Annotated in this window: 37 protein-coding genes, 5 tRNA genes and 1 other RNA gene; 26 read left to right on the forward strand and 17 right to left on the reverse strand. The window is 56.3% G+C overall.

The genetic code is table 11. From position 1 onward, the window contains the following. The first annotated feature begins 129 nt into the window (after positions 1 to 129). On the forward strand, positions 130 to 600 hold the full coding sequence (locus FFB58_RS20350) for a 4Fe-4S dicluster domain-containing protein (RefSeq protein WP_138370851.1): 471 nt from the start codon (positions 130 to 132) through the stop codon (positions 598 to 600). A gap of 4 nt (positions 601 to 604) precedes the next feature. Here the strand turns inward: FFB58_RS20350 and avtA are convergent, their stop codons facing one another. Beyond that, positions 605 to 1,861, reverse strand: coding sequence for a valine--pyruvate transaminase (gene avtA, locus FFB58_RS20355; RefSeq protein ID WP_138370852.1), 1,257 nt, complete (start codon positions 1,859 to 1,861; stop codon positions 605 to 607). Positions 1,862 to 2,035: 174 nt separating this feature from the next. Continuing rightward, on the reverse strand, positions 2,036 to 4,066 hold the full coding sequence (locus FFB58_RS20360; protein WP_138370853.1) for an alpha-amylase: 2,031 nt from the start codon (positions 4,064 to 4,066) through the stop codon (positions 2,036 to 2,038). Between the two features lie 313 nt (positions 4,067 to 4,379). Here FFB58_RS20360 and FFB58_RS20365 point away from each other — a divergent pair, with 313 nt between their 5' ends. Then, positions 4,380 to 5,204, forward strand: coding sequence for a protein bax (locus FFB58_RS20365; protein ID WP_072036702.1), 825 nt, complete (start codon positions 4,380 to 4,382; stop codon positions 5,202 to 5,204). A gap of 35 nt (positions 5,205 to 5,239) precedes the next feature. Here the strand turns inward: FFB58_RS20365 and xylR are convergent, their stop codons facing one another. The 4 genes from xylR to xylF form a co-directional block, all read right to left on the reverse strand. Then, entirely contained in the window at positions 5,240 to 6,418 is a 1,179-nt protein-coding gene (gene xylR / locus FFB58_RS20370) for a D-xylose utilization transcriptional activator XylR (RefSeq protein ID WP_039031153.1), read from the reverse strand. 42 nt (positions 6,419 to 6,460) lie between these two features. Beyond that, positions 6,461 to 7,642 (reverse strand): xylose ABC transporter permease XylH, encoded by a 1,182-nt coding sequence (gene xylH / locus FFB58_RS20375; RefSeq protein ID WP_138370854.1) that lies wholly within the window; start codon positions 7,640 to 7,642, stop codon positions 6,461 to 6,463. After that, on the reverse strand, positions 7,620 to 9,161 hold the full coding sequence (locus FFB58_RS20380) for a xylose ABC transporter ATP-binding protein (protein ID WP_138370855.1): 1,542 nt from the start codon (positions 9,159 to 9,161) through the stop codon (positions 7,620 to 7,622). The genes xylH and FFB58_RS20380 overlap by 23 nt, the downstream gene beginning before the upstream one ends. Before the next feature lie 70 nt (positions 9,162 to 9,231). Continuing rightward, positions 9,232 to 10,224, reverse strand: a complete 993-nt coding sequence (xylF, locus tag FFB58_RS20385; protein ID WP_039031150.1) for a D-xylose ABC transporter substrate-binding protein — start codon at positions 10,222 to 10,224, stop codon at positions 9,232 to 9,234. 371 nt (positions 10,225 to 10,595) lie between these two features. Here xylF and xylA point away from each other — a divergent pair, with 371 nt between their 5' ends. Both xylA and xylB read left to right on the forward strand, forming a co-directional pair. Continuing rightward, positions 10,596 to 11,918, forward strand: coding sequence for a xylose isomerase (xylA, locus tag FFB58_RS20390; protein ID WP_138370856.1), 1,323 nt, complete (start codon positions 10,596 to 10,598; stop codon positions 11,916 to 11,918). A gap of 59 nt (positions 11,919 to 11,977) precedes the next feature. Further along, a complete protein-coding gene (gene xylB / locus FFB58_RS20395; protein WP_138370857.1) occupies positions 11,978 to 13,432 on the forward strand; it encodes a xylulokinase in 1,455 nt (484 codons plus the stop codon). A gap of 61 nt (positions 13,433 to 13,493) precedes the next feature. Here the strand turns inward: xylB and FFB58_RS20400 are convergent, their stop codons facing one another. Continuing rightward, the gene (locus FFB58_RS20400) at positions 13,494 to 14,489 is read right to left on the reverse strand and encodes an acyltransferase (RefSeq protein ID WP_138370858.1); all 996 of its coding nucleotides are present in this window, start codon (positions 14,487 to 14,489) and stop codon (positions 13,494 to 13,496) included. Positions 14,490 to 14,672: 183 nt separating this feature from the next. Here FFB58_RS20400 and FFB58_RS20405 point away from each other — a divergent pair, with 183 nt between their 5' ends. The 4 genes from FFB58_RS20405 (at position 14,673) to FFB58_RS20420 (ending at position 19,978) form a co-directional block, all read left to right on the forward strand. Then, positions 14,673 to 14,975, forward strand: coding sequence for a YsaB family lipoprotein (locus tag FFB58_RS20405; protein WP_138370859.1), 303 nt, complete (start codon positions 14,673 to 14,675; stop codon positions 14,973 to 14,975). 159 nt (positions 14,976 to 15,134) lie between these two features. Further along, positions 15,135 to 16,046 (forward strand): glycine--tRNA ligase subunit alpha, encoded by a 912-nt coding sequence (glyQ, locus tag FFB58_RS20410; protein ID WP_003860141.1) that lies wholly within the window; start codon positions 15,135 to 15,137, stop codon positions 16,044 to 16,046. 9 nt (positions 16,047 to 16,055) lie between these two features. Continuing rightward, complete coding sequence (gene glyS / locus FFB58_RS20415) at positions 16,056 to 18,125, forward strand: glycine--tRNA ligase subunit beta (RefSeq protein WP_138370860.1); 2,070 nt, start codon at positions 16,056 to 16,058, stop codon at positions 18,123 to 18,125. A 233-nt stretch (positions 18,126 to 18,358) separates the two neighbouring features. Beyond that, entirely contained in the window at positions 18,359 to 19,978 is a 1,620-nt protein-coding gene (locus FFB58_RS20420; RefSeq protein ID WP_138370861.1) for an ATP-binding cassette domain-containing protein, read from the forward strand. A 36-nt stretch (positions 19,979 to 20,014) separates the two neighbouring features. Here the strand turns inward: FFB58_RS20420 and FFB58_RS20425 are convergent, their stop codons facing one another. Further along, a complete protein-coding gene (locus FFB58_RS20425; protein WP_039031143.1) occupies positions 20,015 to 20,305 on the reverse strand; it encodes an HTH-type transcriptional regulator in 291 nt (96 codons plus the stop codon). A gap of 332 nt (positions 20,306 to 20,637) precedes the next feature. Here FFB58_RS20425 and FFB58_RS20430 point away from each other — a divergent pair, with 332 nt between their 5' ends. Both FFB58_RS20430 and cspA read left to right on the forward strand, forming a co-directional pair. After that, positions 20,638 to 21,348 carry a DUF3053 domain-containing protein gene (locus FFB58_RS20430; RefSeq protein WP_039031142.1) on the forward strand — a complete coding sequence of 237 codons (711 nt, stop codon included), beginning with the start codon at positions 20,638 to 20,640 and terminating at the stop codon, positions 21,346 to 21,348. A 269-nt stretch (positions 21,349 to 21,617) separates the two neighbouring features. After that, positions 21,618 to 21,830, forward strand: coding sequence for an RNA chaperone/antiterminator CspA (gene cspA, locus FFB58_RS20435; RefSeq protein WP_032615822.1), 213 nt, complete (start codon positions 21,618 to 21,620; stop codon positions 21,828 to 21,830). Between the two features lie 55 nt (positions 21,831 to 21,885). Here cspA and ghrB read toward each other — a convergent pair whose 3' ends face one another. The 6 genes from ghrB to FFB58_RS20465 form a co-directional block, all read right to left on the reverse strand. Further along, positions 21,886 to 22,860, reverse strand: coding sequence for a glyoxylate/hydroxypyruvate reductase GhrB (gene ghrB / locus FFB58_RS20440; RefSeq protein WP_138370862.1), 975 nt, complete (start codon positions 22,858 to 22,860; stop codon positions 21,886 to 21,888). A 27-nt stretch (positions 22,861 to 22,887) separates the two neighbouring features. Further along, entirely contained in the window at positions 22,888 to 24,168 is a 1,281-nt protein-coding gene (locus FFB58_RS20445) for an MFS transporter (protein WP_039031140.1), read from the reverse strand. Between the two features lie 76 nt (positions 24,169 to 24,244). After that, entirely contained in the window at positions 24,245 to 25,183 is a 939-nt protein-coding gene (locus tag FFB58_RS20450; protein WP_039031139.1) for a sugar kinase, read from the reverse strand. 4 nt (positions 25,184 to 25,187) lie between these two features. Beyond that, on the reverse strand, positions 25,188 to 25,937 hold the full coding sequence (locus tag FFB58_RS20455; protein ID WP_138370863.1) for a sugar phosphate isomerase/epimerase: 750 nt from the start codon (positions 25,935 to 25,937) through the stop codon (positions 25,188 to 25,190). Between the two features lie 102 nt (positions 25,938 to 26,039). Further along, on the reverse strand, positions 26,040 to 27,056 hold the full coding sequence (locus FFB58_RS20460) for a LacI family DNA-binding transcriptional regulator (RefSeq protein WP_039031137.1): 1,017 nt from the start codon (positions 27,054 to 27,056) through the stop codon (positions 26,040 to 26,042). A gap of 168 nt (positions 27,057 to 27,224) precedes the next feature. Beyond that, complete coding sequence (locus tag FFB58_RS20465; protein ID WP_039031136.1) at positions 27,225 to 27,887, reverse strand: OmpA family lipoprotein; 663 nt, start codon at positions 27,885 to 27,887, stop codon at positions 27,225 to 27,227. 216 nt (positions 27,888 to 28,103) lie between these two features. Between FFB58_RS20465 and FFB58_RS20470 the strand changes: the two genes are divergently transcribed. Next, entirely contained in the window at positions 28,104 to 30,383 is a 2,280-nt protein-coding gene (locus FFB58_RS20470) for a molybdopterin guanine dinucleotide-containing S/N-oxide reductase (RefSeq protein WP_286172806.1), read from the forward strand. Here FFB58_RS20470 and FFB58_RS20475 read toward each other — a convergent pair. Both FFB58_RS20475 and tag read right to left on the reverse strand, forming a co-directional pair. Then, complete coding sequence (locus tag FFB58_RS20475; protein ID WP_039031134.1) at positions 30,346 to 30,792, reverse strand: N-acetyltransferase; 447 nt, start codon at positions 30,790 to 30,792, stop codon at positions 30,346 to 30,348. The genes FFB58_RS20470 and FFB58_RS20475 overlap by 38 nt on opposite strands. Further along, positions 30,789 to 31,352 carry a DNA-3-methyladenine glycosylase I gene (tag, locus tag FFB58_RS20480; protein ID WP_138370865.1) on the reverse strand — a complete coding sequence of 188 codons (564 nt, stop codon included), beginning with the start codon at positions 31,350 to 31,352 and terminating at the stop codon, positions 30,789 to 30,791. Before tag ends, FFB58_RS20475 begins: the two co-directional genes overlap by 4 nt. 178 nt (positions 31,353 to 31,530) lie before the next feature. Between tag and FFB58_RS20485 the strand changes: the two genes are divergently transcribed. The 10 genes from FFB58_RS20485 to dppF all read left to right on the forward strand — a co-directional run bounded on the left by FFB58_RS20485 (position 31,531) and on the right by dppF (position 42,295). Beyond that, positions 31,531 to 32,235 carry an autotransporter domain-containing protein gene (locus FFB58_RS20485; protein WP_039031132.1) on the forward strand — a complete coding sequence of 235 codons (705 nt, stop codon included), beginning with the start codon at positions 31,531 to 31,533 and terminating at the stop codon, positions 32,233 to 32,235. Positions 32,236 to 32,440: 205 nt separating this feature from the next. Continuing rightward, positions 32,441 to 33,643: an MFS transporter gene (locus tag FFB58_RS20490; RefSeq protein ID WP_039031131.1), complete on the forward strand. Its 1,203-nt coding sequence runs from the start codon at positions 32,441 to 32,443 to the stop codon at positions 33,641 to 33,643. Positions 33,644 to 33,908: 265 nt separating this feature from the next. Beyond that, positions 33,909 to 35,600 carry a kdo(2)-lipid A phosphoethanolamine 7''-transferase gene (gene eptB / locus FFB58_RS20495; protein ID WP_039031130.1) on the forward strand — a complete coding sequence of 564 codons (1,692 nt, stop codon included), beginning with the start codon at positions 33,909 to 33,911 and terminating at the stop codon, positions 35,598 to 35,600. 91 nt (positions 35,601 to 35,691) lie between these two features. Beyond that, positions 35,692 to 35,768: transfer RNA gene (locus tag FFB58_RS20500), tRNA-Pro, on the forward strand. Positions 35,769 to 35,803: 35 nt separating this feature from the next. Continuing rightward, a non-coding RNA gene (locus tag FFB58_RS20505) (RtT sRNA) lies at positions 35,804 to 35,935 on the forward strand. Positions 35,936 to 36,580: 645 nt separating this feature from the next. After that, entirely contained in the window at positions 36,581 to 38,188 is a 1,608-nt protein-coding gene (gene dppA / locus FFB58_RS20510; RefSeq protein WP_039031129.1) for a dipeptide ABC transporter periplasmic-binding protein DppA, read from the forward strand. 177 nt (positions 38,189 to 38,365) lie between these two features. Then, positions 38,366 to 39,385: a dipeptide ABC transporter permease DppB gene (gene dppB / locus FFB58_RS20520; protein ID WP_039031128.1), complete on the forward strand. Its 1,020-nt coding sequence runs from the start codon at positions 38,366 to 38,368 to the stop codon at positions 39,383 to 39,385. Between the two features lie 9 nt (positions 39,386 to 39,394). Further along, a complete protein-coding gene (gene dppC / locus FFB58_RS20525) occupies positions 39,395 to 40,291 on the forward strand; it encodes a dipeptide ABC transporter permease DppC (RefSeq protein ID WP_039031127.1) in 897 nt (298 codons plus the stop codon). Positions 40,292 to 40,301: 10 nt separating this feature from the next. Further along, complete coding sequence (dppD, locus tag FFB58_RS20530; protein WP_039031126.1) at positions 40,302 to 41,285, forward strand: dipeptide ABC transporter ATP-binding protein; 984 nt, start codon at positions 40,302 to 40,304, stop codon at positions 41,283 to 41,285. Next, complete coding sequence (dppF, locus tag FFB58_RS20535; protein WP_039031125.1) at positions 41,282 to 42,295, forward strand: dipeptide ABC transporter ATP-binding subunit DppF; 1,014 nt, start codon at positions 41,282 to 41,284, stop codon at positions 42,293 to 42,295. The genes dppD and dppF overlap by 4 nt, the downstream gene beginning before the upstream one ends. Positions 42,296 to 42,345: 50 nt before the next feature. On the opposite strand, the gene coaA is transcribed toward dppF, so the two are convergent. After that, a complete protein-coding gene (gene coaA, locus FFB58_RS20540; RefSeq protein ID WP_138370866.1) occupies positions 42,346 to 43,296 on the reverse strand; it encodes a type I pantothenate kinase in 951 nt (316 codons plus the stop codon). Positions 43,297 to 43,633: 337 nt separating this feature from the next. Between coaA and FFB58_RS20545 the strand changes: the two genes are divergently transcribed. The 5 genes from FFB58_RS20545 to FFB58_RS20565 form a co-directional block, all read left to right on the forward strand. Then, positions 43,634 to 43,709, forward strand: a tRNA-Thr gene (locus tag FFB58_RS20545). 8 nt (positions 43,710 to 43,717) lie between these two features. Then, positions 43,718 to 43,802, forward strand: a tRNA-Tyr gene (locus tag FFB58_RS20550). Between the two features lie 117 nt (positions 43,803 to 43,919). Beyond that, positions 43,920 to 43,994: transfer RNA gene (locus tag FFB58_RS20555), tRNA-Gly, on the forward strand. A 6-nt stretch (positions 43,995 to 44,000) separates the two neighbouring features. Continuing rightward, positions 44,001 to 44,076, forward strand: a tRNA-Thr gene (locus FFB58_RS20560). Between the two features lie 118 nt (positions 44,077 to 44,194). Further along, on the forward strand, positions 44,195 to 44,322 hold a 128-nt coding region (locus FFB58_RS20565), incomplete at its 3' end, for a GTP-binding protein (RefSeq protein ID WP_016197641.1).

Genomic DNA, 44,322 nt, shown 5'->3' on the forward strand with positions numbered 1-44,322 from the left:
ACCTCAGGCAATACGCCAGATCGGGTGGCAGATGCCACAAATCTGGCCGCTTTCCCCTGTTTGATCAAAGCGCCAGCGCGCCTCAGTCTGGCACTCTGCATTTTTAAAACGTAGAGGCGGAACAGGAGAATGAACCCGTTTATTGTTGCGGACCCGGCAAAATGTATTGGCTGTCGCACCTGCGAAGTGGCCTGCGTGGTGTCCCATCAGGAGAGTCAGAATTGTGCGGCAGTGACGGCAAGGACGTTCAGCTCCCGCATTCGGGTGGTGAAAGGCGGAACTTTTACTACGGCGGTTACCTGTCACCAGTGTGAAGATGCCCCCTGTGCTAACGTCTGCCCGACCCAGGCGATTCAGCGTGAGAAGGGCGTCTGGCAGGTGGATCAGCAACGCTGTATCGGCTGTAAAAGCTGTATGGTTGCCTGCCCGTTCGGGGCGATGCAGATCACGGCGGATGCGGGGTGGGTTCAGGCCCTGAAGTGCGACCGCTGCTCGCACCGCGAAGGCGGACCCGCCTGTATAGAGGCGTGCCCGACCCGCGCGTTAAGCTGCGTCGATCCTGCCAGATTACGTGCCGAACGGCTGCGTTATCTGGCGTAAATCGCTACTGACCATTTTCCCGCCAGGCGATGTCGATCTCTTCTGCGAGGATCTTCACGCCGGCTTCGATTTTCTCCGGGTCTGGCACGTAATTCATGCGCATGCACTGGTGAGTGTGCGGCCACGGCTTATCCAGGCCCGGGAAGAAGTAATCTCCCGGCACCATCAATACCCCACGCTTTTTCAGGCGCTGGTACAGCAGCTCGGTGGTGATGGGTAGATCCTTAAACCACAGCCAGAGGAAAATCGCCCCTTCGGGTTTGTGGATCAGGCAGCGCTCTTCCGGCAGATAGCGGCGAATGGTCGCGATGGTCTCGTGGACGCGCTGATAATAGAACGGCTTAATCACCTCGTTGGACAGGCGCAGCAGGTCGTTGCGCTTAATCATCTCGCACATCATTGCCGGACCAATTCCGCCAGGGGAGAGGCTGATGATGCCGTTCATATTGGTGATGGCGGTGATGATTTTCTCGTTGGCGATGATGATCCCGCAGCGACTGCCCGGCAGCCCCAGCTTGGACAGGCTCATGCACAACACAATGTTCGGGTTCCACAGCGGGCGCGCTTCGCTGAAGATGATGCCCGGGAAAGGCACGCCATAGGCGTTATCAATCACCAGCGGAATACCGTGCTGGTTCGCCAGCGCATCCAGCTTGATCAGCTCTTCATCGGTGATGACGTTGCCGGTCGGGTTGGTTGGGCGCGAGACGCAGATCATCCCGGTCTCTTCGCCAATATGCAGATGCTCAAAATCGACGTGATACTTGAACTGGCCTTCCGGCAGCAGCTCAATGTTCGGACGCGCGGAGACGAAAAGATCGTCCTCCAGGCCGGAATCGGCATAGCCGATGTACTCCGGCGTCAGCGGGAACAGCACCTTTTTGGTGGTGCCGTCGGCGCGTCGGCCCGCGAAGAGGTTAAATAAGTAGAAAAACGCGCTCTGGCTGCCGTTTGTCAGTGCAATGTTCTGTGGTTCGATCTCCCAGCCGAGGGTGTCGCGCAGCATCTCCGCCAGCGTGGCGAGCAGCTCGGTTTTACCCTGCGGGCCGTCGTAATTGCACAGCGCATCAGTGGCTTTGCCATTTTCCAGCATATCCGCGAGGAGCGTCTGAAAATAGGCGTTCATCTCGGGGATTTGTGCCGGGTTACCGCCGCCGAGCATGATGGCGCCCGGTGTGCGCAGCCCGTCGTTGAGATCCTCCATCAGGCGGGTGATGCCTGAATGGCGGGTGAATTTGTCGCCGAAAAGTGAAAAAGTCATAGCAGGTGTTCTGTCGAGCCTATTCTAAGTGTGGCTCACCATAACGCTACAACTGCGCGGGTGCAAATCAGCGTCGAAACGAAGAAGGGTGGCTTTGTGTTGCCAGTTTGCCATCAGGTAGCGAATTATCCTGCAACCCCCTCTCCTGATGGTAGAGGGGGTTATCGATGACGATCAGCGATTGCCCGCCCACACCACCATCACCTTATCGCCCTGATGCTCACGCACAAAGCCGTAGCCCTGCGGCATCGTCAGCGTGGTTTGCGTGCCTGCGCCCACCGCCGGATGGCGGGCCCGGAACTGGCCGAGCCTTTGCCAGTGGGCGACGGTTTCTGCCTGCGAACCGCTGATATCCTGCCAGTTCATGTCCGAGCGCGTACCCTGTAAGGGGTCGGAGCCCGTTGGGCCAAAGGGTCTTGCTGATTCATCCCCGTAATAGATCTGCACACTACCCGGCGCCAGCAACAGCAGTTCGGCCGCACGCTGGTCGCCCTCGCGGAACAGGCGGGTATCGTGGGAGGAGAGGTAGCTCAGGACGTTAAAGCTCTGCAGCTTCTCTGCCATCTGCTGCCAGGTGAGGTCCATACTGGACAGGCAATCCACCGCTTTGGCCGCCTGCTCCTGATAATCAAAATTGATCATCGCATCGAAGCCATGACGGTAGTAATCGCTCTGCATTACCCCGTGCCCCCAGGATTCACCGGTCATCCAGAACGGCGCATCGTCGAGTTTTTTATCCGGGTTGGCCGCTTTCCATGCCTTTAGCGCCTCACTGGCCTGATCCTTCAGCTGCTGCCAGCCGGCCAGCTCAACGTGCTTCGCGGTATCGACCCGGAAACCGTCAATACCGTATTCACGCACCCATTGGCTCAGCCAGTGGGTGAGGTAATCCCGGGGCGTGTAGCCGTCGATGGCTTTTGCACCGGTATCAGGTTTATGACGATAGAAATTCGGCAGGCCCGATGGGGTGGTGGATTCCGTTTTCAGATCCGGCAGGAAGGCCAGCGACATGGTCAGATCGTCAAAGCCGGGGTTGTCGTAATCGCCAATGTCGGTGCGCACCCACTTCTTGCCCCACCACTTTTCCCAGCCCGCTTTATCGCTGAAGTTGATGTAGTCGTTAAAGCTGTGCCAGCTCTGTCCGGCGGTTGGTTTCCAGTCGGTCCAGCGTTCACCGAGGGTTTTCTTCAGCTCGTCGCCCTGCAGATAGAGGGCACCGAACTGATACTCCTGCATGTCTGCCAGCGTTGCATAACCGGTGTGGTTCATCACCACGTCAAACAGGATACGGATCCCCCGGCGATGGGCTTCATCCACCAGCTGGCGCAAGTCCTCTTCCGTACCCATGTTGGCATCGAGCCGGGTCCAGTCCTGGGTGTAGTAACCGTGATAGGCGTAATGGGGGAAATCCCCCTTTGTGCCGCCGCCGACCCAGCCGTGGATCTGCTCCAGCGGGGAGCTGATCCACAGGGCGTTAACCCCGAGCTGTTGCAGGTAATCCAGCTTGCTGGTGAGCCCTTTCAGATCGCCGCCATGGAAGGTGCCGATCTCCTGCATGCCGTCCTTATGGCGTCCATAGCTGTTGTCGTTAGACGGGTCGCCATTCTCAAACCGGTCGGTAAGGACAAAATAGACGGTGGCGTTTTGCCAGCTGAACGGGGCAGGCTTGTCTGTCTCTGCACGCTCGAGTAACAGCAGGCCGTTGCTGCCCGGTGCAGGTTGCAGGGTGATTTTTCCCTGCTGCACGGTGGCGGTCTGTTTGCTGTAGAAATCCCGCACCACGCTCCCTTCCGGGAAGGTATTGCCGACGTCGAGCGTTAAGGGTTTGCCATCCCATTTGGGGCACTGGCGAACCACCGAGGTCACCGCTTTTTCGCTTGTGCTGGCGACGGTCAACATCAGCGTTGGCGTGCCGGAACGGGTATCAATCCGTGCCTGATAATCACCATCGCGGAAAATGCGCCACTGCACCGGATCGCCTTCGCACGGCTTCAGGGACATCATCTCGTTGAGTTTAATGGCGTTTGTGGGCTGCCAGCACGCCTTGTCAAGATTCAGCGTGAGCGGCCGGGTACCCTTCGTCAGCTTTGCCTGTGACGTGAAAATCCCCGAACCTTCAGCGGTAAAGGCCGGAAAACCCGGGGCGGACCAGTCGGCGCTGGCTATTGCAGGCAAGAACAGAAGAGCGAGAGCAGAACGTTTCATACCATTTTCCTGTCACAGCATTTTGCTCAGTTTGCCATCTATTTTAGTGGGCAAACTCATCCCCTGGCGCTAACGCGCAGGGAGGAGCAAAGAGGGTGAGTGATCTCACGCTAAATACGCAGATTAACTGCGATATTGAGCACATTTTGATGAAAATGATGCTTAAGCGAGCGAATTTCAGGTGACAGGGTTTCGGATTTGGACTATTTCTTTGGATGCTCTTCTCGACTATTTTTGCTAGGATCTGAGATTCGCCTCTCATTTTACGAAAAAAATAAGGTGTTGGAATGTTTCTATCCGACCAGGAGACCTAATGATATCGACTCCCATTCGACGATATGGGGCCGCGATACTCATGTTACTCACCATGGCAATTTCTGGTGAGGTGCTTGCGAAGACGCACACGGATACAACGAGTAAGAAAGCCCACGTCATAAAGACGACAAGTAGTAAGGTTAGCAGTAAACAAGAGTATTCTCGCAATAGTGCAAAGAGTAGTTCACTTCCTGATTTGCGAAAATACCCTTCCGGGACACCAAGGAAAAAAGCGTTTCTCCGGACGGTAATGCCTTACATAACAAGTCAAAATGCCGCGATTACTGCGGATCGTAACTGGTTGATCTCCAAACAGTACGATAGCCGCTGGTCGCCATCAGAACGCACGCGTCTGAAAGAAATATCAAAACGCTATAAGGTGAGCTGGAACGGAAACACGCGTCGTGTGCCGTGGAACTCACTGTTAGAGCGCGTAGATATTATTCCAGGCAGCATGGTCGCAACGATGGCTGCAGCCGAAAGTGGCTGGGGTACCTCGAAGCTCGCCCGCAGTAATAACAACCTCTTCGGCATGAAATGTGCGAAAGGCCGTTGTAACAATGCGCCGGGCAAAGTGAAAGGCTACTCACAGTTTGAATCGGTAAAAGATTCCGTGAATGCGTATGTTGTGAACCTGAACACGCACCCCGCTTACAAATCCTTCCGTAAGTCTCGTGCGCAGCTGCGTAAAGCAGACCAGGAAGTGACGGCGAGCAACATGATCCATAAGCTGAAAGGTTACTCAACCCAGGGCCAGCGCTATAACAACTATCTGTTTGCGATGTACCAGGATAACCAGCGCTTAATTGCCGCACATATGTAATCGTAAAAAAGGCCTTCCATCCGGAAGGCCTTTTTTTATATCAGCACTTCACTGTAGCGGTCGCGATACTCTTTCGGCGTGGTGTCATACTCTTTTTTAAACACCGAATAGAAATATTGCAGCGATGGATAACCGCACATCTGCGAAATCTCGTTAATAGACAGCGACGTCGAAATCAGCAGGCTGCGGGCTTTCTCCAGTTTCTCCGCATGAATAACCGCATGAATCGTCTCCCCCACCTCTTCTTTAAAGCGCTTCTCCAGGTTTGAACGAGAAATGCCTACCGCATCCAGCACCTGATCCACTTTGATGCCTTTGCAGGCGTGGTTACGAATGTAATGCATCGCCTGAATGACGGCCGGATCGTTCAGCGAACGGTAATCGGTTGAGCGCCGCTCCACAACGCGGACCGGCGGCACCAGCAGACGCTGCAGGGGCAGATTTTCGTTATCCAGCAGTCGGTGCAGCAGCTTGGCTGCCTGATAGCCCATCTGACGTGTTCCCTGGGCTACGGACGACAGCGCCACGCGTGACAGGTAGCGGGTGAGCTCTTCATTATCGATCCCAATGACGCACAACTTTTCCGGCACCGGGATATGCAGATGTTCGCATACCTGCAGCACGTGACGGGCACGGGCATCGGTCACGGCGATAATACCGGTCTGCGGCGGCAGGGTTTGCAGCCAGTCGGCGAGACGGTTCTGCGCGTGTTGCCAGTTTTCCGGTGCCGTTTCCAGCCCCTGATAAACCACGCCGCGATACTTCTCCTTTGCCACCAGCTGGCAGAAGGCATACTCCCGTTCCGCAGCCCAGCGTTTACCGCTGGAAGCGGGGAGACCATAAAAGGCGAAGCGGTGAACCCCTTTTTCTTTGAGATGAAGAAACGCGCTCTCTACCAAGGCATGGTTGTCGGTCGCGATATAGTGAACGGCAGGGTAGTTATCCGGCTTATGGTAAGAGCCGCCGACGCCGACGATGGGGACGTCGACATCGACCAGCATTTGCTGGATAACGGCGTCGTCAAAATCCGCAATGACGCCGTCACCCAGCCAGTCTTTGATATTTTCGATTCGCGTGCGGAAATCTTCTTCGACGAAAATATCCCACTCGGATTGCGACGCCTGCAAATATTCTCCAACGCCTTCGACTACCTGACGGTCGTAAGCTTTGTTGGCATTGAATAACAACGTAATGCGGTGACGCTTCTCAAACATGGCGCTATTTTTCCAGAATCAGTGACAGATGATAGGGCATCCTCAGGCGCGCCGTTTGGTTGCGGAATCCATCCATACCGCCAGCAGCAAAATGGCACCCTTGACGATATATTGCCAGAATGTCGGGACGTCCATCATACTCATTCCGTTATCCAGCGACGCCATTATAAATGCTCCCATGACCGCCCCGGCGACGCTGCCGATCCCCCCGGCAAGACTGGTTCCGCCGATGACGCAGGCGGCGATGGCGTCGAGTTCGGCAATATTCCCGGCAGACGGTGAACCCGCACCCAGACGCGAGCTTAAGATCAGACCCGCCACGGCAACCATCAGGCCATTGATAGCAAAGACAGCCAGCTTGGTGCGTTCAACATTGATACCGGACAGACGTGCGGCTTCGAGGTTGCCCCCAATGGCATAGATCCGACGACCAAAGGCGGTGCGGGTAGCCATAAACATTCCCGCCAGCAGCAGCAGAACCAGCAGCAGTACCGGGGTCGGCACGCCACGGTAGTCATTCAGCAGCCAGATCGCGCCGAGGACAATTATCGCCGTTAACGCCTGACGCCCGACGACAGAGGTGGACGGTGTAGTCGCTAAGCCTAACGTCTGACGGCGCAGTCTGCCGCGCCACTGCCAGGCGACAAATGCCATCAGGCCAATCGCGCCCAGGGTAAAACCGACGCCGCCGGAGAGATAACTCTGACCAATCTGCGACATGGATGCGCTGGTAGGAGAGACGGTGGTACCGTTGGTGATGCCGATCAGGATGCCGCGGAAGGCCAGCATCCCCGCCAGCGTGACGATAAACGACGGCACCTTGCGGTAGGCCACCCACCAGCCGTTCCAGGTGCCGAGCAGTAAACCAAGCAGCAAGGTGACTACGATAGTCAGCGGTAGCGGCCAGGCCAGCCAGACGTCGAAAATCGCCGCCACGCCGCCAAGCAAGCCCATCATCGAGCCCACGGAGAGGTCGATTTCCGCAGAGATAATCACAAACACCATCCCGACCGCCAGAATGCCGGTAATGGCGGTCTGGCGCAGCAGGTTGGAGACGTTACGCGCGCTGAGGTAAGAGCCATCGGTCATCCAGGTGAAGAACAGCATGATCGCCACAATGGCGGCAATCATGACGAATACCTGCAGATTGAGCGATTTCAGCCCGGAAAACAGGCCCGGCGCGGGTGCCGTAACCTTTAACTCAGAGGGGTTGCTTTTCGACATGGCGTTCGCTCCTTAGTGCGGCTTCCATCACCTGTTCCTGCGTCAGGTTCTGGTTTATCAGGTTGGCTTTCAGTTTTCCTTCGTGCATCACCAGTACCCGGTCGCTCAGACCCAGCACTTCGGGCAGCTCCGAGGAGATGACAATCACGGCGATACCCTGCTGGACCAGCTGGTTGATCAGCTTATAGATTTCATATTTGGCACCGATATCGATCCCGCGGGTGGGTTCATCGAGGATCAGGATGCGCGGGTTGAGCAGCAGGCAGCGGGCGAGGATCGCCTTCTGCTGATTACCGCCGCTCAGACGCCCAATCGCCAGCTCCGGCGAGGACGTTTTGACTTTCAGCCGCTGTAAAGACTGCAGAATGCAGTGCTGTTCCGCAGCGTCATCGAGGCTGCTCAGCTTGCCGCTGAACTGATCTAAGGCGGCAAGGGTGATATTTTTGCCCACCGCCATGACCGGCACGATGCCATCTTTTTTCCTGTCTTCCGGCACCATCGCGATCCCCTGGGCAATGGCCTGCTGACAGTTTTTAATCTCAACCGGCTTGCCATCAATAAAGATGCTGCCTTCCCAGCGACCGGGCCAGACGCCGAACAGGCACTGTACGGCCTCGGTGCGCCCGGCACCGACCAGCCCGGCCACGCCAAGGATCTCCCCGCGATGCAGCGAGAAGGAGACGTCATTCACCCGTTTGATATGGCGGTTCACCGGATGCCAGGCGGTAAGATGCTCCACGCGCAGCACCTCTTCCCCCAGGGTATGGGGTTCGTTCGGGTAGAGCGCGGTCAGCTCACGTCCCACCATCATGGTGATAATGTCGTCCTCGCTCATCCCCTGCGCTTCGCGAGTGCCGATATGCTGCCCGTCGCGAATGACGCACACCGTGTCCGAAATCGCTTTTACTTCGTTGAGCTTGTGCGAGATATAAATGCAGGCAATCCCGTGGTGTTGCAGGTCACGAATGATGTCCAGCAATACCGCGGTTTCCTGTTCCGTCAGCGAGGCTGTCGGTTCATCAAGGATCAGCAGGCGCACCTGCTTATTCAGCGCTTTGGCGATCTCCACCAGCTGCTGCTGCCCCAGACCTAAATCGCCCACCCTGGTATCGGGGGAGATCGCCAGGCTCACCTGCGCCAGCAGCTTTTCACAGCGCAGGGTCATGGTGTCGTAATCCAGCACGCCATGACGGGCGATCTCCGCGCCGAGGAAGATATTCTCCAGCACGGTCAGATGCTTCACCAGCGCCAGCTCCTGATGAATGATGGCGATCCCTTTGCGCTCGGTGTCGCGAATGTGCGTGGCCTGCAGCGTTTCGCCAGAAAAAACAATCTCACCCTCGTAGCTGCCGTGAGGATAGATGCCGCACAGCACCTTCATGAGGGTGGATTTGCCCGAGCCATTTTCGCCGCACAGCGACACGATCTCGCCGGGGTTTAAGCGCAGGCTGACGTTGTCGACGGCTTTCACCGCGCCAAACGCTTTGGTGATACTTTTCATTTCAAGTAAATAAGACATAACTGCCCCGCATGACCCGGTGAAAACGGTACAAGTCGATGCGCCCCCGCAAAGCGGGGGCGATAATGGATTACAGTTCGCTCTTTTTGTGGAAACCGTCTTTCACAACGGTGGCGTCAATGTTCTCTTTATTGACTTCGATAGGGGTGAGCAGACGGGATGGGACATCCTTCAGGCCATTGTTTAAGCTGGCGTCTGCTTTAGGCTGTTGGCCATTGCCCAGCTCAACGGCAATTTCCGCCGCGGTGGTGGCAAGTTCGGTGATCGGCTTATACACGGTCATGGTCTGGGTGCCCGCCACGATGCGTTTCACCCCGGCCAGGTCTGCGTCCTGCCCGGAGATCGCCACTTTTCCGGCCAGCCCCTGGGCGCTGAGTGCCTGAATGGCGCCGCCAGCGGTTGCATCGTTAGAAGCCACCACGGCATCGATTTTGTTATTGTTAGCGGTTAAGGCGTTTTCCATAATTTTCAACGCGTTTTCAGGTAACCAGCCGTCCGCCCACTGGTCGCCAACGATCTTGATTTTGCCCTCATCAACATAGGGCTTCAGCACCTTCATCTGTCCGGCGCGGAAGAGTTTGGCGTTGTTATCTACCGGCGAGCCGCCCATCAGGAAGTAATTACCCTGCGGCACTTTTGCGACCAGGCTTTGCGCCTGTAATTCACCGACTTTTTCATTGTCGAAGGAAATATAATAATCGATATCCGCATTATTAATCATGCGGTCATAGGCCAGCACTTTAATGCCTTCTTGTTTGGCCTCTTTTACCACGTTACTTAAAACCTGGCCGTTATAGGGAATAATAACCAGCACATCGACGCCGCGGTTTATCATATTTTCGATTTGCGACATCTGCGTTTCTTCATTGCCGTTGGCAGATTGTACAAAAACTTTTGCACCTAATGCCTCTGCCTTATTGACAAAAATATCGCGATCTTTTTGCCAGCGCTCCAGACGGAGGTCATCAATCGCCATGCCGATTTTGACTTCTTTTGCATGACTCGCCGTACTCGCCAGCAGCAGCGATGCACAAAGAGTGAGGCACAGGTTCTTTATCTTCATAATTGTATTGCCTTTTTGTAGGGTTAGGTTGCTGAGATAAAAGAAACAATCATTGCAAGAGACGTAGCAAATTCTTAACGGGGAACGGCAGGCTGGCAATTACAGATTTTTATCTTCTCGTTATGATATTTGGTTTATTTTCGAATTTATGACCGCGATCGAATTTTAAATTACATAACTTCTTAATTACACATGATTATGGAATTTGCGCTGTGAAATTCGTTTGTCTGCAAATTGATTTTGCGAGCCAGCGCACGTTTGTGCATTCTCTCAATAGCAGTGTGAAATAACGTAATTGAGCAACCTGCGATCACTATTCACTATTACTCCAGTATCTACTTTTCGCCGCACCCCTGATTATGGAGCTCAATATGCAAGCTTATTTCGATCAACTCGAGCGCGTTCGTTATGAAGGCCCGAAATCCTCTAATCCTTTAGCGTTTCGTCATTACAACCCGGACGAGCTGGTGCTGGGCAAGCGCATGGAAGATCACCTGCGTTTCGCTGCCTGCTACTGGCACACCTTCTGCTGGAACGGTGCCGACATGTTTGGCGTGGGCTCGTTCGACCGTCCATGGCAGCAGCCAGGCGAAGCGCTGGAGCTGGCGAAACGTAAAGCGGATGTCGCCTTTGAGTTCTTCCATAAGCTGAACGTGCCTTACTACTGCTTCCACGACGTGGACGTCTCACCGGAAGGCGCATCGCTGAAAGAGTATCTGAATAACTTTGCGCAGATGGTCGATGTGCTGGGCGAAAAACAGCAGCAGAGCGGCGTGAAGCTGCTGTGGGGTACCGCCAACTGCTTTACCCATCCACGCTATGGCGCAGGCGCTGCCACTAACCCGGACCCGGAAGTGTTCAGTTGGGCGGCTACCCAGGTGGTGACGGCGATGAACGCCACCCACAAGCTGGGCGGTGAAAACTACGTGCTGTGGGGCGGACGTGAAGGTTACGAAACGCTGCTGAACACCGACTTGCGCCAGGAGCGTGAGCAGATTGGCCGCTTCATGCAGATGGTGGTGGAGCATAAACACAAGATCGGTTTCCAGGGCACGCTGCTGATCGAGCCGAAACCGCAGGAGCCGACCAAGCATCAGTACGACTACGACGTGGCGACGGTGTACGGCTTCCTGAAGCAGTTCGGGCTGGAAAAAGAGATCAAAGTGAATATCGAAGCCAACCACGCGACCCTGGCTGGCCACTCGTTCCATCACGAGATCGCCTCCGCTATCGCGCTGGGCATTTTCGGCTCCGTGGATGCCAACCGCGGCGATCCGCAGCTGGGCTGGGATACCGACCAGTTCCCGGTCAGCGTGGAAGAGAATGCGCTGGTGATGTACGAAATTATCAAAGCGGGCGGCTTTACCACCGGTGGCCTGAACTTTGACGCCAAAGTGCGCCGTCAGAGTACCGATAAGTACGATCTCTTCTATGGTCATATTGGGGCCATGGACACCATGGCGCTGTCGCTGAAAGTGGCGGCCCGCATGATTGAAGATGGCGAGCTGGATAAGCGCGTGGCGAAACGCTACGGCGGCTGGAACAGTGAGCTGGGCCAGCAAATTTTGAAAGGCCAGTTATCGCTTACCGAGCTGGCGAAGTACGCTGAACAGCATAACCTGGCGCCACAGCACCAGAGCGGTCATCAGGAGCTGCTGGAAAACCTGGTGAATCATTATCTGTTTGATAAGTGACAGGTATTGCCGGGCGGCGCTTCGCTCGCCCGGCCTACATTTTTTAAGGAGCCCAGGGCATGTATATCGGGATCGATCTTGGCACGTCGGGTGTGAAAGCCATTCTGTTAAATGAACAGGGCGAGGTGCTGGCAACGCAAACAGAAAAACTGCACGTTTCACGGCCACATCCGCTCTGGTCCGAACAGGATCCTGAAGCCTGGTGGCTGGCCACGGATCGCGCCCTGAAAGCGCTGGGCGAGCAGCACTCCCTGCGCGAAGTGAAAGCGCTGGGGATTGCCGGACAAATGCATGGCGCCACGCTGCTTGACAAGGACAACCGCGTCCTGCGCCCGGCGATTCTATGGAACGATGGCCGCTGCGCTGAAGAGTGCGCCCTGCTGGAAGAGCGGGTGCCGGCCTCGCGTGAGATCACCGGCAACCTGATGATGCCGGGCTTTACCGCCCCGAAACTGCTGTGGGTCCAGCGTCATGAACCCGAGATTTTTAGCCAGGTAGCGAAGGTGCTGCTGCCAAAAGATTATTTGCGTCTGCGTATCACCGGCGAGTACGCCAGCGATATGTCCGATGCCGCAGGCACGATGTGGCTCGACGTGGCAAAACGCGACTGGAGCGAGACGATGCTCGAAGCCTGCCATCTCACCCGCGACCATATGCCCGCGCTGTTCGAAGGCTGTGAGCAGACCGGTACGCTGCTGCCGTCGGTGGCTGAACAGTGGAATATGCCCGCCGTTCCGGTCGTGGCCGGTGGCGGAGATAACGCTGCGGGCGCGGTTGGCGTGGGTATGGCCGATGCCGGACAGGCGATGCTCTCGCTGGGCACCTCCGGCGTCTATTTCGCCGTGAGCGACGGCTATCGCAGTAATCCTGACAGCGCGGTACACAGCTTCTGCCATGCGTTGCCGGGGAAATGGCATCTGATGTCGGTGATGCTCAGCGCGGCGTCCTGTCTGGACTGGGCGGCTAAGCTGACCGGGCTAGAGAGCGTGCCGGCTCTGCTCGATGCCGCACAGCAGGCCGATGAAAACGCGGGTACCCTCTGGTTCCTGCCTTATCTTTCCGGCGAGCGCACGCCGCATAACAACCCCCAGGCAAAAGGGGTATTTTTTGGCTTAACCCATCAGCACGGCCCGGCCGAACTGGCGCGCGCCGTCCTCGAAGGGGTGGGCTATGCGTTGGCCGATGGCATGGATGTGGTGCATGAGTGCGGGCTACAGCCGACCAGCATTACGCTGATTGGCGGGGGGGCACGCAGCCCTTACTGGCGGCAGATGCTCGCGGATATCAGCGGGCAGAAGCTGGATTACCGTACCGGCGGGGATGTCGGGCCTGCGCTGGGAGCTGCACGTCTGGCGCAGATTGCGATGAATCCGGGTAAGCCGCTGTCAGAGCTGTTGCCACAGCTGGCGCTGGAACAGCAGCACACCCCGGACCCCGTCAGGCATGCTCGCTATGCCGAACGTCGCGAAGTGTTCCGCAAGATCTATCAGCAGCTTCTGCCACTGATGTCGTGAAACAATCCATAAGGTTCTGTAGGCCCGGCAAGCGAAGCGCCGCCGGGCAAGCAGGCCGCATCTAACTGACAAACCTGCGCGTATCAATCCGCTGCAGCAGCATCGACAGCAGCAGGCTAACCGCCACCGTAATCGAGAAGATCCAGACGATATCTAACAGCGGCCAGCTTTTTAACTCCACGCCACGGGTGCGCAGGGCGTGGATCACCAGCGCATGAAATCCGTAGATCCCAAGCGAGTTACGTGAAATTAACCCCAGCAGCGGCAGCGGGCGTGTATTAAGCGTGTTTTTCACCAGCGTGAACAGCGCAACGGCACAGATAAAGACCATCGGACCGCAGTAGAGGTACCAGGTATCGGCGAAGGTGCCGCGCCACTGCAGTTCGTGCAGCGTACCGCGGGAGATAACGGCGACCGCGGCAATAAACAGGGCGGCGCAAAGAACATTCATCCAGCGTCTGCGGGTATCCATCATGCCCAGCGCGCGGCCCAGCATGCCGTACAGCACGTAATAAAAGGTGTCGCCGTTGATATAGAGATTGATCGGTAGCCACTCAAATCCGCCAATTTTTTGCGAGACCGTGTTGGGATTCGCCACGATGCCGATAACGATCATTAGCGCCAACAGCATTTTGCCGCTCGCGCTTTTTACCTGCAGCAGCGGGGAGAGCAGGTAAATCACGATAATGGCGAAGAAAAACCACAGGTGATAGAACACCGGTTTTTGCAGCAGGTATTTCAGCGACAGCTCGCTGTTAATGGACGTGAACAGCACGATATAGAGAAACGCCACGGTGCTGTAAAACAGCAGACAGAGGCCGATGCGTAAAAAGTGGCGCGGTTGTGCGCTCCGCTCGCCAAAAAAGAGATAGCCGGAGATCATGAAAAACAGCGGTACGCTCACACGCGAGGCAGAGTTGAGAACGTTGGCAACATCCCAGTTAACGAGGCTGATGCTCGGGGCATTAGTAATGTACCAGGTGGTGGTATGGATCATTACCACCATCAAACAGGCGATCCCCCGCAAATTATCAATCCAGTTAATTTTGTCCTGCATCCATCCCTCTGTTTACGCATTAAAAAGAGTCTGACCGTGTTATTGATTCAGACGCTCGTTGGAAAATTCTGAGTTTGCATCGTCCTGCTTGTGCCGGAACGGTGAGATTCGCAGAATGCCGGGCCATACTCTATAAAGTTTAGATGTTAAAAATAACAGCCACAGCACAGGGCGGTAATATAAATGATGATACGCGCGATGTTGCTTCTGCTTCCGGCGTTACTGGCCGGTTGCGCGGCTCAGGAGACGTCCCCGGCGCAAAAAGCGCAAACCAAAAAAGTCAATCCGGTGCGTTCGCTGGATATGGAACAGCTGTGTAAGGATCGGGCGGCGCAGCGCTACAATACCGGCGCGCAAAAGATAGACGTCACCGCCTTCGAGCAGTTTCAGGGCAGCTATGAAATGCAGGGCTTTACTGCCCGCAATGAGAGTTTCATCTGTTCTTTCGACGCAGATGGCCATTTTTTACACCTTTCGATGCGTTAATAGCGCCGCGTAACGAGCTGGCTGCGTCTGCAGGGCGCTGTCAGCTATGCTTATTTCCCAATTTTCCCTAAACAACCCCGTTTCGTACTGTATATCTTGCACTCAGCGGGTATACTGAACCCTTCCATTTAAAACCACACGTATCCAGCACGAAATCCTATGCAAAAGTTTGATACTAAGACCTTCCAGGGCCTGATCCTGACCTTACAGGATTACTGGGCTCGCCAGGGCTGCACCATCGTTCAACCATTGGACATGGAAGTGGGCGCCGGCACCTCACACCCGATGACCAGCCTGCGTGCACTGGGGCCAGAGCCGATGGCAACCGCCTATGTACAGCCATCCCGCCGCCCGACCGATGGTCGCTACGGTGAAAACCCGAACCGCTTACAGCACTACTATCAGTTCCAGGTGGTCATTAAGCCGTCTCCGGACAATATTCAGGAGCTGTACCTCGGGTCGCTGAAAGAGCTGGGTATGGATCCGACCATTCACGACATTCGTTTCGTGGAAGATAACTGGGAAAACCCGACGCTGGGTGCCTGGGGTCTGGGTTGGGAAGTGTGGCTGAACGGTATGGAAGTGACGCAGTTCACCTACTTCCAGCAGGTTGGCGGTCTTGAATGTAAACCGATCACCGGTGAAATCACCTACGGTCTGGAACGTCTGGCCATGTACATTCAGGGCGTAGACAGCGTTTACGACCTGGTCTGGAGCGACGGCCCGCTGGGTAAAACTACCTACGGCGACGTGTTCCATCAGAACGAAGTGGAACAATCCACCTATAACTTCGAATACGCGGACGTGGACTTCCTGTTCACCTGCTTCGAGCAGTACGAGAAAGAAGCCCAGCAGCTGCTGGCGCTGGAAACTCCGCTGCCGCTGCCAGCCTACGAGCGTATTCTGAAGGCCGCCCACAGCTTCAACCTGCTGGACGCCCGTAAAGCGATCTCTGTCACTGAACGTCAGCGCTACATTCTGCGTATTCGTACCCTGACCAAAGCCGTTGCAGAAGCTTACTACGCGTCCCGTGAAGCCCTTGGCTTCCCGATGTGCAACCGAAACAAATAAGAGGCGGCCATGTCTGAGAAAACTTTCCTGGTGGAAATCGGCACCGAAGAGCTGCCACCAAAAGCCCTGCGCAGCCTGGCGGAATCCTTTGCTGCGAACGTCACCGCGGAGCTGGACAATGCTGGCCTCGCACACGGCAAAATTGAATGGTTTGCTGCTCCGCGTCGTCTGGCGCTGAAAGTGGCAAATCTGGCCGCTTCCCAGCCCGATCGCGAAGTAGAAAAGCGCGGCCCGGCGATTGCCCAGGCGTTTGACGCTGAAGGTAAACCGAGCAAAGCGGCAGAAGGCTGGGCGCGTGGCTGCGGGATCACCGTTGACCAGGCCGAGCGTCTGACCACCGACAAAGGCGAATGGCTGCTCTATCGCGCCCACGTGAAAGGCGAAAGCGCAGAAGCGCTGCTGCCGAACATGATCGCCACGTCGCTGGCGAAGCTGCCAATTCCAAAACTGATGCGCTGGGGCGCAAGCGACGTGCACTTCGTGCGTCCGGTTCACACCGTGACCCTGCTGCTGGGCGATACCGTTATTCCTGCCACCATTCTGGGCGTTGCGTCCGATCGCGTGATCCGCGGCCACCGCTTTATGGGCGAGCCGGAGTTCACCATCGATAACGCCGATCAGTACCCTGAAATCCTGCTGGAACGCGGTAAAGTCATTGCTGACTACGAACAGCGTAAAGCCCGTATTAAAGCGGACGCGGAAGAAGCGGCACGTAAGATTGGCGGTAACGCTGACCTGAGCGACAGCCTGCTGGAAGAAGTCACCTCGCTGGTAGAGTGGCCAGTGGTCCTGACCGCGAAGTTCGAAGAGAAATTCCTCGCCGTTCCGGCCGAAGCGCTGGTTCACACCATGAAGGGCGACCAGAAGTACTTCCCGGTCTATGCTAACGACGGCAAGCTGCTGCCGAACTTCATCTTCGTTGCGAACATCGAATCCAAAGATCCGATCCAGATCATCTCCGGTAACGAGAAAGTGGTTCGCCCGCGTCTGGCGGATGCGGAGTTCTTCTTTAATACCGACCGTAAAAAGCGCCTGGAAGATCACCTCCCGCGCCTGCAGACCGTGCTGTTCCAGCAACAGCTGGGTACGCTGCGTGACAAGACCGATCGTATCGCGGAGCTGTCCGGCTGGATCGCCCGTGAAATCGGCGCTGACGTTAACCACGCTACCCGCGCAGGCCTGCTCTCCAAGTGCGACCTGATGACCAACATGGTGTTCGAATTTACCGACACCCAGGGTGTGATGGGCATGCACTACGCGCGTCACGATGGCGAAGCAGAAGACGTTGCCGTGGCCCTGAATGAGCAGTATCAGCCGCGCTTTGCCGGTGACGATCTGCCGTCCAACCCGGTTGCCTGTGCGGTGGCGATTGCCGATAAGATGGACACCCTGGCGGGTATCTTCGGTATCGGACAGCATCCGAAAGGCGATAAAGACCCGTTCGCGCTGCGTCGTGCTGCGCTGGGCGTGCTGCGTATCATCGTTGAGAAGAACCTGAACCTGGATCTGCAGACCCTGACTGAAGAAGCGGTGCGTCTGTACGGTGAGAAGCTGACCAACGCCAAGGTGGTGGATGACGTCATCGACTTTATGCTGGGCCGTTTCCGTGCCTGGTATCAGGACGAAGGCTATACCGTCGACACCATTCAGGCCGTTCTGGCGCGTCGTCCGACCCGTCCGGCAGACTTCGATGCACGTATGAAGGCGGTGTCCCACTTCCGTACCCTGGAAGCGGCATCGGCGCTGGCTGCGGCCAACAAGCGTGTCTCCAACATCCTGGCCAAGTCCGATGAGAAGCTGAACGAGCGCGTTAACGCCGCGACGCTGAAAGAGCCGGAAGAGATCGCCCTGGCGATGCAGGTTGTGGTGCTGCGCGACAAGCTGGAGCCGGTCTTCGCGGAAGGTCGCTACCAGGAAGCGCTGGTGGAACTGGCCGAGCTGCGTGATGTTATCGACGCCTTCTTCGAGAAAGTGATGGTAAACGTAGAGGATAAAGATCTGCGTATTAACCGTCTCTCCATGCTCGAAAAACTGCGCGAGCTGTTCCTGCGCGTGGCGGATATTTCGCTGCTGCAGTAAGGTGCGAATGCCCGGCGGCGCTATGCCTGCACGGGCCTACAGATGCTAAAACCCGCTTCGGCGGGTTTTTTTATGGTTGAAACGGTCAATAAAAAACCGTTATTCTGGTCCCCGTTAACTTTCTCCCCCTGGAGCGCCCCCCAAAAATGAACAACCACGACTGATGAATTTCGATCCTTGCTAAACGCCACCGCGTCGGCAGGGGATGTTTTTGATTTCATTCAGGAGTGCTTATGGCTCATTTTGCGCAGTCCCCTTCTTTTATTTTGCATCAGGTCACCTGCCAGTTTCCGACAGGCGATACCCTTTTTGGTCCGCTGAATTTATCACTTGAGCCGGCGCTGTGCGCCCTGGTGGGCCGTAACGGCAGCGGCAAGACCCGTCTCCTGCGTCTGCTGGCCAGTCTGGACACACCCGCCAGCGGCCATATCGAACGCTTCGGCACGCACAGCTATGTGGCGCAACAGCACGATATCTCCCCGCACACCACGCTGGCGCAACTGCTTGGCTACGAGGCTATCTTCGCGGCCCGCAAACGCATCGACAGCGGGGAGTATCTGCCCGAGGATCTGGAGTGTCTGGACGGTTACTGGGACTTAGCCGAACGGCTGAGCGAGGCATTTATCAGGGCCGGGCTTCCGGCGTTTGAGCCCGACAGGCTGGCCTCTGAACTGAGCGGCGGCGAGCGGGTTCGCGCCCTGCTGTGCGGCGCGTTTACGGCGAACGCGGATTATCTTTTGCTGGATGAGCCCACCAACCACCTCGACCGGCAGGGGCGGGCGTGGTTTTACGCCCAGCTTGCCCGGCAGACCGGCGGCGTGCTGATCGCGTCACACGATCGTGAGTTGCTGACTCAGGTGCCGCGCATTCTGGAACTCAGCGCGTCCGGTTTGCACAGCTACGGCGGAAACTACGCGGACTATCAGCGCCAGCGGAATGCGGAGCAGCAGGCCGCCCGCGCGGCGCTGGAGCATGCAACGACCGAGCGTAAACGCACCCGCGCACGTCAGCAAAAGGAGCATGACGACAGCCTGCGCCGTTCGGCGAAAACCCTGCGTACGGTCGATACGCTCAATATCGCCTCCTTTGAGCGCGTCAAATATAAAGGGGCGGCAAAGGAGCGCCCGGGCGCATGGCGCAAACAGCATCATGATCAGCAGGATGCGCTGAACGCGGCGGTTAACCAGGCGCGGGATCGGGTGGAGGAGGATAACCCGGTGATGTTTACTCTGCCGGGCAGCCAGATAGCGGAAGGCAAGCAGGTGCTGGTGCTTGAAGAGATGGTGCTGCCGCACGTCACGATGGCGCCGCTCAACTGGCGCATGGATGGGCCGATGCGGGTGGCGTTGCGCGGGCCGAACGGCTGCGGGAAATCTACCCTGCTGAAAGCGATCCTCGGCGAGTGCCAGCCCATCGCCGGTTCCTGCCGGGTGTCGGTCAACGTGGCGTACCTCGACCAGCATTTATCCCAGCTGGATCTGACGCAATCCATTATCTCCCATCTCAGTCTGCATAACACGCCGCTGGAGGAGGGGGTACTGCGCAGTCGCCTGGCTCAGCTGCAGCTGGGTGCCGATCGGGTTACGCTTCCGCTCTCAGCGCTCAGCGGCGGCGAGCGCTTGAAAGCGGCGCTGGCCTGCGTGCTGTGGCGGGAAGAGGCGACGCAGCTCCTGCTGCTTGATGAACCCACCAATCACCTGGATCTGGCCTCCACAACGGCTATCGAGGCGGCGCTGGCAGGCTTTGCAGGCGCACTGCTGGTGGTGTCCCATGACGAGGCTTTTCTGGATGGATTGAAGCTGACGCATGAACTGGTGTGGCTGGACGGGGAGTGGCGCGGTGAAAGACGGTAAACACAAACCCCCGCAAATGCGGGGGCTAAATCAAAACTATTCAGTCAACTGCTTGCGGAGTGCCGGGTTAGCCTGAATCAGACTCATCAGCTTCAGCTCGGTCATGGAGGGCTTCACTCTTTTCGATTCCCACTCCTGAACCATCGCTACGCTGACACCCATTGCTCGGGCGAAATCATCAGTTTTCATCCCTGTCCCTTTGCGTAAGCGCTCAAATTCCGTAAAGGGGTTAGACTTTTGCTTAAGGGCAACCGTCTGCGGTACATCTTTAAAAACAATCTGCTCCAGACTGCTTAACAGATCGAACATAGGATCTTTTAATTCCATTGAGAACTCCTCTTAAATCACACTGCGGGATCGTGAACATAGAGAGCAATTTAAGAATAGTCGCTAAAACTCACAGGAGATCGTAACGTGCGTGATTAATTGTCAGAGATACGTTTCGCTGGCGGGTTTTTCGAAGCGATTAACTATGCTAATGACTTGATTATTCAGTAGCGCCATAGCACCAGGTATTTTTTTGTAAATCGTAAGAATTTATATGGCAATAGTCGTTTTACATGAAAAGAGTATCTTGCCGGCCTGACCTGGACTATTCTTGTCACCGTTGGGCACGCGTGTGCCGGTGTGCGCTTTTTTGGGTGAAAGGAGTAATAACAATGGCGACAGGAAAGCCCTGCTCTCGCTGGTTTGCGCCGCTTGCGGCGTTGTTAATGGTAGTGAGCCTGAGTGGGTGTTTCGATAAGGAAGGCGATCAACGCAAAGCGTTTATCGATTTCCTGCAAAATACTGCGATGCGCAGCGGCGAGCGTTTGCCAACGTTGACTGCGGATCAGAAAAAACAGTTTGGTCCCTTCGTTTCCGACTATGCGATTCTGTATGGCTATTCACAGCAGGTGAATCAGGCGATGGACGCCGGTCTGCGTCCGGTGGTGGACAGCGTGAATGCGATTCGCGTGCCGCAGGATTATGTGACCCAGCGTGAGCCGCTGAGCCAGTCAAACGGCGCACTGGGTGTGCTGGGCCAGCAGCTGCAAAACGCCAAAATGCAGGCTGATGGTGCGCACTCTGCGCTGAAGCAGGGTGACGATCTGAAACCTGTGTTCGACAAAGTGTATGACAAGGTCGTGACCAAACCTGCCGATGCGTTGCAGCCGCTCATTCCGGCCGCGCAGATCTTCACGCAGCAGCTGGTGCAGGTGGCGGACTTTATTTCGCAGCAAGGCACCCAGGTGAGCTTTGTCTCTAACGGCATTCAGTTCCCGACCTCGCAGCAGGCCAGCCAGTACAATGCGCTGATTGGGCCGCTGGCAGCGCAGCACCAGGCGTTCAGCCAGGCGTGGGGCGCGGCGATGGCCGCCACGGAATAACGTCAGACGTCCAGATTGCATAAATAAAAACCCCGCTGAAAAGCGGGTTTTTTATCTTCTCAGAAAATAAAGCTTGTCTTTGATCCGCTAACTATGTCTTAATACACCCCGTCGGTTTGTTACACAGACCTAAAGCAGTTTAGTAAAGCAGTCCAGATGCGTTATCCTTAGATACCCTTCGTAGTGACCCTTCCTTCATCGCTTAAAAATCTGTAACACATTCCATCATCGCGCCGGAAGGCAAAACAAATTTTTAAAAGGTAATCTCTATGTCTGGTAAAATGACTGGTCTGGTAAAATGGTTCAACGCTGATAAAGGTTTCGGCTTCATCACTCCTGACGATGGCTCAAAAGACGTGTTCGTACACTTCTCTGCTATCCAGAACGATGGCTACAAATCTCTGGACGAAGGTCAGAAAGTTTCCTTCACCATCGAAAGCGGCGCTAAAGGCCCAGCAGCTGGTAACGTTGTAAGCCTGTAAGCTTCCAACTCAGCTAAAAGAATTTAAAAACCCGCCTCTGGCGGGTTTTTTTCGTTTAGGGTTTTGCCTGCGGATTGACGCAGTTTTTATCGACCTTGCCCTGCAGGGCGTCGATCAGGTTATCCACCGCACAGGCCGCCATGTTGTAGCGTGTTTCGTGCGTGGCAGAGCCAATGTGCGGCAGCGCCACTACGTTAGGCATCTTCAGCAGCTCTGAGCTGGCCGGCAGCGGCTCCTGCTCGAACACGTCCAGCCCCGCGGCGTGGATCTCGCCGTTTTTCAGCGCCGCAATCAGCGCCTGCTCATCCACTACCGGCCCGCGTCCCGCATTAATAAAGATGGCGGACTTCTTCATCTTCTCAAACTGCGCTTTGCCGATCATATGGTGCGTTTCATCTGTCAGCGGCAGGATCAGGCAGACAAAGTCAGATTCCTGCAACAGGGTATCCAGGTCACAGTGGCGTGCGTTGAAGCGTTCCTCGGCTTCTTTATGCTGGCGGCGCGCGTTATACAGAATCGGCATGTTGAAACCGAAGTGGGCGCGCTGGGCCAGCGCCAGGCCGATGCGGCCCATGCCAACGATACCCAGCGTTTTGCCATGCACGTCGGTGCCGAACCAGTCCGGACCGATGCTTTTGGTCCACTCCCCGGCTTTAACGCGCTCGGCCACTTCCACCATGCGACGCGCGGTGCTGAGCACCAGCGCCATCAGCGTATCCGCCACGGTTTCGGTGAGTACGGTTGGCGTATGCATCAGCACGACATTGCGGGCATTCAGCGCATCGACGTCGAAGTTGTCATAGCCCACCGAAATGGTTGAGGTTGCACGCAGCGCAGGCATCTTCTCCAGCAGCGCGGCATCCACTTTTTCGCTGGAGCCGAGCAGCCCGACAGCACCGGCGAACGCCTCAGCATGCTGCTGCACCGTCTCCGGGCTCAGGTTGTTGACCCGGGTTACGGTGAAATGATCTTCAAGGCGCTGCTGTAACGCGTCAGGCAGGGCTTTATACAAAATGACGGACGGCTTCATGCTAATCTCCGTTGATTTTAAAAGGGTTCAGGCGTGGCGTGCGCCGACGGGAATGTTTTGATTATTAGCAGGCTTAACAATCAAAGTAAGCCACACTGAGGCAAAAAGCGCCACCCCCATAAAGATGTACGAGGCCGACGGGCCGCCGGTCACACCGTTCAGATACCCCACGAACCATGAACCAAAGAATGAACCCAGCGCACCCATGCTGTTGATCAGCGCCATTGCGCCACCCGCCACGTTACGCGGCAGCATTTCCGGAATGATGGCAAAGAACGGACCGTACGGGGCATACATGGCGGCACCGGCGATCACCAGCAGGGTGTAAGAGATCCAGAAGTGGTTTGCGCCCACCGCCCAGGAACCAATAAAGGCACAGGCAGCAATCAGCAGCAGCGGCCAGACGAAGAGCTTGCGGTTTTGCAGTTTATCCGACGCCCAGGAGACCACAATCATGGCGATGGTTGCCGCCAGATACGGCACGGAAGAGAGCCAGCCCACCTCGACCATGCCGAGGTTATCGCCCGCGCTACGGATGATGGACGGCAGCCACAGCACAAAACCGTAAACCCCGATGCTCCAGGTGAAGTACTGCATGCACAGCAGCACCACGTTGCGGGAGCGGAAGGCTTCGCCGTAGTTACGTACCGCTTTCAGACCCTGCTGCTCTTTATCCAGCTGCGCCTGCAGGGCCGCTTTTTCATCTTCCGAAAGCCATTTGGCCTGGGCCGGTTTGTCTTTGACCAGCACCCACCAGCAGAAAGCCCAGATCACCGCCGGAACGCCTTCAATAATGAACATCTCGCGCCAGCCGAAGGACTGGATCAGATACCCGGAGACCACCGACATCCACAGTACCGTGACCGGGTTGCCGAGAATAAGGAAAGTATTGGCACGCGAGCGTTCGGATTTGGTAAACCAGTTGCTGATGTAGATCAGCATCGCCGGCATTACCGCCGCTTCCACCACGCCGAGAATAAAGCGAATGGCCGCCAGCGCCGGGATGTTATTCACCACCCCGGTGAGTGACGCACAGGCACCCCAGAGGATCAGGCAGATGAAGATCAGTTTGCGCACGCTGCGGCGTTCGGCATAGATTGCGCCGGGGATCTGGAAAAAGAAGTAACCGAGGAAGAAGAGGGCGCCCAGCAGCGAGGAGACGCCTTTGGTGATCCCCAGGTCTTCCGTAATGCCTGCGGCAGACGCGAAGCTGAAGTTCGCACGATCAAGGTACGCCAGGCTGTACGTGATAAACACGACGGGCATGATGTACCACCAGCGTTTTACTGCGTTTGTTGCACTGTTCATAGGCTTGCCTCTGTGGTTGAGGAAATGACCGCCGCTGTCTGTAGGGTACAGGGTGGCTTAATTATGTTGCGGGGATTTATTCCCCTAACTGTTCCCGGGTGGGTAATCCTTCGCTGTCGCCCTGAACCTGAATCGCCAGCGAACCAATAACATTGCCGCGCGTCACGGCCTGATGCAGCGTTTTGCCTTCCAGCAGAGCGCTGACCACGCCCACCGCAAAGCCGTCACCCGCGCCGACGGTATCGACAACGTTCTCGACCTTCACCGCCGCCACCGCACCCTGCTCGCCGTCGGCGGTTTTATACCAGGCTCCGTCGGCCCCGGTTTTCAGGATCACGGCTTTCACGCCCTTGTTCAGATAAAAATCAGCGATCCCTTCCGGGGTTTTTTCCCCGGTCAGGATGAAGCCCTCTTTCAGTCCGGGTAACACCCAGTCGGCCTGGAAGGCGAGGTGGTTGAGCTTCTCCACCATTTCCGCTTCGCTCTTCCACAGCACCGGACGCAGGTTCGGATCGAATGAGATGGTTTTGCCCGCAGCTTTCATCGCTCCCGCCGCGCGATCGAGCAGGGCGTAAGAGCTGGTGGACAACGCCGCCGCCACGCCGCTCAGGTGCAGATGCCTTGCCGCGGTAAACCAGATCGGATTGAAATCTTCCACTGACAGATGGCTGGCAGCAGAGCCTTTGCGGAAATACTCCACAGTGGGATCGGTTCCATCCGTGACTTTCGATTTCAACTGAAAACCGGTGGGGTAACGTCCATCCAGGGTCACGCCTGCGGTGTCGATACCCTCTTTTTTCAGGGTGTCGAGCACGAACTGGCCGAAGCTGTCATTGCCGACGCGGCTCACCCAGCCTACCTTCAGGCCAAGGCGCGCCAGCCCGGTGGCAACGTTCAGTTCCGCACCCGCAACGCGCTTCATAAAGTGGTCGACTTCGCTTAAGTCGCCGGTGTTGGTCGCCACAAACATGGCCATAGCTTCACCAATGGTGATCACATCCAGAGCATTCGGCATCGCGTTACTCCTCACGCAGCAAATTGACGTAGTGACGGGTGACAGCCGTCAGGTCTGGCCCTTCAAGAGGAAACTCGATCCCACGCGGCACATCGGCGGGGAGCTGCTCCAGCAGGGCCTGCCAGCGGGCGCTGTTGTTGTCCGGCGGCACGGCGCGATACTGCTGCTTATGCGGGACGGCGGCCTTAACGTGGATATAGCTCACCGCAGGAGCCAGATGCTTCGCGGCCTCTTCCGGGGATTCGCCCACCCACAGCCAGTTGCCCATATCAAATGTCAGCGTGACCGGGAGATTCATCACCCGGCAGGCCGCTTTGAAGCGCTGCATCGGCGCCAGCTGGCCGCAACGGGTCTGGTCGTTTTCTACCACCAGCGTCATGCCGGTCTCATCCAGCAGGGCACGAAGCGCGTCAAGCTGCTGCTTGTCGCTGAAGTTACCAAGGGAGACTTTCAGCCACAGGGCGTTGAGCGTCGCGGCTTCGGCAAGGTAGCGGGGCAGCATCGGGTTGAGAACGCCATCCTGGGTAAACAGGGCATCCGGGGCGGAATAGCAGGCCAGCAGGCCGAGCAGTTCAATGGATCCCGCAAGCGTGGGTAAGGATGCCAGCTCGGCATCGCTGAATAACTCCCGGCGGATCTCGACGCCGTCGGCGCCTGCCCCGGCGATCACGTGCAGCATGGCGCGCTGGCCCCCTGCTTCACGTACCTTGTCAGCGCCATAGGCGGCGGTGACGACAATAATTTTTCTGCCCATCGGCGGACTCCATCACGTAGCTGATACTCTTTACGCTAGATGGAACCGGTTCCAAAGAAAAGTTCAGTATGCTGGATTTATGATCGCCATCACGAAGGGGATTTAACGGGCCGTGGAGCCGCGGACGATCAGCTCCCCGGAAAAGACCTGCTCGCGGACGGCATCATCGGCACCGTTGATCCGGCGCACGACCTGCTCGACGGCGGCGAAGCCGATCTGCCAGGTAGGCTGTTTGAGGGTGGTAATGCCGACCCCGGCCAGCTCGGCCCACTCCAGCTCGTCAAAGCCCAGCAGACCGATATCGCTGCCCCAGTGCAGGCCAATGCGCTTGAGCGAGCGGGCAACCTGCAGCGTCAATGCGCCGTTGGCGGAGATGACCGCCTTGCGCATCCCGCGATGGCGGGTATGGAACTCACGCAGGGCGTTATCCAGCCGTTCGGCTTCATGGAGCGGGATTTCAACGTTCTCGGCGACCACGCCAGCATAGCGGGCGAGGGTGGCGCGAAATGCGCTCAGGCGTTCGCGGCGGGTATTGACCATTCCCAGCGGCTCGCTCAGGAACAGAATCGCTTCAAAGCCTTGTTCTATCAGGTGTTCGGTAGCGGTGGTCGCGGCCTGAGTATTATCCAGCCCGACCACATCGCAGGCGAAGTCCGGGATTTTGCGGTCAATCAGCACCATCGGCAGGGCGGACTGTTGCAGGCGGTTCAGCCCCTCTTCGCGCATTCCCACGGCGTTAACCACGATGCCCTCAACCTGATAGCTGCGCAGCAGATCGAGGTAGTGTAGCTCCTGGTCGAGCTCGTTGTTGGTGTTACATACCAGCGGGGTGAAGCCTTTTTCCCGGCAGGCGGCTTCGATGCCGCTGAGGACGTTAACAGAGTAGGGATTGGTAATGTCGGCGATGATAAGCCCGATCAGGCGGGTACGGCCACGCTTCAGGCCCCGGGCCATCAGGCTAGGGCGATAGTCGAGGTCGGCGATAGCCTGTTCAATGCGGGCCAGCAGCGCGTCGGAAAGCAGGTTTTTTTCGCCGTTGAGGTAACGGGAGATGCTGGTTTTACCGGTTTTCGCGGCTTTCGCTACGTCGCTGATGGTGGGCCGTGTTGATTTGCTCATCGCTGTTTCCTTGCCTTGGTTGAGCATACCTTAGCGCGAAAATGCCCGGTGGCGCTACGCTTACCGGGCCTGGGGTTTGTGCGGCCTGATGCCCTCACCCCGACCCTCTCCCACGGGGAGAGGGCGCAAACACTAAAAACGGCAAACAGGTTGCCGTTTTGCTTTTACCTACTGCACCGGACTTAAAGTGATCTCAACGCGGCGGTTCTGCGCTTTGCCTTCCGCCGTGCTGTTGCTGGCGATCGGATTCGCCGGGCCCATGCCGCTGGTGCGAATGCGGTTCACCGCCACGCCCTGGGTGATGAGCGAGCTGGCCACCGCGTCAGCACGCTGCTGGGAGAGACGCATGTTCAGATCCTGGCTGCCGGTGCTGTCGGTATAGCCCAGCACGTTCACCGCGGTTTTTTCGTACTCTTTCAGCACCATCGCCACGCCGGTCAGGGTGTTGGCACCCGCCGGTTTCAGCGTTGCGCTGCTGCTGTCGAAGGTGACGTTGTTTGGCATGTTCAGAATGATGTTATCGCCACTACGGGTCACGCTTACGCCGGTACCCTGCATTTTGTCGCGCAGCTTCGCTTCCTGCACGTCCATGTAATAACCCGCGCCGCCGCCCAGCGCTGCGCCTGCTGCGGCACCAATCAGGGCACCTTTGCCGCGATCTTTCTTCGAGGAGGAGAGCGCGCCAACACCTGCGCCCACCAGGGAACCGATGCCTGCGCCAATGCCTGATTTACCCGCTTCGCGTTCGCCGGTGTAAGGGTTGGTGGTGCAGCCTGAAACAACCAGGGCGCCGCTCACTACGGCGGCAATCATAAGTGCGCTTTTTTTCATCTTCTTTCCTTAAGCTTTTTTATTCTTTGCCACGACGGGCGTGGCGGTTGATTATGACGTCCAGTTACGGAGAAAATTCCGGGGATAACTCTTAAATTTGTGTCAAATCATAAACAGTCTCAATGAAGGCTGAGAAAACCTGCAACCGGCAATCCAGGAGCACACGCTGTGACCACTTCAACAAAAACCATTCTGACTGCAGCCCACTGGGGGCCCATGCTGGTCGAAACCGACGGCGACAGGGTGCTCTCTTCCCGTGGCGCGTTGCCGACAAAGCATCCCAATTCCCTGCAGACCGCGGTGCGCGACCAGGTGCACAGCAAAACACGCGTGCGCTGGCCAATGGTGCGTAAAGGCTTTCTCGCCTCGCCGGATAATCCACAGGGGGTGCGCGGACAGGATGAATTCGTGCGCGTCAGCTGGGACGAGGCGCTGACGCTTATCGATGCGCAGCATAAACGCATTCGCCAGAGCTATGGTCCATCGTCCATTTTCGCTGGTTCCTACGGCTGGCGCTCCAACGGCGTGCTGCACAAAGCGGCCACCCTGCTTCAGCGCTATATGAGCCTGGCGGGCGGCTATACCGGCCATCTGGGGGATTACTCAACCGGCGCGGCGCAGGCCATCATGCCGTATGTGGTGGGCGGCAACGAAGTCTATCAGCAGCAGACCAGCTGGCCGCTGGTGCTGGAGCACTCTGAGGTGGTGGTGCTGTGGAGCGCTAACCCGCTTAATACCCTCAAGATCGCGTGGAACGCCAGCGACGAGCAGGGAATACCTTACTTTGACGCGCTGCGTAAAAGCGGCAAGCGCCTGATCTGCATCGATCCGATGCGCTCCGAAACCATGGATTTCTTTGGCGACAGCGCCGAGTGGATCGCCCCGCACATGGGTACCGATGTGGCACTGATGCTCGGCATCGCCCATACGCTGGTGGAAAACGGCTGGCAGGATGAAGCCTTCCTGGCGCGCTGCACTTCCGGCTATGAAAAGTTTGCCGACTACCTGACCGGTGCGACAGACGGTATCGCCAAAACCGCCGAATGGGCTGCCGACATTTGCGGCGTTCCAGCCGATAAAATTCGTGAACTGGCGGCGTTGTTCCACCATAACACCACGATGCTGATGTCCGGCTGGGGCATGCAGCGCCAGCAGTTTGGCGAGCAGAAACACTGGATGCTGGTTACGCTTGCGGCAATGCTCGGCCAGATTGGTACGCCCGGCGGCGGCTTTGGGCTTTCGTATCACTTTGCCAACGGCGGTAACCCGACGCGTCGCGCGGCGGTGCTGGCCTCGATGCAGGGTTCGGTCAAGGGCGGTACCGACGCGGTGGATAAATTCCCGGTCGCCCGTATTGTTGAAGCCCTGGAAAATCCCGGCGGTTTTTATCAGCACAACGGTCTGGATCGCCATTTCCCGGATATTCGCTTTGTCTGGTGGGCGGGCGGCGCCAACTTTACTCACCATCAGGACACCAACCGCCTGATCCGCGCCTGGCAAAAACCGGAGCTGGTGGTCATCTCCGAGTGCTTCTGGACGGCGGCGGCGAAGCATGCCGATATCGTGCTGCCGGCCACCACCTCGTTTGAACGCAACGACATGACCATGACCGGCGACTACAGCAACCAGCATATGGTGCCGATGAAGCGGGTTGTGGCCCCGCGCGATGAGGCGCGTGACGATCTTGATGTGTTTGCCGAGCTGAGCGAGCGCTGGGAGCAGGGCGGCGGCGAGCGTTTCACCGAAGGCAAAACCGATCTGGAGTGGCTGGAGACGTTTTATGAGATTGCCGGGCAGCGCGGCGCGGCCCAGGGCGTGACTTTAGCGCCCTTTGCCGAATTCTGGGAAGCCAATGCCATCGTCGAAATGCCGGAATCCGAGGACAACGCGAAATTCGTGCGCTTCGCTGATTTCCGTCGCGATCCTGAAAGCCATCCGCTTAAAACCGAGAGCGGCAAACTCGTGATTTATTCAGATCGCATTGCCGGCTTCGGCTACGCCGACTGTCCGCCTCACCCGATGTGGCTGGAGCCGGACGAGTGGCATGGCAACGCCGAGCCGGGGCAACTGCAAATTCTTTCTGCCCACCCGGCGCACCGTCTGCACAGCCAGCTTAACTACTCTTCCCTGCGCGAGCAGTACGCGGTGGCCGGGCGCGAGCCGGTGACGCTGCACCCGGATGACGCGAAGGCGCGCGGCATTGCCGACGGCGACGTGGTACGCGTCTGGAACCATCGCGGCCAGGTGCTGGCAGGGGCGGTGGTCAGCGAAGGCATCAAACCGGGGGTGATCTGCATTCACCAGGGGGCATGGCCGGATCTGGATCCTGATAACGACGGGATTTGTAAGAACGGAGCGGTCAACGTGCTGACCAAAGATCTCCCCAGCTCGAAGCTGGGGAACGGCTGCGCGGGGAATACCGCGCTGGCGTGGCTGGAAAAATACCAGGGGCCGACGCTTACGCTGACGGCGTTTGATCCGCCTGCCAGCTCATAAGCCAGGTCGGGTGCTGGGTATCTTCCTGCCAGGCGCTGTCTTCGATGCGAAAGCCCTGAGCATGATAGAAATTCACCGCCCGATTGTTCTTCTGGTAGACCTCGAGGCTTAAATACGGGTAGCGCTGCTGAACATGGTTTATCAGCGCATGCCCGATGCCCTTGCCGGCCCAGGCGGGATCGACAAACAGCGCCCCGATGAACTTCGACTCCATCACGCTGATAAACCCGCGAAGCGCGCCTTCCTCTTCCCATACCCATGTCTCGGCCGAAGGCAGGTAAACTTCCCGCACCACCTCCTCGCTCTCTACCCAGTACTGCGCATCGATAAACGGATGGGCGACGGTGGTGCTCTCCAGCCAGAGCGTCAGCAGGGGCTCGACGTCGTCGCTGAGCCATTTGCGGATCATGTATGACCTCCCGGGTAGCAGTGGCAGGTGGTGACGTGATCGTTGACCAGCCCGCAGGCCTGCATAAAGGAGTAACAGATGGTGGTGCCAACGAACTTGAAGCCGCGTTTTTTCAGCGCCTTAGAGAGGGCGTCCGAGGCGGGCGTTGAGGTGGGGATCTCCGCCAGGGTTGCCGCCCGGGTCACCTGCGGGGTGTTATCAACAAAGGACCAGACAAAATCGGAGAACCGCTCGCCGTTCTCTTCCATCGCCAGATAAGCCCGGGCGTTGCCGATAATGGCTTCGATTTTACCCCGGTGGCGAATAATGCCCGCATCCAGCACTAACCTGTCGACATCGGCAGTTGTCATTCCGGCGACCAGAACCGGATCGAACTGGTGAAAGGCCTGACGATAATTTTCCCGCTTTTTAAGCACGGTGATCCAGGATAAACCGGCCTGCTGGCCCTCAAGACAGATCATCTCGAATAAATGTTTTCCGTCAGTTTCCGGCACTCCCCACTCTTTATCGTGATAGGCGATATAAAGCGGATCCTGGCTAACCCAGCCACAACGTTGCATCGGTTCTCTCCCTTTTGCTACTGAAATGACAAAAATTTCAATCGACCCGGCTTGACGTGTCATCTAAAGAGACAATAGTTAATACAGGCTGATACGCAACATCCCTCATGTCGCAACCAGGCCTCAATTACACAATCACAAATATCGCCGAATTCGGCTCTTCTCTGGAGTCGCTTTGATGATTATAAAAAAAATAAGTGGCCGCCATGCCGTTACCGGTCTGGTGAGTTTCCTCGCCTGTCTGCTGACAGGCAACACAGCAAACGCCTGGCAACAGGAATATATCGTTTCGGATACGAAAAGTAATACCACTGAGCGTTATACATGGGACGACGATCACCAACCGCGTTATGAGGACATTCTCAAAGAGCGAATTCTCTCTTCGCAGAATACGTCCGGTTTAGCGCTGAATTTGCCTGATGAATCGCCCGTGGAAGCGACCAGCTCCATGAGCGTGGGCTGGAGTATTCCCGTGGCCCGCCGTTTTACCACCGGACCGGTTGCCGCCTGGCACTATGACGGCTCCACGCCCAATATGTACAACGAGTTTGGCGATAGCGTGAACACGCAGTCGCTAATCGATCCGCTATGGCATGCCAGCGTCAGTACGCTCGGCTGGCGCGTTGATACGCGCGTGGGCGATCTGCGACCCTGGGCGCAAATCAGCTATAACCAGCAGTTCGGCGATAATCAGTGGAAAATGCAGTCCGGCCTGGGACGCCTGGCGCCGTCCACGCAATATGGTAACTGGATGGATGTCACCGTCGGGGCAGATATGCTGATCAACCCCTATATGGCGGCCTATGCTTCTATGTCGCAGGCCGAAAACATGACCACCGGCGAAGATTATCTTTATACTCTCGGCGTTAGCGCCAGGTTCTGAATTAAGCGCATAAGTGACCTGTGCAGCACCGGAAGTAAGCCTTCTCCGGTGCGGTTCAGACGGCAGTCCAGGTCATTCATTCCTGATTTTCGGCATTTCATTCCACGCCCTCTGCATTTCATGCCGTTTTACCCCTGGTAAGTTGGGGTTTTAGTTATCGTTGTCAGCAGTGAATTTCCCTTTCTTCTGCTGCAGGACAACTGCCATGAACACATCATCTTACAACCGCACCCGCTGGCTGACCCTTATCGGCACCATCGTGACCCAGTTTGCGCTGGGGTCGGTCTACACCTGGAGCCTGTTTAACAGTGCCCTCTCCGATAAACTCGATGCACCGGTCAGCCAGGTGGCTTTCTCCTTTGGCTTGCTGAGCCTGGGCCTGGCGCTCTCCTCGTCCGTTGCCGGTAAATTACAGGAACGCTTCGGCGTTAAGCGCGTCACCATGGCCTCCGGGATTTTACTGGGGGTTGGCTTCTTCCTGACCGCGCACTCCAGCAATCTGATGATGCTGTGGCTGAGCGCCGGGGTGCTGGTGGGGCTGGCGGATGGCGCGGGCTATCTGTTAACCCTGTCGAACTGTGTGAAATGGTTCCCGGAACGTAAAGGGCTGATCTCCGCCTTTGCCATTGGTTCTTACGGTCTTGGCAGCCTGGGCTTCAAATTTATCGACAGCCATTTGCTCGCCACCGTCGGCCTTGAAAAGACCTTTATGATCTGGGGCGCCATCGTGCTGGTGATGATCCTGTTCGGTGCCACCCTGATGAAAGATGCCCCGCAGCAGGAAGTGAAATCCGTTAACGGTGTGGTCGAGAACGACTTTACGCTGGCCCAGTCAATGCGTAAGCCGCAGTACTGGATGCTGGCAGTGATGTTCCTGACCGCCTGCATGAGTGGTCTGTATGTGATTGGCGTGGCGAAAGATATCGCCCAGGGGATGGTAAAACTGGACGCGGCAACTGCGGCCAACGCGGTAACCATTATCTCTATCGCCAACCTCTCTGGTCGCCTGGTGCTGGGGATCTTGTCTGATAAAATTGCCCGTATCCGCGTCATTACTATCGGCCAGGTGGTTTCGCTGGTGGGGATGGCGGCACTGCTTTTCGCCCCGCTCAACGAAGTGACCTTCTTTGCGGCTATTGCCTGCGTCGCGTTTAACTTCGGCGGCACCATCACCGTCTTCCCGTCGCTGGTAAGTGAGTTCTTCGGCCTTAATAACCTGGCGAAAAACTACGGCGTTATTTATTTAGGCTTTGGTATCGGCAGTATTTGCGGTTCGCTTATTGCTTCGCTGTTCGGCGGCTTCTATGTGACCTTCTGCGTAATATTCGCCCTGCTTATCCTTTCTCTGGCGCTTTCCACTACGATTCGCCAGCCGCAGCGCGAAATATTTAAACAAGCGCATGCCTGAGTAAAACCCCTCTAAGGGCCGGATATTCCGGCCTTTTTTTTCGCTGCACTCTGTAAAAAACAGGCCGGTGGTATGTCATCGGACTTGTTTTTTTGTAAATATTTGCAGGGATCACATTCTCTGCTGCCACTTTTTCTTTTCCCTGTGGTCTACTTACCGCGCTTACAGACGTTTCCTATAACGTACTCCCAGGCAATGAAATATGTTGTTCACTTTTTAACCAAGAGTGAGACGGCTCTACATTATCTTTTTCCAGGTTGCATTAATGAAATATATCAAAGCGATGACGCAACAAAAGCTCAGCTTTTTGCTCGCGTTGTACATCGGTCTGTTTATGAATGGCGCGGTTTTTTTCCGTCGGTTTGACGGTTATGCGCAAGACTTTACCGCCTGGAAAGGAATCGCTGCGGTCGTTGAACTGGTTGCCACTGTGCTGGTCACCTTCTTTTTACTGCGTTTGCTGTCGCTGTTTGGCCGCCGGATATGGCGCGTTCTCGCCACGCTGGTGGTGCTGTGCTCGGCGGGTGCCAGCTATTACATGACTTTTATGAACGTGGTGATCGGCTACGGCATTATTGCCTCGGTGATGACCACGGATATTGACCTCTCGAAAGAGGTGGTCGGTATCCACTTTGTTCTCTGGCTGGTTTGCGTCAGCATCCTGCCGCTGCTGCTTATCTGGAACAACCGCTGCCGCTATACGCTGTTGCGCCAGCTGCGTACCCCGGGACAGCGTATCAGAAGCGCCGCGGTGGTCGTCCTGGCGGGACTGATGGTCTGGGGACCTATCCGCCTGCTGGATTTACAGCAGAAGAACGTTGAACGTACCTCCGGCGTGGATATGCCGAGCTACGGCGGCGTGGTGGCGAACTCCTATCTGCCGTCCAACTGGATCTCCGCGCTGGGGTTATACGCCTGGGCGCAGGTGGACGAATCGTCCGACAACAAATCGCTGATGAACCCGGCGAAGAAATTTACCTATCAGGCGCCTGCGGATATTGATGACACCTATGTGATCTTCATTATTGGTGAAACCACGCGCTGGGATCATATGGGTATGCTGGGCTATGAGCGGGATACCACACCGAAGCTGGCGCAGGAGAAAAACCTCGTCGCCTTCCGCGGTTACTCCTGCGATACCGCGACCAAGCTCTCGCTGCGCTGCATGTTCGTGCGTGAGGGTGGGGCAAGCGATAATCCACAGCGTACGTTGAAAGAGCAGAATGTCTTCGCGGTGCTGCGCCAGCTGGGCTTTAGCTCCGACCTCTACGCGATGCAAAGCGAGATGTGGTTCTACAGCAACACCATGGCCAACAACATTGCCTATCGTGAGCAGATTGGCGCTGAGCCGCGTAACCGCGGTAAGAGCGTGGACGATATGCTGCTGATCGACGAGATGCAGCGCTCCCTGCAGGGCAACCAGGACGGTAAGCATATGATCATCCTGCATACCAAAGGGTCGCACTTTAACTATACCCAGCGTTATCCGCGCAGCTTTGCGAAATGGACGCCGGAGTGTAAGGGCGTGGATAAAGACTGCAGCAAACAGCAGCTGATCAACTCCTATGACAACTCGGTGACCTATGTGGATCACTTTATCGACAGCGTGATTGACCAGGTGCGTGATAAGAAAGCCATTGTCTTCTACGCCGCCGATCACGGTGAGTCGATTAACGAGAAAGAGCACCTGCACGGTACGCCGCGCAAGATGGCGCCGCCGGAGCAGTTCCGCGTCCCGATGATGGTGTGGATGTCTGACAAGTATCTGGAGAACCCGGAGAAAGCCAAAATGTTTGCCCACCTCAAAGAGCAGGCGGATATGAAAGTGGCGCGTCGTCATGTGGAGCTGTATGACACCATTCTCGGTTGCCTCGGTTATACCTCGCCAGACGGTGGGATTAACGAGAATAACAACTGGTGTAAAGTGCCGGACAGCGCTGCGAAAGCCGCGAAGTAACGGGCCTGGCGACTTTATAGCCGATCGAATGGCTTTTTCAGAATAAGGGATTGACGGGGTTGCAGCGTAGCAGTAAGATGCGCTCCGCATTCGGCGAGTAGCGCAGCTTGGTAGCGCAACTGGTTTGGGACCAGTGGGTCGGAGGTTCGAATCCTCTCTCGCCGACCACATTCGAAACCCCTGCTCTTTGAGCAGGGGTTTTTTTCATCTGAAAGTTATGAGGATGAGGACCTCCGGGGCAGGAGGTTCGACTCGAGCGAAGCGAGAGAACGTTGCTTCAGCAACGGCCCGAAGGGCGAGTCACGAAGTGACGAGTTATCCTCTCTCGCCGACCACATTTGAAAACCCCGCTCTTTGAGCGGGGTTTTTCGCATTTAGCATCCGCAGAAATCTGTCGCATTAAAGCCTTATCCTTCCAGACTTACTAAAATGCGGCCAACCTCTCGTTCCCCCTGCCTGCTAACGTTTTTGTGACATATTCCATTGTATTTTTTTATATATGGAATGATCTTTTTTCGCGTTGCTTATACATAACCTCAGCATTTTCCCCTGTGCGTTTTAACGTTCACGGCATTTAGTGCGCAGATAATCGCCATTCTGTAAGAAAATTTACGCGGGTTGAATAAATGTTAATCACTGGTTGTAGGAGAATGCGCAGAGAGTTGTGCTGCATCATGGCGGGTAGCATAAATTTCCCTGCTGAAAATACGCCCCGGTAGTTTTTTTAATCTTTGTTTGCCGATTCTCACACTTAGCGTAAATCCCCGTCACCTGTATTGACGTTTTCACATTCTGTTGACAGATTGTAGGGCACGAGGGGCAATTCAGGGAGGATCTGCGCTGCAACTCAGTCGCTCTTCTGAAAGGAATCTCCATCCCTTATAACGCCTTAGGGCAGCACCGACCGGACCGGGTAAAAAACAAATTAAAGGTCAGGCGGAGTAACACAACAAAAAACATCACATTGGAGCAGAATAACAATGAGTATTTCCTTGAAGAAGTCAGGGATGCTGAAGCTTGGTCTGAGCCTGGTAGCCATGACTGTCGCAGCAAGCGTACAGGCAAAAACCCTGGTCTACTGTTCTGAAGGCTCGCCGGAAGGCTTTAACCCACAGCTCTTTACCTCTGGTACAACGTACGATGCAAGCTCTGTACCTATCTATAACCGTCTGGTTGAATTCAAAACCGGTACCACGGAAGTTATTCCGGGTCTGGCAGAGAAGTGGGAAGTCAGCGAAGACGGCAAAACCTATACCTTCCACCTGCGCCAGGGCGTGAAGTGGCAGGACAGCAAAGAATTCAAACCTACGCGCGATCTGAATGCAGACGACGTGGTGTTCTCCTTCGACCGCCAGAAAAATGCCCAGAACCCGTACCACAAAGTCTCCGGCGGCAGCTATGAGTACTTCGAAGGTATGGGTCTGCCGGATCTGATCAGCGAAATCAAAAAAGTGGACGACAAAACCGTTCAGTTCGTGCTGACCCGTCCGGAAGCGCCATTCCTGGCTGACCTGGCCATGGACTTCGCCTCTATTCTCTCTAAAGAGTATGCGGACAACATGCTGAAAGCCGGCACCCCGGAAAAAGTTGACCTGAACCCAATCGGTACCGGTCCGTTCCAACTGCTGCAGTACCAGAAAGACTCCCGCATCCTGTACAAAGCGTTCGAAGGCTACTGGGGCACCAAGCCGCAGATCGACCGTCTGGTCTTCTCCATCACGCCTGACGCCTCCGTGCGTTACGCCAAGCTGCAGAAGAACGAATGCCAGGTTATGCCGTACCCGAACCCGGCTGACATCGCGCGCATGAAGCAGGACAAAAACATCAACCTGCTGGAGCAGGCGGGTCTGAACGTTGGCTATCTCTCCTTCAACACCGAGAAGAAACCGTTTGATGACGTGAAAGTGCGTCAGGCGCTGACCTACGCGGTGAACAAAGAAGCGATCATTAAAGCCGTTTACCAGGGCGCTGGCGTTGCTGCCAAGAACCTGATCCCACCAACCATGTGGGGCTATAACGACGACGTTAAGGATTACACCTATGACGTTGAGAAAGCGAAAGCGCTGCTGAAAGAAGCAGGCCAGGATAAAGGCTTCACTGTTGAGCTGTGGGCAATGCCAGTTCAGCGTCCATACAACCCGAACGCTCGCCGTATGGCCGAGATGGTTCAGGCTGACTGGGCTAAGATCGGCGTCCAGGCCAAGATCGTGACCTACGAGTGGGGCGAGTACCTGAAGCGTGCTAAAGCCGGTGAACACCAGGCTGTGATGATGGGCTGGACCGGTGACAACGGGGATCCGGATAACTTCTTCGCAACCCTGTTCAGCTGCGCCGCGGCGAAAGACGGTTCTAACTACTCTCGCTGGTGCTACAAGCCGTTTGAAGACCTGATTCAGCCGGCACGTGCTGCAGAAGATCACAACAAGCGTATCGAGCTGTACAAACAGGCTCAGGTTGTGATGCATGACCAGGCTCCGGCGCTGATCGTGGCTCACTCCACCGTATATGAGCCAGTGCGTAAAGAAGTTAAAGGCTACGTGGTTGACCCACTGGGTAAACACCACTTCGAAAACGTCTCTGTTGAATAATTAAAAGCAACGCCAGGCGGCGCCGCGCTTGCACTGGCCTACGGCATGTAGGCCGGGTAAGCGTAGCGCCACCCGGCAGCAGTGCTTTATTCCCTCTCTGAAAGGGGAGGGAATAAGATTTGTGAGCAATACAGACGTCACGCCTTCCGGCGAGCGTCATTAGAGAGAATCCGGGTTATGTTGCAGTTCATCCTCCGACGTCTGGGACTTGTTATCCCCACGTTTATCGGTATCACCCTTCTCACCTTCGCTTTTGTCCATATGATCCCCGGTGACCCGGTAATGATTATGGCGGGCGAGCGTGGCATTTCTCCTGAACGTCATGCACAGCTGTTGGCCGAACTGGGGCTGGATAAGCCGATGTGGCAGCAGTATCTCCACTATATCTGGGGTGTGATGCATGGTGATTTAGGTATCTCGCTGAAAAGCCGTCTTCCGGTGTGGGAAGAGTTCGTACCACGATTTAAAGCGACGCTGGAACTCGGTGTCTGCGCCATGATTTTTGCCGTCGCCGTGGGTATCCCGGTGGGCGTGCTGGCTGCGGTAAAACGTGGCTCTATCTTCGATCACACCGCCGTTGGCCTGGCGCTGACCGGTTACTCCATGCCTATCTTCTGGTGGGGCATGATGCTGATCATGCTGGTATCGGTGCAGTTGAACCTGACTCCGGTCTCAGGGCGCGTCAGCGATATGGTCTTCCTTGATGACACCAACCCGCTGACCGGCTTTATGCTGATCGACACGGCTATCTGGGGCGAAGAGGGCAACTTTATTGATGCGCTGGCGCACATGATCCTGCCTGCGATGGTGCTCGGGACAATCCCGCTGGCGGTTATCGTGCGTATGACCCGTTCGTCGATGCTGGAAGTGCTGGGCGAGGACTACATCCGGACGGCCCGCGCCAAAGGGCTGACCCGCATGCGCGTGATTATCGTCCATGCGCTGCGTAACGCCATGCTGCCGGTGGTAACGGTTATCGGCCTGCAGGTGGGTACGCTGCTGGCAGGGGCGATCCTGACCGAAACTATTTTCTCCTGGCCGGGCCTGGGTCGCTGGCTGATTGACGCACTGCAGCGCCGTGACTATCCGGTTGTGCAGGGCGGTGTGCTGCTGGTGGCGACGATGATTATCCTCGTTAACCTGCTGGTCGATTTGCTGTACGGCGTGGTGAACCCGCGTATTCGTCATAAGAAGTAAGGGGCCATCATGTCACAAGTTACTGCAAATAAAGCTGCACCGGTGCCAATGACGCCGCTGCAGGAGTTCTGGCACTACTTCAAGCGCAACAAAGGCGCAGTGGTGGGGCTGGTTTACGTTTCCATCATGATCCTGATTGCGGTGTTTGCGAACGTGCTGGCGCCGTATAACCCGGCGGATCAGTTCCGCGACGTGCTGCTGGCCCCGCCAGCCTGGCAGGAGGGTGGAACATTTGCCCACCTGCTGGGGACCGATGACGTGGGCCGCGACGTGCTCTCCCGTCTGATGTACGGTGCACGTTTGTCACTGCTGGTTGGCTGTCTGGTGGTGGTACTCTCGCTGATCCTCGGCGTGGTGCTGGGCCTGATCGCCGGTTACTTTGGCGGCCTGATTGATAACACCATTATGCGTATCGTCGACATCATGCTGGCCCTGCCAAGCCTGCTGCTGGCGCTGGTGCTGGTGGCGATCTTCGGCCCGTCAATCGGCAACGCCGCGCTCGCCCTGACGTTCGTTGCGCTCCCACACTACGTGCGATTAACCCGTGCGGCGGTGCTGGTGGAAGTGAACCGCGACTACGTCACCGCCTCTCGCGTGGCGGGTGCCGGTGCGATGCGTCAGATGTTCGTCAACATTCTTCCTAACTGCCTTGCGCCGCTGATTGTCCAGGCGTCGCTCGGTTTCTCTAACGCCATTCTCGATATGGCCGCTCTTGGCTTCCTTGGCATGGGTGCGCAGCCGCCAACACCGGAGTGGGGCACCATGCTCTCCGACGTGTTGCAGTTCGCGCAAAGCGCCTGGTGGGTCGTGACCTTCCCGGGTCTGGCGATCCTGCTGACGGTGCTGGCATTTAACCTGATGGGTGACGGTCTGCGTGATGCACTTGATCCCAAACTGAAGCAGTAAGAGGCACGAGATGGCGTTATTAAATGTAGATAAATTATCGGTGCACTTCGGTGACGTAGGCTCCGAGTTTCGCGCCGTAGACCGTGTTAGCTACAGCGTAAATCAGGGTGAAGTGGTCGGCATTGTAGGTGAGTCTGGTTCCGGTAAGTCGGTGAGCTCACTGGCTATCATGGGACTGATTGATTTTCCCGGCCGCGTGATGGCGGAAAACCTGGAATTTAACGGTCAGGATCTGAAGCGCATTTCTGAAAAAGAGCGCCGCAACCTGGTCGGCGCCGAAGTGGCGATGATCTTCCAGGACCCGATGACCAGCCTTAACCCGTGCTACACCGTCGGTTTCCAGATCATGGAAGCGATCAAGGTGCATCAGGGCGGTAACAAGAAAACCCGTCGCCAGCGGGCGATCGACCTGCTGAACCAGGTGGGTATTCCTGACCCGGCCTCGCGTCTGGATGTCTATCCGCACCAGCTCTCCGGCGGGATGAGCCAGCGTGTGATGATCGCCATGGCGATCGCCTGCCGTCCAAAACTGCTGATTGCCGATGAACCGACAACCGCGCTGGACGTGACCATTCAGGCACAGATCATCGAGCTGCTGCTGGAGTTACAGCAGAAAGAGAACATGGCGCTGATCCTGATCACCCATGACCTGGCGTTAGTGGCCGAAGCGGCGCATAAAATCATCGTGATGTATGCCGGGCAAGTAGTGGAAACCGGCAGTTCGCACGATATCTTCCGCGCGCCGCGTCATCCTTATACTCAGGCGCTGCTGCGTGCCTTGCCGGAGTTTGCCCAGGATAAGGCGCGTCTGGCGTCACTGCCGGGCGTGGTACCGGGGAAATACGACCGCCCGACCGGCTGTCTGCTGAACCCGCGTTGCCCGTATGCCACGGACAAATGCCGCACCGATGAGCCGGATCTCTATACGCTCAGCGACGGTCGTCAGTCTAAATGTCACTACCCACTCGATGATGCCGGGAGGCCCACACTATGAGTACGCAAGAGGCCACCATGCAACAGCCGCTGTTGCAGGCTATCGATCTGAAAAAACACTATCCGGTGAAGAAGGGGATGTTTGCCCCTGAGCGCCTGGTGAAAGCGCTGGATGGCGTCTCCTTTACCCTCGAGCGCGGTAAAACGCTGGCGGTGGTGGGGGAGTCCGGCTGTGGGAAATCCACGCTGGGCCGTCTGCTGACCATGATTGAAACCCCGACCGGGGGCGAGCTTTACTATCAGGGGCAGGATCTGCTCAAGCACGATCCTAACGCGCAGAAACTGCGTCGCCAGAAAATCCAGATTGTGTTCCAGAACCCGTATGGTTCGCTGAACCCGCGTAAAAAGGTGGGGCAGATTCTGGAGGAGCCACTGCAGATCAACTCTACGCTGAGCAAAGAGCAGCGTCGCGAGAAGGCGCTGGCGATGATGGCCAAGGTGGGGCTCAAGACCGAGCACTACGATCGCTATCCGCATATGTTCTCCGGCGGCCAGCGTCAGCGTATCGCTATTGCCCGTGGTCTGATGCTCGACCCGGACGTGGTGATCGCCGATGAACCGGTCTCCGCGCTGGACGTATCCGTTCGTGCGCAGGTGCTGAACCTGATGATGGATCTGCAGCAGGATTTAGGTCTGTCGTACGTCTTCATCTCTCACGACCTGTCGGTGGTGGAACACATTGCGGATGAAGTGATGGTGATGTATCTGGGCCGCTGCGTGGAGAAGGGAACCAAGGATCAGATCTTTAATAACCCGCGCCATCCGTATACGCAGGCGTTGCTCTCTGCGACTCCGCGTCTGAACCCGGATGAACGTCGGGAGCGTATTAAGCTGACCGGCGAGCTGCCAAGCCCGCTTAATCCGCCGCCGGGTTGTGCCTTCAACGCACGCTGCCGTCGTCGCTTTGGGCCGTGCACCCAGCTGCAACCGCAGTTAAAAGACTACGGCGGACAACTGGTGGCCTGCTTTGCGGTCGACCAGGACGAAAACGGCGAGAAGCCTCAGGCTTAAGTCATAAAAAAAACCGGCGAATTCGCCGGTTTTTTATTGGATGCGCGACACTATTTTCGTAATCGGATCTGGTCGACAGCGTGCTTTTCACTTTTGGTGAGGATCAGGCTGGCGCGCTCACGCGTCGGGAGAATGTTCTCTTTCAGGTTCACGTAGTTGATCTCATTCCACAGTGCGGTCGCCACATTAACAGCCTCTTCTTTTGAGAGCTGGGCGTAGTTGTGGAAATAAGAGTCAGGATCGGTGAACGCCCCTTCGCGGAACTTCAGGAAGCGGTTGATGTACCAGTTTTGCAATAAGTCTTCCGGGGCATCGACATAAATAGAGAAGTCGACAAAGTCAGAGACAAAGACATGATGTGGGTCATGAGGGTAGTCCATCCCGCTTTGCAGAACATTCAACCCTTCCAGAATCAGAATGTCCGGCTGCACCACCGTTTTGTCCCCGTCCGGGATGCGGTCGTAGATCAGATGCGAATAGACCGGAGCCGTAACGTTCGGCGCGCCGGATTTCAAATCTGAAACGAATTTCACCAGACGATGCATATCATAAGAGAGCGGGAAGCCTTTCTTCTTCATCAGGCCGCGTTCTTTTAACACTTCGTTGGGGTGCAGGAAGCCGTCGGTGGTGATCAGCTCAACGCTGCGATGCTCCGGCCAGCGGCTCAGCAGCGCCTGCAGCACGCGCGCGGTGGTGCTTTTACCCACGGCCACGCTGCCGGCGATACTGATGATATAAGGAATGCGCTGCCCGTTAGTCCCGAGGAACTGCTCCAGGACGGCCTGTCGACGAAGGTTGGAACTGATATAGAAATTCAGCAAACGCGACAGAGGCAAATAAATTTCGGCGACTTCTTCAAGCGACAGGTCTTCGTTTATCCCTTTTAACCGTGCGATTTCGCCTTCCGTTAAGGTCATCGGGACGGAATCACGCAGAGCAGCCCACTGGCTGCGGCTAAACTGGAGATAAGGCGTCATTAACATTTGCTCTTTTTTGCTCATAAGCATGCTTGAGTGAGGCGTCTCATCCCACAACAGAGGCTAGCCATGCGGGGTATGGCGCATCACATAATAGTTAATTTTGGACAATGGGCAGGAGGGTAACACCAGATGAGCCGAATAATAAGAAAAAATATGGCTCCATGTTACGTTAAGCGGGAATCGTCACAGACCGGGTTTGGGCCCCTTTCACGGCAGTATATGGTGAATATTTGCGCGTGCTTGCCTGAAAATACAGCGTTATTCTCTCTTCTCGCACAAAATGTGAGCGAAAGAACAATTTATGCAAATTTTTAGTTGCATGACTGCCCATGTCTCCATAGAATGCGCGCTACTTGATGCCGACTTAGCTCAGTAGGTAGAGCAACTGACTTGTAATCAGTAGGTCACCAGTTCGATTCCGGTAGTCGGCACCATCAAGTCCGGTGGGGTTCCCGAGCGGCCAAAGGGAGCAGACTGTAAATCTGCCGTCACAGACTTCGAAGGTTCGAATCCTTCCCCCACCACCACTTTCTGGCAGCGTTAACGCCGCCGGAGTTGGTTGAAAAAATTAACCAGCTCGAACTTAAAAAGAGAGAAATCTCTTTTTTTGTTACAGAAAGAACTGGGTAGCCGAGTTTCAGGATGCGGGCATCGTATAATGGCTATTACCTCAGCCTTCCAAGCTGATGATGCGGGTTCGATTCCCGCTGCCCGCTCCAATACGTGCTGATATGGCTCAGTTGGTAGAGCGCACCCTTGGTAAGGGTGAGGTCCCCAGTTCGACTCTGGGTATCAGCACCACTTCACTTCTCCCTCCCGTTTCTCTCTGTTTCAATTTAAATGTATTCAACAGTTCAGGCATTTCGCCTGGTTGATGTGGTGATATCACCGATTTATCCGTGTCTTAGAGGGACAATCGATGTCTAAAGAAAAGTTTGAACGTACAAAACCGCACGTTAACGTCGGTACTATCGGCCACGTTGACCATGGTAAAACAACGCTGACCGCTGCAATCACTACCGTTCTGGCAAAAACCTACGGTGGTTC

It is taken from the genome of Enterobacter sp. MF024 (assembly GCF_005843915.1).
Lineage (GTDB): Bacteria > Pseudomonadota > Gammaproteobacteria > Enterobacterales > Enterobacteriaceae > Enterobacter > Enterobacter barmai.

Coding starts and splice junctions, on each gene's coding strand:
- FFB58_RS20430 (WP_039031142.1), top strand. CDS start 20,638: ATGGCGACAGGAAAGCCCTGCTCTCGCTGGTTTGCGCCGCTTGCGGCG.
- FFB58_RS20450 (WP_039031139.1), bottom strand. CDS start 25,183: ATGCCGAATGCTCTGGATGTGATCACCATTGGTGAAGCTATGGCCATG.
- tag (WP_138370865.1), bottom strand. CDS start 31,352: ATGCAACGTTGTGGCTGGGTTAGCCAGGATCCGCTTTATATCGCCTAT.
- FFB58_RS20485 (WP_039031132.1), top strand. CDS start 31,531: ATGATTATAAAAAAAATAAGTGGCCGCCATGCCGTTACCGGTCTGGTG.
- coaA (WP_138370866.1), bottom strand. CDS start 43,296: ATGAGCAAAAAAGAGCAAATGTTAATGACGCCTTATCTCCAGTTTAGC.
- FFB58_RS20380 (WP_138370855.1), bottom strand. CDS start 9,161: ATGTCTTATTTACTTGAAATGAAAAGTATCACCAAAGCGTTTGGCGCG.
- FFB58_RS20445 (WP_039031140.1), bottom strand. CDS start 24,168: ATGAACAGTGCAACAAACGCAGTAAAACGCTGGTGGTACATCATGCCC.
- dppD (WP_039031126.1), top strand. CDS start 40,302: ATGGCGTTATTAAATGTAGATAAATTATCGGTGCACTTCGGTGACGTA.
- FFB58_RS20400 (WP_138370858.1), bottom strand. CDS start 14,489: ATGCAGGACAAAATTAACTGGATTGATAATTTGCGGGGGATCGCCTGT.
- cspA (WP_032615822.1), top strand. CDS start 21,618: ATGTCTGGTAAAATGACTGGTCTGGTAAAATGGTTCAACGCTGATAAA.
- FFB58_RS20425 (WP_039031143.1), bottom strand. CDS start 20,305: ATGGAATTAAAAGATCCTATGTTCGATCTGTTAAGCAGTCTGGAGCAG.
- xylA (WP_138370856.1), top strand. CDS start 10,596: ATGCAAGCTTATTTCGATCAACTCGAGCGCGTTCGTTATGAAGGCCCG.
- dppB (WP_039031128.1), top strand. CDS start 38,366: ATGTTGCAGTTCATCCTCCGACGTCTGGGACTTGTTATCCCCACGTTT.
- FFB58_RS20350 (WP_138370851.1), top strand. CDS start 130: ATGAACCCGTTTATTGTTGCGGACCCGGCAAAATGTATTGGCTGTCGC.
- FFB58_RS20455 (WP_138370863.1), bottom strand. CDS start 25,937: ATGGGCAGAAAAATTATTGTCGTCACCGCCGCCTATGGCGCTGACAAG.
- FFB58_RS20490 (WP_039031131.1), top strand. CDS start 32,441: ATGAACACATCATCTTACAACCGCACCCGCTGGCTGACCCTTATCGGC.
- xylF (WP_039031150.1), bottom strand. CDS start 10,224: ATGAAGATAAAGAACCTGTGCCTCACTCTTTGTGCATCGCTGCTGCTG.
- eptB (WP_039031130.1), top strand. CDS start 33,909: ATGAAATATATCAAAGCGATGACGCAACAAAAGCTCAGCTTTTTGCTC.
- FFB58_RS20360 (WP_138370853.1), bottom strand. CDS start 4,066: ATGAAACGTTCTGCTCTCGCTCTTCTGTTCTTGCCTGCAATAGCCAGC.
- ghrB (WP_138370862.1), bottom strand. CDS start 22,860: ATGAAGCCGTCCGTCATTTTGTATAAAGCCCTGCCTGACGCGTTACAG.
- xylH (WP_138370854.1), bottom strand. CDS start 7,642: ATGTCGAAAAGCAACCCCTCTGAGTTAAAGGTTACGGCACCCGCGCCG.
- FFB58_RS20365 (WP_072036702.1), top strand. CDS start 4,380: ATGATATCGACTCCCATTCGACGATATGGGGCCGCGATACTCATGTTA.
- FFB58_RS20465 (WP_039031136.1), bottom strand. CDS start 27,887: ATGAAAAAAAGCGCACTTATGATTGCCGCCGTAGTGAGCGGCGCCCTG.
- xylB (WP_138370857.1), top strand. CDS start 11,978: ATGTATATCGGGATCGATCTTGGCACGTCGGGTGTGAAAGCCATTCTG.
- glyQ (WP_003860141.1), top strand. CDS start 15,135: ATGCAAAAGTTTGATACTAAGACCTTCCAGGGCCTGATCCTGACCTTA.
- FFB58_RS20405 (WP_138370859.1), top strand. CDS start 14,673: ATGATGATACGCGCGATGTTGCTTCTGCTTCCGGCGTTACTGGCCGGT.
- xylR (WP_039031153.1), bottom strand. CDS start 6,418: ATGTTTGAGAAGCGTCACCGCATTACGTTGTTATTCAATGCCAACAAA.
- glyS (WP_138370860.1), top strand. CDS start 16,056: ATGTCTGAGAAAACTTTCCTGGTGGAAATCGGCACCGAAGAGCTGCCA.
- FFB58_RS20420 (WP_138370861.1), top strand. CDS start 18,359: ATGGCTCATTTTGCGCAGTCCCCTTCTTTTATTTTGCATCAGGTCACC.
- FFB58_RS20460 (WP_039031137.1), bottom strand. CDS start 27,056: ATGAGCAAATCAACACGGCCCACCATCAGCGACGTAGCGAAAGCCGCG.
- dppF (WP_039031125.1), top strand. CDS start 41,282: ATGAGTACGCAAGAGGCCACCATGCAACAGCCGCTGTTGCAGGCTATC.
- FFB58_RS20475 (WP_039031134.1), bottom strand. CDS start 30,792: ATGATCCGCAAATGGCTCAGCGACGACGTCGAGCCCCTGCTGACGCTC.
- dppA (WP_039031129.1), top strand. CDS start 36,581: ATGAGTATTTCCTTGAAGAAGTCAGGGATGCTGAAGCTTGGTCTGAGC.
- dppC (WP_039031127.1), top strand. CDS start 39,395: ATGTCACAAGTTACTGCAAATAAAGCTGCACCGGTGCCAATGACGCCG.
- FFB58_RS20470 (WP_286172806.1), top strand. CDS start 28,104: ATGCTGGTCGAAACCGACGGCGACAGGGTGCTCTCTTCCCGTGGCGCG.
- avtA (WP_138370852.1), bottom strand. CDS start 1,861: ATGACTTTTTCACTTTTCGGCGACAAATTCACCCGCCATTCAGGCATC.